This window comes from Halarchaeum sp. P4, from assembly GCF_051195175.1.
In the GTDB taxonomy this organism is placed as follows: domain Archaea; phylum Halobacteriota; class Halobacteria; order Halobacteriales; family Halobacteriaceae; genus Halarchaeum.
In genome coordinates, this window is the sequence record NZ_JBNTKC010000004.1 from 1 (window position 1) to 57671 (window position 57671).

General features: G+C 68.3%; 44 protein-coding genes (1 of these 44 running past the window's edge). 22 read left to right on the forward strand and 22 right to left on the reverse strand.

The annotated features are described in order from the left end of the window. Window positions 1–290 precede the first annotated feature (290 nt). The 3 genes from ACQUS8_RS13150 to ACQUS8_RS13160 form a co-directional block, all read right to left on the reverse strand. Window positions 291–1562 (reverse strand): MFS transporter, encoded by a 1272-nt coding sequence (locus ACQUS8_RS13150; protein ID WP_435101821.1) that lies wholly within the window; start codon window positions 1560–1562, stop codon window positions 291–293. A 134-nt stretch (window positions 1563–1696) separates the two neighbouring features. Continuing rightward, window positions 1697–2734 carry an NAD(P)-dependent alcohol dehydrogenase gene (locus ACQUS8_RS13155; RefSeq protein ID WP_435101823.1) on the reverse strand — a complete coding sequence of 346 codons (1038 nt, stop codon included), beginning with the start codon at window positions 2732–2734 and terminating at the stop codon, window positions 1697–1699. Window positions 2735–2804: 70 nt separating this feature from the next. Further along, a complete protein-coding gene (locus ACQUS8_RS13160; RefSeq protein ID WP_435101825.1) occupies window positions 2805–3227 on the reverse strand; it encodes a hypothetical protein in 423 nt (140 codons plus the stop codon). Window positions 3228–3494: 267 nt separating this feature from the next. On the opposite strand from ACQUS8_RS13160, the gene ACQUS8_RS13165 reads away from it, so the two are divergent. Continuing rightward, window positions 3495–6056 (forward strand): PAS domain S-box protein, encoded by a 2562-nt coding sequence (locus ACQUS8_RS13165; RefSeq protein ID WP_435101827.1) that lies wholly within the window; start codon window positions 3495–3497, stop codon window positions 6054–6056. Window positions 6057–6138: 82 nt separating this feature from the next. Here ACQUS8_RS13165 and ACQUS8_RS13170 read toward each other — a convergent pair whose 3' ends face one another. Next, window positions 6139–6279 carry a hypothetical protein gene (locus ACQUS8_RS13170; RefSeq protein ID WP_435101829.1) on the reverse strand — a complete coding sequence of 47 codons (141 nt, stop codon included), beginning with the start codon at window positions 6277–6279 and terminating at the stop codon, window positions 6139–6141. A gap of 575 nt (window positions 6280–6854) precedes the next feature. On the opposite strand from ACQUS8_RS13170, the gene ACQUS8_RS13175 reads away from it, so the two are divergent. Then, on the forward strand, window positions 6855–15587 hold the full coding sequence (locus ACQUS8_RS13175; RefSeq protein ID WP_435101831.1) for a PGF-CTERM sorting domain-containing protein: 8733 nt from the start codon (window positions 6855–6857) through the stop codon (window positions 15585–15587). Window positions 15588–15761: 174 nt separating this feature from the next. On the opposite strand, the gene ACQUS8_RS13180 is transcribed toward ACQUS8_RS13175, so the two are convergent. Further along, window positions 15762–15920, reverse strand: a complete 159-nt coding sequence (locus tag ACQUS8_RS13180; RefSeq protein WP_435101833.1) for a hypothetical protein — start codon at window positions 15918–15920, stop codon at window positions 15762–15764. Between the two features lie 151 nt (window positions 15921–16071). Here ACQUS8_RS13180 and ACQUS8_RS13185 point away from each other — a divergent pair, with 151 nt between their 5' ends. The 3 genes from ACQUS8_RS13185 to ACQUS8_RS13195 all read left to right on the forward strand — a co-directional run bounded on the left by ACQUS8_RS13185 (window position 16072) and on the right by ACQUS8_RS13195 (window position 19285). Continuing rightward, window positions 16072–16914, forward strand: a complete 843-nt coding sequence (locus ACQUS8_RS13185) for a hypothetical protein (protein WP_435101835.1) — start codon at window positions 16072–16074, stop codon at window positions 16912–16914. A gap of 63 nt (window positions 16915–16977) precedes the next feature. Next, window positions 16978–17790 carry a CBS domain-containing protein gene (locus ACQUS8_RS13190; protein ID WP_435101837.1) on the forward strand — a complete coding sequence of 271 codons (813 nt, stop codon included), beginning with the start codon at window positions 16978–16980 and terminating at the stop codon, window positions 17788–17790. Window positions 17791–17893: 103 nt separating this feature from the next. After that, on the forward strand, window positions 17894–19285 hold the full coding sequence (locus ACQUS8_RS13195) for a PAS domain-containing sensor histidine kinase (protein WP_435101839.1): 1392 nt from the start codon (window positions 17894–17896) through the stop codon (window positions 19283–19285). Window positions 19286–19648: 363 nt separating this feature from the next. Here ACQUS8_RS13195 and glpR read toward each other — a convergent pair whose 3' ends face one another. After that, entirely contained in the window at window positions 19649–20407 is a 759-nt protein-coding gene (gene glpR, locus ACQUS8_RS13200) for an HTH-type transcriptional regulator GlpR (RefSeq protein WP_435101841.1), read from the reverse strand. A 401-nt stretch (window positions 20408–20808) separates the two neighbouring features. On the opposite strand from glpR, the gene fba (ACQUS8_RS13205) reads away from it, so the two are divergent. The 4 genes from fba (ACQUS8_RS13205) (at window position 20809) to ACQUS8_RS13220 (ending at window position 24754) form a co-directional block, all read left to right on the forward strand. After that, complete coding sequence (fba, locus tag ACQUS8_RS13205; protein WP_435101843.1) at window positions 20809–21822, forward strand: class II fructose-bisphosphate aldolase; 1014 nt, start codon at window positions 20809–20811, stop codon at window positions 21820–21822. Further along, the gene (locus ACQUS8_RS13210) at window positions 21819–23327 is read left to right on the forward strand and encodes an FGGY-family carbohydrate kinase (protein WP_435101845.1); all 1509 of its coding nucleotides are present in this window, start codon (window positions 21819–21821) and stop codon (window positions 23325–23327) included. Before fba (ACQUS8_RS13205) ends, ACQUS8_RS13210 begins: the two co-directional genes overlap by 4 nt. 4 nt (window positions 23328–23331) lie before the next feature. Then, window positions 23332–24360, forward strand: coding sequence for a 2-hydroxyacid dehydrogenase (locus tag ACQUS8_RS13215; protein WP_435101847.1), 1029 nt, complete (start codon window positions 23332–23334; stop codon window positions 24358–24360). Between the two features lie 193 nt (window positions 24361–24553). Next, window positions 24554–24754, forward strand: a complete 201-nt coding sequence (locus ACQUS8_RS13220) for a hypothetical protein (RefSeq protein WP_435101849.1) — start codon at window positions 24554–24556, stop codon at window positions 24752–24754. A 281-nt stretch (window positions 24755–25035) separates the two neighbouring features. On the opposite strand, the gene ACQUS8_RS13225 is transcribed toward ACQUS8_RS13220, so the two are convergent. Together ACQUS8_RS13225 and ACQUS8_RS13230 are read right to left on the reverse strand one after the other, a co-directional pair. Beyond that, window positions 25036–25257, reverse strand: coding sequence for a hypothetical protein (locus tag ACQUS8_RS13225; protein ID WP_435101851.1), 222 nt, complete (start codon window positions 25255–25257; stop codon window positions 25036–25038). Window positions 25258–26097: 840 nt separating this feature from the next. After that, window positions 26098–26481 carry a DoxX family protein gene (locus ACQUS8_RS13230; protein WP_435101853.1) on the reverse strand — a complete coding sequence of 128 codons (384 nt, stop codon included), beginning with the start codon at window positions 26479–26481 and terminating at the stop codon, window positions 26098–26100. A gap of 255 nt (window positions 26482–26736) precedes the next feature. On the opposite strand from ACQUS8_RS13230, the gene ACQUS8_RS13235 reads away from it, so the two are divergent. Beyond that, a complete protein-coding gene (locus ACQUS8_RS13235) occupies window positions 26737–31695 on the forward strand; it encodes a S8 family serine peptidase (RefSeq protein ID WP_435101855.1) in 4959 nt (1652 codons plus the stop codon). 96 nt (window positions 31696–31791) lie between these two features. Then, the gene (locus ACQUS8_RS13240; protein ID WP_435101857.1) at window positions 31792–32979 is read left to right on the forward strand and encodes an endonuclease/exonuclease/phosphatase family protein; all 1188 of its coding nucleotides are present in this window, start codon (window positions 31792–31794) and stop codon (window positions 32977–32979) included. Between the two features lie 54 nt (window positions 32980–33033). On the opposite strand, the gene ACQUS8_RS13245 is transcribed toward ACQUS8_RS13240, so the two are convergent. Beyond that, a complete protein-coding gene (locus tag ACQUS8_RS13245) occupies window positions 33034–33945 on the reverse strand; it encodes a hypothetical protein (protein WP_435101860.1) in 912 nt (303 codons plus the stop codon). A 422-nt stretch (window positions 33946–34367) separates the two neighbouring features. Between ACQUS8_RS13245 and ACQUS8_RS13250 the strand changes: the two genes are divergently transcribed. Further along, window positions 34368–35522, forward strand: a complete 1155-nt coding sequence (locus ACQUS8_RS13250) for a tubulin/FtsZ family protein (protein WP_435101863.1) — start codon at window positions 34368–34370, stop codon at window positions 35520–35522. 216 nt (window positions 35523–35738) lie between these two features. Here ACQUS8_RS13250 and ACQUS8_RS13255 read toward each other — a convergent pair whose 3' ends face one another. Together ACQUS8_RS13255 and ACQUS8_RS13260 are read right to left on the reverse strand one after the other, a co-directional pair. Beyond that, window positions 35739–36734: a DUF1616 domain-containing protein gene (locus ACQUS8_RS13255; protein ID WP_435101865.1), complete on the reverse strand. Its 996-nt coding sequence runs from the start codon at window positions 36732–36734 to the stop codon at window positions 35739–35741. Between the two features lie 52 nt (window positions 36735–36786). Beyond that, complete coding sequence (locus ACQUS8_RS13260) at window positions 36787–38835, reverse strand: hypothetical protein (protein ID WP_435101867.1); 2049 nt, start codon at window positions 38833–38835, stop codon at window positions 36787–36789. A gap of 101 nt (window positions 38836–38936) precedes the next feature. On the opposite strand from ACQUS8_RS13260, the gene ACQUS8_RS13265 reads away from it, so the two are divergent. The 5 genes from ACQUS8_RS13265 (at window position 38937) to ACQUS8_RS13285 (ending at window position 44182) form a co-directional block, all read left to right on the forward strand. Further along, window positions 38937–40352: a DUF58 domain-containing protein gene (locus tag ACQUS8_RS13265; protein ID WP_435101869.1), complete on the forward strand. Its 1416-nt coding sequence runs from the start codon at window positions 38937–38939 to the stop codon at window positions 40350–40352. After that, window positions 40349–40831 (forward strand): hypothetical protein, encoded by a 483-nt coding sequence (locus ACQUS8_RS13270; protein WP_435101871.1) that lies wholly within the window; start codon window positions 40349–40351, stop codon window positions 40829–40831. The genes ACQUS8_RS13265 and ACQUS8_RS13270 overlap by 4 nt, the downstream gene beginning before the upstream one ends. Then, window positions 40824–41702 carry a hypothetical protein gene (locus ACQUS8_RS13275; protein WP_435101873.1) on the forward strand — a complete coding sequence of 293 codons (879 nt, stop codon included), beginning with the start codon at window positions 40824–40826 and terminating at the stop codon, window positions 41700–41702. Before ACQUS8_RS13270 ends, ACQUS8_RS13275 begins: the two co-directional genes overlap by 8 nt. A 64-nt stretch (window positions 41703–41766) precedes the next feature. Next, complete coding sequence (locus tag ACQUS8_RS13280) at window positions 41767–42438, forward strand: AIM24 family protein (RefSeq protein ID WP_435101875.1); 672 nt, start codon at window positions 41767–41769, stop codon at window positions 42436–42438. 352 nt (window positions 42439–42790) lie between these two features. Beyond that, window positions 42791–44182 carry a TrkH family potassium uptake protein gene (locus ACQUS8_RS13285; protein ID WP_435101877.1) on the forward strand — a complete coding sequence of 464 codons (1392 nt, stop codon included), beginning with the start codon at window positions 42791–42793 and terminating at the stop codon, window positions 44180–44182. Window positions 44183–44222: 40 nt separating this feature from the next. On the opposite strand, the gene ACQUS8_RS13290 is transcribed toward ACQUS8_RS13285, so the two are convergent. The 7 genes from ACQUS8_RS13290 to ACQUS8_RS13320 all read right to left on the reverse strand — a co-directional run bounded on the left by ACQUS8_RS13290 (window position 44223) and on the right by ACQUS8_RS13320 (window position 50625). Continuing rightward, window positions 44223–45203 (reverse strand): AAA family ATPase, encoded by a 981-nt coding sequence (locus ACQUS8_RS13290; protein ID WP_435101879.1) that lies wholly within the window; start codon window positions 45201–45203, stop codon window positions 44223–44225. Then, a complete protein-coding gene (locus ACQUS8_RS13295; protein WP_435101881.1) occupies window positions 45196–46260 on the reverse strand; it encodes a DUF4350 domain-containing protein in 1065 nt (354 codons plus the stop codon). The genes ACQUS8_RS13290 and ACQUS8_RS13295 overlap by 8 nt, the downstream gene beginning before the upstream one ends. Then, on the reverse strand, window positions 46261–46536 hold the full coding sequence (locus tag ACQUS8_RS13300; protein WP_435101883.1) for a hypothetical protein: 276 nt from the start codon (window positions 46534–46536) through the stop codon (window positions 46261–46263). 59 nt (window positions 46537–46595) lie between these two features. Continuing rightward, window positions 46596–47672, reverse strand: a complete 1077-nt coding sequence (locus ACQUS8_RS13305) for a sensor histidine kinase (RefSeq protein WP_435101885.1) — start codon at window positions 47670–47672, stop codon at window positions 46596–46598. Beyond that, the gene (locus ACQUS8_RS13310) at window positions 47662–49140 is read right to left on the reverse strand and encodes an ATPase domain-containing protein (RefSeq protein WP_435101887.1); all 1479 of its coding nucleotides are present in this window, start codon (window positions 49138–49140) and stop codon (window positions 47662–47664) included. Before ACQUS8_RS13310 ends, ACQUS8_RS13305 begins: the two co-directional genes overlap by 11 nt. Before the next feature lie 52 nt (window positions 49141–49192). Beyond that, a complete protein-coding gene (lrp, locus tag ACQUS8_RS13315) occupies window positions 49193–49651 on the reverse strand; it encodes an HTH-type transcriptional regulator Lrp (RefSeq protein WP_435101889.1) in 459 nt (152 codons plus the stop codon). 182 nt (window positions 49652–49833) lie between these two features. After that, window positions 49834–50625, reverse strand: coding sequence for a class I fructose-bisphosphate aldolase (locus tag ACQUS8_RS13320; protein WP_435101891.1), 792 nt, complete (start codon window positions 50623–50625; stop codon window positions 49834–49836). A gap of 94 nt (window positions 50626–50719) precedes the next feature. On the opposite strand from ACQUS8_RS13320, the gene ACQUS8_RS13325 reads away from it, so the two are divergent. The 5 genes from ACQUS8_RS13325 to ACQUS8_RS13345 all read left to right on the forward strand — a co-directional run bounded on the left by ACQUS8_RS13325 (window position 50720) and on the right by ACQUS8_RS13345 (window position 54421). Further along, a complete protein-coding gene (locus ACQUS8_RS13325; protein ID WP_435101893.1) occupies window positions 50720–51460 on the forward strand; it encodes a sporulation protein in 741 nt (246 codons plus the stop codon). A 32-nt stretch (window positions 51461–51492) separates the two neighbouring features. Further along, window positions 51493–52428: an alpha/beta fold hydrolase gene (locus ACQUS8_RS13330; protein WP_435101896.1), complete on the forward strand. Its 936-nt coding sequence runs from the start codon at window positions 51493–51495 to the stop codon at window positions 52426–52428. A 326-nt stretch (window positions 52429–52754) separates the two neighbouring features. After that, window positions 52755–53303, forward strand: coding sequence for a hypothetical protein (locus ACQUS8_RS13335; RefSeq protein ID WP_435101899.1), 549 nt, complete (start codon window positions 52755–52757; stop codon window positions 53301–53303). Between the two features lie 40 nt (window positions 53304–53343). Continuing rightward, complete coding sequence (locus ACQUS8_RS13340) at window positions 53344–53946, forward strand: TetR/AcrR family transcriptional regulator (protein ID WP_435101901.1); 603 nt, start codon at window positions 53344–53346, stop codon at window positions 53944–53946. A 43-nt stretch (window positions 53947–53989) separates the two neighbouring features. Further along, window positions 53990–54421: a hypothetical protein gene (locus tag ACQUS8_RS13345; protein WP_435101903.1), complete on the forward strand. Its 432-nt coding sequence runs from the start codon at window positions 53990–53992 to the stop codon at window positions 54419–54421. Window positions 54422–54475: 54 nt separating this feature from the next. Here ACQUS8_RS13345 and ACQUS8_RS13350 read toward each other — a convergent pair whose 3' ends face one another. From ACQUS8_RS13350 to ptsP, 4 genes are all read right to left on the reverse strand, one after another. Next, window positions 54476–55405 carry a sulfide-dependent adenosine diphosphate thiazole synthase gene (locus ACQUS8_RS13350; RefSeq protein WP_435101905.1) on the reverse strand — a complete coding sequence of 310 codons (930 nt, stop codon included), beginning with the start codon at window positions 55403–55405 and terminating at the stop codon, window positions 54476–54478. Window positions 55406–55593: 188 nt separating this feature from the next. Next, on the reverse strand, window positions 55594–56586 hold the full coding sequence (fba, locus tag ACQUS8_RS13355; protein ID WP_435101907.1) for a class II fructose-bisphosphate aldolase: 993 nt from the start codon (window positions 56584–56586) through the stop codon (window positions 55594–55596). A 94-nt stretch (window positions 56587–56680) separates the two neighbouring features. Continuing rightward, complete coding sequence (locus ACQUS8_RS13360) at window positions 56681–57154, reverse strand: PTS fructose transporter subunit IIB (RefSeq protein WP_435101909.1); 474 nt, start codon at window positions 57152–57154, stop codon at window positions 56681–56683. A gap of 3 nt (window positions 57155–57157) precedes the next feature. Continuing rightward, window positions 57158–57671 carry the 3' end of a phosphoenolpyruvate--protein phosphotransferase gene (gene ptsP, locus ACQUS8_RS13365; RefSeq protein WP_435101911.1) on the reverse strand. The gene runs 1175 nt beyond the window's last position, so the window shows 514 of its 1689 coding nt (coding positions 1176–1689); the start codon falls outside the window, past its right edge; the stop codon is at window positions 57158–57160.

Here is a 57671-nt window from a genome sequence, read left to right on the forward strand (position 1 = left end):
ATCTCGAAATCAAGAACTCAAGTCCATTGCAGAACGTCAAACGGTGTAACCGCTTGCTTCATCCGATGATTAAGCAGACCTATCTAACAACTGCTTCAGACTCCGTTCTGAAGAAACCGTACTACAAACGACTCGTAACACTCGATATCTATAGATGAGCTCGGCGAGTGTCGCGGGGCTTGACCTGAGGTGGGTCACTGTCTGCCACTTGGCCCGAACACTCGACACGTACTGTGTCGGCGTGCCTCTGCTGTCCGTACCGCCAGAACCCCGAAGCGGCCGCGAATCGCTCACGCCGTCCCGACGTCTGCGTGTCCGTCGACGAATCGGGTCAGGACGAGCAGCGCGAGCGCCGTCGTCGCCAGTCCCACCGCCGCGACGGCGAAGAACGTGACCTGCACGCCCACGCGCTGGATGAGGTAGCCGAAGACCGGCGGCGCGACTGTGCTCCCGAGCATGATGCCGACGGTGACGATGGCGAAGCTCTTTGCGACCGTGCCGTGTGTGGCCAGGCGTTCGGTGAGTTGGTCGCGGGCAGGGCCGGCCATGCTTCTGACCGCGCCGAGGAGCAGGAACAACCCGACCGCGAGCACCGCCGGAACGACGTTCGCGGCGACGATTGCGACGAGGAGCGTGAAGCCACCGAAACTGGCGACGAGGATGTAGCCGCCGCTGAACTGGTCGGTCAGGTAGCCCCCGAGCAGGATTGCGCCCGCGCCGACGACGAAAATGCCCGTGAGCGTGAGGTTCGCGAGCCCCAGCGAGACGCCGTAGACGTCCGTTAGGAAGACGACGGCGTACGTCGTCACTCCCCAGTTCGCCGTCGAGGAGAAGAGCGTGAGCAGGGCGACCGCAAGGATGCCGGGGGCGGCGACGAGCGTCCGGAGTTCCGCGGCGACGCGTTCGCGAAGCGGTGTTTCGCTCGCGGTCGCCTCGACGTTCGGCGCCGTGATCGCGTCGTCGACGCGCCAGCCGACCAGTGCGGTGACGATGACGGCATACAGGAGGCCGACGGCCCCGATGAGGCCGACGCCATGTCGCCAGTTGAATCCGGGTATTGCGAGGATGGCCGTGATGACGACGGGCGGTGTCGCGAAGCCGAGACTGCCACCGAAGTTGTACACGCCGAATGCACGCCCGCGGGTGTCGTCGCTCGTCGCGTCAGTGAGGAGTGGATAGTGGGCGGGGTGGTGGCCGGCGACGCCGAGGCCGAGGATGACCTGCCCGAGCACGAGTTCGGGGAAGGAGGTCGCGAGCGCCGTGACGAGCGCGCCGACCGCCCCCAGGACCGAGGAGAGGCCGAGCGCGATCGTTCGGTCGTAGTGGTCGGCGAGATAGCCGAAGGGCAGCTGGAACGCGGTGTTGACCAGCGCCTGCGCGCCGAGCGCGAGCCCCAGCATCCCGATCGAGACCTGCAGGTCTCGCGAGAGAATCGGGAGGATGGGCGGGAGGAGGACGAGGAAGGCATGGTTGAAGAACTGCGAGCCGCTGATGAGGCCGACGACGAGTGCCGTCTGTTCCTCGACGGCGCCAGCCATCTCGCGTATTCGGGAGACCGGCATACGGAGAAGCCCACGAGGCTTCCGCTAAACGCTAACTGTTCCGGAAAAGCGCTCGTCGCGACGCTCAGTTCACTCCATCAACGACAGGACCGATGCCCGGACTCCTGGTCTCGGTCACCGTCGTCGGCCCCGAGTCACGGCCGGATGACGGCGCGCCCCTCGATTTCGTTGTGTTCGAGTTTCTCGGCGACGTCGTTGATCTCCTCGAGGTCGTATTCGGTGGTCGTGAGGTGGATTTCGCCCTGCTCGACGAGCGCGACGAGTTCTTGGAGTTCGGTGTAGGTGCCGACGAGGTTCCCTCGGTAGGCGAACTCGCCGTTGACGAGGTCCTGGGCGGGCCGATGGACGTGGCCGCCGTAGCCGATGATGTGGTGGTCGCCGCCGGGCGTGACGATTTCCGGGGCGAGGTCGGTGGTGGCGTCGGCGCCGACGAAGTCGAGGACTTGGGTGGCGCCCGCGCCGTCCGTGATGCCGTCGATGGCGTCGGCGACGTCCTCCTCGCTGGAGTCGACGGTGTAGTCCGCGCCGAGTCGGTCGGCGAGGCTGAGCGCCTCGTCCTTGACGTCGACGGCGATGGTCTGGGCGGCGCTCATCGCCTCGATGGCCTGCAGGCCGATGTGGCCGAGGCCGCCGATACCGATGAGGACGCAGTAGTTCCCGGGGACGAGTTCGCGCGTCGCCTTCTTCGCGGCGTGATAGGCGGTGATGCCGGCGTCGGCGTGCGGCGCGATGTCGACGGGGTCGACGTCCTCGAGCGTGATTGCGGCGCGCTCGGACGTGAGGAGGTATTCGGCGAACCCGCCGTCCGTGTCGAGGCCGGAGAACGCCGAGTTCTCGCAGTACATGTCTTCGCCGAGCCGACAGGCGCGACACGTGCCACAGGTCCGAACGGGGTGACAGATGACGGCGTCGCCCTCCTCGACGGCCGTGACTTCGTCGCCGACTTCGACGACGGTGCCGGCGTTCTCGTGGCCGAGCGTCATCGGGAGGTCCTGCTCGACGTAGTCGGTCCACATGCCCTCGATGATGTGGTTGTCCGTCTGGCACCAGCCGGCGCCCTCGACGGCGACGATGATCTGGTCGGACGCCGTAATCTCGGGGCGCTCGACGTCCTCGATGGTGAGGGCGTCGCTCATGTCGTCGGTGTAGTCGTGGAGTCGTGCAGCGCGCATGTGCGACGGGTAGGCGGAGTATCGACTTAATTCGTGTGTCCGGCTACCACACGTATGGGGGTGGCGCTCGCTACAGCGAGCGGTCGAGCGAGTCGGTGAGTTGCTGCTGGGTGTCGAGGCCGTTCTGGAACTGGGTGACGAGTTCGGCCTGATGTGTCGGACACAGGAGGGACGCGACGGCGCCGCCCCGGACGGGGATGACGAGCTGCGTGGGGTTGTGCGGGGCGAGTCGACAGCTCGGACAGGAGATACCGCCGGCCGGGCGATGCTCAAGAAGGTCGGGCGTCGTGGCCGTCGCGTACCCACAGATCGTGGCGAACTCCTCGAGGTGCTCGGGGCAGCCGATGAGCGGGGCGGTGAAGGTTTCGAGCAGAAGGAAGGAGGGGGAGTGGGCGCGACGGGCGGTCAGGGCCTCCTCGCAGGCGTCACACTGGACCGACGGATGGTCGTCGCCGTCCTCGGGTCGTCGCGGGGGACTATCTGCCGGAGACATACCGCCCGTAGGTCGGCTACACGGGTAAAGGATGGGTGCGAATGTCGCGAGACGTCCTGCCGAAGGACTTGCCGGCAAAGTACTACGGAGGAGATAAGTATATATAACAGAACCTGTTTCGTACGGAGTAGACCAGTCAGCGCCGGTCGATAGCGCGAGCGGACTGACTGACCCTCCCCCCATGCTTGACAGCCAGACGCAGTCCACCAGCAGGAGTCCCGACTGTCCTGCTGTTCCCCCCAGGCGAATCAACCGAGGTGGTGTGACGTGACCGCGCCCGTCGCCAGCCAGCAGGCCGGCATACAGGTGCTCTACGTAGACGACGACGGCGAGCGCGCCGACCGCCTCGCGGCCACGCTCACGCAGGCCAACGGCCGATTCGACGTGACGACGGCGGCGAGCGCCGAAACCGGCCTCGACCGACTGGCCGCGGAGGCAGTCGACTGCGTCGTCGCCGACTACGACCTCCCGGAGTCCGACGGCCTCGAGTTCCTGCGGGCGGTGCGTGCCACGCATCCGGACCTCCCGTTCGTCCTCTACACCGCCGACGGCTCGGAGGACGTCGCGAGCGCCGCGATTACCGCCGGCGTCGACGAATACCTGCAGCGCGACGCCGACGAGACGGACGTCCTCGCGGAGCGGCTCGTCTCGCTCGTCGAGACGGAGCGCGCCGAGTCAACGCGCAGCGACATCCAGCGGCTCTTCTCGGAGGTCGCCGACCGCACGAACGACGTCCTCTGGTTGTTCACCGAGGGCTGGGAGGACGTCGTGTTCATCAACGACGCCTACGAGGACGTCTTCGGCCAGTCACGCGACGCACTCGACGAGGACCCCGTCGCGTTCCTCGACGTGATTCCCGAGCCCGACCGCGAGCGCCTCGCGGAGACGATGAGCGACCTCACGGCGGGCGAGTCGATGGACATCGAGGTGCGCGTCGAGGACGGCTCGACCACCCGCGAGGTCTGGATCAAGGGCGAACCAATCACCGACCACACGGGGACGGTGACACACGTCGGCGGCTTCACCCGCGACGTGACGGAGCGGAAGCGACGCGAGCGCGAACTCGCGAGCGCCGAACGCCAATATCGGGCGATGTTCGAGGACCCGAACATCCTCGTGGGCGTGCTCGCGCCCGACGGAACGGTTCGTGACATCAACCCGACCGCGATGGAGTACATCGAGGGCGACGTCACGGACGTCGTCGGCGAGCCGTTCCCGGAGACGCCATGGTGGGGTGACGACGACGCCCTCCAGACGGACGTCGAGGAGTGGGTGTCGCGCGCCGCGGACGGCGAGTACGTCGAGTTCGAGGCGGACATCGAGGGCGCGGACGGCACCCGCACGGTCAGCGGCGTCTTCCGCCCCGTCCGTGACGACGACGGCGACGTCGTCTCCATCATCGTCTCCGACCGCGACATCACCGAGCGCAAGGAGCGCGAGCAGGAACTCGAGCGCTACGAGGCGTACCTCGAACGCTCCACGGACGTCATCACCGTCATCGACGTCGACGGGACGATGCAGTATCAGAGCCCGTCAGTCGCGCGGACGCTCGGCTACGAACGCGGCGCACTCCTCGGACAGAACACCCTCGACCTCGTCCACCCCGACGACGTCGACGACGTTCGTGACACCCTCCAGACACTCGTGGAGAACCCCGAGGCCGCCGTGACGGTCGAAGCGCGCTTCGAGACGGCGGACGGCGAGTGGCGCTGGCTCGAAGTCCGCGGTCGAAACTACCTCGACCACCCGGACATCGAGGGCATCGTCACGAACAGCCGCGACATCACCGAGCGCAAGCGCAACGAAGCCGAACTCGTCCGAATGCGCGACCTCCTCGAGCGGACCGAGCGCATCGCGGACGTCGGCGGCTGGGAGGTCGACGCCGAGACGCTGGACATCTTCTGGTCGGAGCACCTCTTCGACCTCCTCGGCGTCGACTACGAGGAGGAACCACCGTTGGACGAAGCGCTCGACGCCTATCACGAGGCGGACCGGCCGGTCGTCGAGGACGCCATCAACACCGCGCTCACGGACGGCGAGCCGTTCGACATCGAGGTGCGCTTCCATCGATCGGACCACGAAACCGGGTGGCTGCGCGTCCAGGGCGTTCCCGTCCACGAGGACGGCGAGGTCACCGTGCTCCGTGGCGCCGCCCAAGACATCACCGAGCGCAAGCGCGACGAGCGCGAACTCGCACGGCAGAACGAGCGCCTCGAGGAGTTCGCGAGCGTCGTCTCCCACGACCTCAAGAACCCGCTCAGCGTCGCCTCTGGCTACCTCGACCTCGCGCGCGAGAACCACGACAGCGACGCGCTCGCGGAGGTCGCCTGCGCGCACGACCGGATGCGCGATCTCATCGAGGACCTCCTGACGCTCGCACGAACCGGCGAGCGTGTCCAGAGCACCGACGCGCTCAACCTCGCGCGGGTCGCCCAGGACGCGTGGCGACACGTCCCCACCGCGTCCGCAGAACTGGTGGTCGTGAGTAACGCGACGGTGCGCGCCGACGAGAACGTCCTCCAGCAGCTCTTCGAGAACCTCTTCCGGAACGCCGTCGAGCACGGCGGCGAGGACGTGACCATAACCGTCGCCGCCCGCGAGTGCGGGTTCATCGTCGCCGACGACGGCGCGGGCTTCCCGGACGACCACCACGACCAACTCTTCGAGGCGGGCTACACGACCGAAGCATCGGGGACCGGTTTCGGCCTCGCCATCGTCGAGCAGTGCGCGGACGCGCACGGCTGGACGATTGATACGGCCGATAGCGTCGACGGCGGCGCTCAGTTCGAACTCTCCGGCGTCACCGTCGAGGACGTCCTCGACGGGTAGGCGGCCGGCGCGCGCGACGTCTCGCGTCCGCCGCGACCGTTGTCGAGTCGGTACGTGGATGGAGAGAACGAAGGAGAGAAATCTACGACGAGTCCTCGACGGCGTTGTTACAGACGGTACAGATGTCTGACTGCCACGGAACGGTCATCCGGATCGCCTGCGTCTGCTCACAGTAGTCACAGTACGCCTCCCGCGTTGCCCCCTCGGTTGAACTCATTGACATTACGGGAAACAGTCGGCGTAATGGCCAAAAGGGTTTTGGGTGTGGAAGGACGCGCCGGTTAATCGACACAGCGGTGAGACAGCGCCCAGACACCGCCTTGTCCGGAGTTCTGGATACGCCCACGAAGCGCGAGCCCCACGGACGGCGCTCGCAGCATCGGCCGACCCGACCACGGCAAGCGACCAGTGCTCGGTTGACGCGACGCCAGCGAGCGAACGGGAGCGACGGCACCGAGACGTACTGCATCCGCGACGGAGCGGAACGGCGCTCGTGTCACTGTCGCCGTGTATCGCCCGACTACCGACCGTGACTCCGGCTTCCTGATACGTCCAGTCACCCCGCACACCGGAGTTCAGCGAGTGCGACGAGGCCGTAGAAGGCGATCGCAGCATGACGTTCGGGCGGAGTCGACACCGTCGGCTAGCGTTGTTGGGTTACCTAACTAAAATGCGTAAGCGTCAGAGATTGTGAAATACGGTATCACTAACTGGATGGGATAGAGACAACCACTCACTTATGCATACCGGCCGACACGAGCAGCGACAAGAGACAGAGTGTTATATATGGGGTGTGCGATGAAGCGCGCTCGCGCCCTCGCACTCGCCACCATCGTGTTCGTCAGTGCCATCGCCGGCCCGATCTCGTTCGCCGGCGCCGCGGCGACAGCCACCTCGAGTGGCCCCGTCGTCGAGAGCGGCACAGTATCGACGAACACGACGACGGCAGGAACGACGTACAGTGCCACAATCAGGACGTACATCGAGGACACGAACACCTCGACCGGCGTCTCGGACGCACGCGCGAACGTGACGCTCCGAGGGTTCAACCTGACCGGCGCGTCGACGGCGAACGCCGTCGTCACCTCGACCGGGAGCGAGAAGAACACGACGAACGTCACCACGACCGTCGTCCCATCACGTGACACCGTCACGCTCACGTGGGACGGCAGCGGCGGGAGCGCGAACGACACGCTCCGCGCCGAGTTCTACCTCTCGAGTGCGACGGCGCCCACGACCACCGGAACGTACAACGTGAGCGTCGCCGTCGACGAAACGCCGGGCGTCTCCGGTGGCTCGGACACGGCCACTATCGCCACAGTGGACGTCACCCCCGAGCCGATCGAGGGGGTCGTCTTCGGGCCGAGCGGGACGAACGTGACCGGTGATACGGTCTTCGCGCTCACGTCGAGCGGCGTCGCGGCGTCGACGCAGGTCACCGCGAACGGCAGCTACGCGCTCGACGTTCCGGGCGGGACGGCGTACCAGCTCGCCTACTACGAGAACGGCCCGGACGTCCCATCATACCCCGCGGACTCGATCGCGGACGTCTACGCCCCGAACACCACCGCGACGGCCGGTGACTTCGTTAGCATGCAGGTCGGCGCGAGTCGCCACCACGTCCGCGTCCTCGACGACACGCAGACGCCGGTCGCGAACGCCTCCGTCGACGTCGTGCTCAACGGCACGAGCGTGGGTATCGGCGGCTGGACGAACGAGAGCGGCTACCTCGTGCTCGAGGGCGCTGCGAGCGCGGGTATCGACCTCGCGAACGCGAATGCGACCGTCGGCGTCTCGACGCCGAACCGGAGCGCGCTCGGGGACGCAAGGGTCGGCCTCAGCGCGTCGTCGCCGACGACCACCGTCGTGCTCCCGACACAGGAGACGACGACGTCCGAGACGGTGCGGCTGAACGGCACCGTGCTGCGGCCGGACAACTCGACATCGCCACGCGACTGGATCGTCGTCGCGTCATCGACGGCCGGAGTCGCGACGAACCTCAGCGCGAGCGGGACGTACAACGTCTCCGTCGAACGCAACACGACGTACGAACTCTCCTACTACGAGAACACACCGCCGGGCGACCCCACGACCGCGGTCCGTGACGGCGTTCCGGACACGGCCGTCCTCGGGACGGTGAACGCCTCGGCGAACGTCACTCGCGGACCGACCACGCTCCCCACGGCGAGCGTCGTGAACGTCACCGTCCGCGACGAGTCCGGCGACCCCGTACCGAACGCCACGGTCACCGTGGAGAGCGAGAATCAGGCCGGCTTCGCGTCGCTCCCGGTGAACGCTGAGGGCGAACTGCAGGTGAACGGCACGACGCACACCGGCGTCGAACTCGCCGACGGGAACGCGAGCGTGGCGGCCCGCCTCACGCAGAACGGCACGGTCGTCGCGTCGAACCACACCACCGTCACGGTGACCGGACCGACGAGCGTCACGCTCACCCTCGACGTGACGAAGAACTCCGAGGGCGCGTCCGGCGGCGGGTCGGACGGCGGGTCGAGCACGCCGTCGACGGTCACGGTGAACGGCACGGTGACGTACGCGAACAATACCGCCGCGTCCGGGCACCGCGTCTTCGCCGTCACGAACGAGAGCGTGCAGTACACGGACACGGACCCGAACGGGTGGTACGAATTCGACGTCCCAAGTGAGACGCCAGTCAACGTCGCGTTCTTCGAGAACTCGAGTGCGCCCGGCGTCCCGACGCAGGTCCGGGACGGCGTGCCGGACTTCTACGGCATCGCGACGGTGAACCTCACGGCGAACACCTCGCTCGGCCACACGGTCCTCCCCGAGGGCCACGTGCTCGACGTCACCGTCGTGAACGAGACGGGCGCGCCCGTGGAGAACGCGAGCGTGCTGGTGCGAAACGAGACGAACATCGGCTACGGCGGCCTCCCGGTCGACGCGCAGGGGCGCCTCCACGTCCCGAACGCCACGGGAACCGGGCTCGAACTCGCGAACGACACCTACGTGGTGAACGCCACGCTCCCCAGCGGGGACGGCGCCACCGCGTCCAACCGGACGACCGTCACCGTCGCGGGTGAGACGAGCGTCACGCTCACCCTCGACGTGAACACCACGAGCGGGGACTCGGACGGCGACGCCGCACAGACGCGCCGATCGCCCGTCAACGTCACGCTCAGTGCCCTCGCCGGGAACGGCACGCCGAGCGACCCCTACCGTCTCACGAACGGGAGCGAGTTGAACGCGGTCCGCCAGAACCTCTCGGCGCACTACGTCCTCGCGACCGACATCGACGCGTCGAACACCCAGTACTGGCACGACGGCCAGGGCTTCGCGCCCATCGGTGACAGCTGGCCGCGCTTCACCGGGACGTTCGACGGGAACGGCCACACGATTTCCGGCCTGACCATCGACCGCCCGGGAACCTACGAAGTCGGCCTCTTCGCCTCCTCAGCGGGGCGAATCACGAACCTCACGCTCGCCGACGTCGCAGTCCGTGGCGGCGACACCACCGCGGCGCTCGTCGCCGAGAACGACGGCGTCGTCGCGAACGTCACCGTCACCGGGACGGTCACCGGCGAGACGGCAGGCGCGCTCGTCGGGCGACACGGCGGCGGCGCAATCCTGCATTCGACGGCGAACGCCACCGTCCGGGGCGAGTACGGCGTCGGCGGCCTCGTCGGCGAGAGCCGCTCGCTCGTCTTCGCGTCATCCGCGACCGGCCACGTCGTCGGCCAGTCCTCGGTCGGCGGCCTCGTCGGCACCAACGACGGCGTCATCTCCACCTCGTGGGCGAACGCGAGCGTCAACGGCGACTACGGCGCCGCCGGCCTCGCCGGACGGAACTACGAGGGCATCGTCACCGACTCCTACGCCGTCGGCCCCGTCTCCGCGAGCGACGCGGACGAAGCCGGCGGCCTCGTCCCGCCCGACTCCGACGGCACGGTCCGGGACTCCTACTGGGACGTCGCCGCGACCGGGCAGTCCACGTCCGGCGGCGGCGTCGGCCTCGCCACCGCGGAGCTGACCGGGCAGGCCGCGCCGTCGAACATGACCGGACTCGACTTCGAGACCGACTGGACGACGACGGACGGCTATCCGGCCGTCATCGAGTCGGCGACCCCCGCGAACACCACCGTCACCGGGACGCTCGTCGACGCGAACGGCGACCCCGTCCGGAACGCGACGGTGACGCTCGTCGGCCACGGCCAGTCCTCCTCCGTGCCGGTCAATGCCAACGGCACGTTCGCGTTCACGCAGTGGACGACCAACCCGTACGGCGTCCCCGACGGCACGTACACGCTCTCCATCGACCAGCAGCGCGCCGGCTACCCACTCGACGGCGTCCCCGACTTCGCGCCGCTCGGCACCGTCGCCGTTGATGGCACGACGACGCTCAGGAACGTCACCGTCCCGACGGCCCACCGCGTGAACGTCACCGTCCGCGACCAGAACGGGACGCCGGTCTCGAACCTCGCCCTCTCCGCGACCGTCCAGCAGCCGTTCATCGAGCGCTTCGCGCAGACGGACGCACAGGGCCGCCTCGTCTTCGGCGGCACGCCGGGCATCGAACTCGCGAGCGAGACGACGTTCACGGAGACGTCCGAGCGCGTCACCCAGCAGTCGACGGTGCGCGCGAACGGCACGCAGAACGCGTCGCTCACGATGCGCGTCCAGCGCCTCGCGCACGTCCGCATGCACGTCACGCAGAACGGCAGTGACGTCTCGGGCGCGCAACTGCAGACGTCGCTGAACGGCGACGTCGTCGACCAGCAGTCGCTCGACGACGGGAACGCGTCCGTCTACGTCCCGCCGAACGAGACGCGCGCGTTCGGCCTCGTCCAGTCGTGGCGCGGGCCGCGCGACGGCATCCCCGCCGTCTACGCGCTCGACACCGTCACGCCGTCACTCCCCGGCACGAACCAGACCGTGTCCGTGCCGCGCGCGCACGTCCTCAACCTCACCGTGACGAGCGCGGACGGCGTGCCCGTGCAGTCGCACGACATCACCATCTACTCGACGCAGAACAACACGACCACCGCGCTCGACGCGCGGACGAACGCGAACGGCAGCCTCGTCGTCGCGGGCACGCCCGGCGTCGAACTCGCCGGGAACGTCACCGTCGTCCTCGGCGACCGCTACGCGGAGTACACGCCGCGCGTCTGGTCGTTCAACGTGACGTCGAACACCACGCGGACGGTGTCCACCGGCTACGGCTCGGTCACCGGCCGCCTCGTCACCGCTGACGGCACGCCGGTCACGAACACGACGGTGACGCTCGAAGGCCCCGACTACCACGAGCAGTCCGTCGCGGTGAACGCGACCGGCTGGTTCAGCGTCACCGACTGGGAGGGCGGCCTCGGCGGCGTCCCGAACGGTACCTACACGCTCAGCCTCAGTCAGGCCGCCGCGAACTACCCACTCGACGGCGTCGCCGACGTCGGCAACGTCACGAGCATCTCTGTCGCGGCCGGCGCGGACCTCGGGAACGTCACCGTCCCGACAGCCCACCGCGTGAACGTCACCGTCCTCAACCAGGACGACCAGCGTGTCCCGAACGTCCCGCTCCGCGTCTCCCCGGAGAACGTCGACGCGTGGCCGGACGCGCGGACGAACGCGAACGGCAGCCTCGTCATCGGGAACACCACCGGCATCGAACTCTCCGGGCCAGCGGAGGTCTGGGTCGGGACGGAGCGCTACACAATCACGAGCGACAACTCGCTCGCGGGCACGCAGAACGAATCGCTCACGCTCCGCGTCGAGCAGCAGGCGCTCGTGAACGTGAGCTTCGTCGGCCCGGACGGCATGCGAGTCGAGACCCTCGACAGCATGCAGGCGCGACCGGACGGCGGCTGGTCGCGCACGGGCACCACGACGGACGTGACGTTCAGCGCCGAGCCGAACCAGCCGCGGAGCTACGGGACGGTGCAGGCCTACGAGGACTTCCCGCGCGACGACATCCCGGACGTCTACGCGGTGGCGAACGTCTCCGCGCCGCTCCCCGGCGTCGACCTCGGCACGCGGACGATTCCGGCCGCACACCGCCTGAACGCCACCATCACCGACGGGAACGGCACGCCGATCGCGAACCAGCCGCTCACCCTGACGGCGCACAACGGCAGCGCGCGCCTCAGCATCGACGCGCGCACGGACAGCCAGGGTCGCCTCGTCGTCGGTGACACCGTCGGCACCGACGTCGTCGGCACCGTGACGATCGCGGCCGGCGAATACTACGAGGAACCGCAGGCGACGTGGACGCTCAACGTCACGAGCGACACCACGACGACGCTCGCGGTGAACGCCTCGTCGCTCGACGGGAACGTCACCGGCCGCATCGTCGGCCCGAACGGCCATCCCGTCGGTGAGGTCTTCCTCGACGCCGATTCGGAGACCCACTCGGTCGACGTGGACGCACAGACACTCGCGAGCGGCCACTTCGGCTTCGACGCGCCGAACGGCACGTGGCGCATCCACGTGTCCGACCAGCAGCCCGGCGACGGCATCGTCGACACCGGCACGTGGACGCGGACGTGGAACGACTCCGCGTCCCGCTCGCTCGGGACCCTGACGCTCCCCGCCGGCTACGAGTTCGCGCCGCGGCTTCAGGACACGGACGGCACGGCCGTCTCCGCGATCTTCTCGCCGCACGACGGCGGGCAGACGCTCGCGACCGGCGAGAACCACGACACGCGACAGGGGTGGCCGTCGCAGTCGCGTGCGGACCTCCCCGCAGGCACGACGAACTACACCGTCTACGACGAGTGGACGGGTGACGAACTCGGCACCGTCTCCGTGACGATGCCCGAGGAGAACGGCACGCAGACCTACACCGTCGACCACTACGCGGCGGCCGGCATGCCGTCCGCGGACGGCTTCACCGTCGCGCGCAGCGTCCAGGAGAACACCTGGGTGATGCCGACGTGGAGTCTCGAGGAGAACGGCGTGAACGTCGCGCTGTTCGTCCGGAACGCGACCAGTTCGACGAACGCCACCATCACGGAGACGCTCCCGGCGAACTTCACGCTCGACCGGACCGTCGGCCTGCAGAGCGAGGGCACCGGCTCGGTGTCGCTCGTCGAGGCCGACGGGCGGACCGTCACCATCCACGTCTCCGGGAACGTCTCGACCATCCGCTACCGCGCCGCGACGGACGGCACGGACGCGGCCACGCTCAACTGGAGCGGCACCTACGAGCGCGCCGGGACGACGACCACCGCGAGCATCGTCGGCGAAACGACCTACGCAGTGTCGAACACCGACGACGATAGCGGCGGTGACAGCGGCGGCACGGACGACTCGACCGTCCACGTCAACGGCACCGTCACGCGGCCCGACGGCACCAGTGCGGTCGGCGACCAAGTCGTCGTCCTCGACGCCACCGGCGCCTACGAGACGGCGACCGACGTCATCGAGAACGGCGCCTTCAGCGTCGACGTGACGCGCGGCGAGACGCACCACGTGTTCTACTACGAGAACACGAGCGAGCCCGGTCTCCCGACGCAGGTCCGCGACGAGGTGCCCGACTTCGCGCTGCTCGGGACCGTGAACGGCACCACGGACGTCACGCTCGGCCACACGACGCTCGCCGAGGGACACACCCTCAACGTCACCGTCGTGAACGAGACGGGCGCACGCGTGCCGAACGCGAGTGTCGGCGTCGGCCTCGCCGCCGGTGCCGGCGGCGGCTACCACGGCCTCCCGGTCGACGCGCAGGGGCGCCTCCACGTCCCGAACGCCACCGGGACCGGCCTCGAAGTCGCGAACGGCACGTACACCGTCACCGCGCGCTACCACGAGAGCGGCGCCGTCGTCGCCGGCAACCGGACGAACGTCACCGTCGCCGGCGACACACACCTCCGAATCGTCGTGAACACGACCAGCACGCTCCCGCGCACCATCGCGGCCGACGGCTTCGAGACCGACAGCGTCGGCTCGCTCCCCGCGGACTGGTCACGCATGGGCAACGCGAACAGCGCCGTCGTCGACACGGTCGCCTCCGAAGGCGAGCGCGCCCTCCGGCTGACCGGGAGCGCCGGCGGCTGCTGGGAGGCGCTCGCCGGCACGAGCGCGCCCATGCCGGACACGACGCCGCAGAGCAGCGTCGCCATCTCCTTCGACGTCTACCCGACGACGAACGGCACCGAGGGCTGTCACAGCCACCGCGCAGGCGCCGGTCTCAAGACCGGCACCGCGAGCTGGGACACCGACGGTGTCACCCTCATCAACTTCGAGACCGACGGCCACGTCTACGGCTCCGGCGTCGACCTCGGCACCTACGACACGGGCACGTGGACGGACGTCACCATCACCTACCAGCGCACCGACGGCCAGGTGACGCTCGGCTACTACATCAACGGCGACTACCGCGGTCAGGCGACGCGCGAACCGCGCGCCTACGAGGACGCCCTCGACCAGTTCGTCCTCAAGAGCGGCGAGTTCACGAGCTACTACGACGACGTCAGCATCCGGCAGGTGTCCGGGCCCGCAGTCCCCGCCGTCCACGTCAACGGCTCGGTCCTGCGGCCGAACGGCACCGCAGCCACCGACGGCGGCGTCGTCGCGTTCGACCTGCAGGGACCGGACTACGCGAGCGCGGCCCTCAGTGCGAACGGCACGTACGCCCTCAACGTGACCGCGGGCGTCCCGCACAGCCTCCTCTACCTCGCGAACGTGAGCGAGACCGACGACGTCCGGGACGGCGTGCCGGACCTCCACCAACTCGGCGTGGTGAACGCCACGAGCGACGTCGCTCGCGGCCCGACCACGCTCCCGCCCGGCCACGTCCTGAACGTCACCGTGCGGAACACGAGCGGCGCCGTCGTCCCGAACGTCACCGTCGGCGTCGGGAACGCCAGCACGCACAGCGGCGTGACCGGCCTCGCCACGAACGCGAACGGCAGCCTCGTGCTCGACAACGTCTCCGCGACCGGCATCGAAGTCGCGAACGGCACGTACGTCGTGCAGGCACGCCACTGGAACACCACCAACGGCACCGAGACGGTGCGCGCACAGGTGAACGAGACGGTCACCGTCGCCGGGCCGACCGACGTCACGCTCACGCTGAACACCAGCGCGGGCGGGTCGTCCGGCTCGGACGGCTCGACCGGCGGTGGCAGCGACGGCGGCACGGGTGACGACGGCTCCGGCGACTCCGACGACGGCGGGTCCGACGAGACGTCGAGCGCGAACGTCTCGGTCGTGAACGCCTCGCTCTCCACGACCGAGGCCACCGTCGGGGACGACGTCACGGTCACGGCCGTCCTCGAGAACACCGGTGACGCGAACGGCACGAAGACCGTCGTTCTGACGCGCGACGGCGAACCCATCGCGCAGCAGACCGTCACCGTGAACGCCAGCGAGACGAAGACAGTCACGTTCACGCGGACGCTCATGCACGACGGAACGCATACGTTCGCCGTGAACAACGAGACGGCTGGAACCGTCGAAGTCTCCCTCAAGGGCCGCACCAGCGGATCCACGCCCGGCATGGGTGTCGGGACCGCACTCGTCGGCCTCCTCGTCGCGGCAGTCCTCGCACTGCGCCGCGACTAACGGCGCCGCCTTCGTTCGCCGTTTCTTTTCCTAACCCGGTACGGAGCTCCGCCGCGACGAAACAGCGACGCACGAGTCACTGACCGGCGACTGCCTCACGCGCGTTCGCTCAGCAACGAGGACGTCGGTCTAACCGAGCGTGACGAGCGAAACCGACCGCGAGAACGGAGGCCGTTAGTCGAGCGACGCCGCGTTCGAGGAGGGCGAGCGGGGGATACGCGTCTCCCCGCAGGAGACACACACGTAGTCCCCCTCGACCGTCTGCGTCGTCGGCGCGTTACAGCCGATGCACTTGACGGACGCACTGCGGGCGGCGCGGGGAGAGCGGGACATACCCGAGTGCTATCAGGTCACGTATGTAGGTTTTCTGCCGCTTACGGCCCGAGACACCAAAGCGACCGGACCCGACATTGATACCGCTCGACGCCCTCGATAGAGACATCGACTCGTTCGACCACCACTCCGGACCGCACTCCATCTCCCGATGAAGACGAAGCCCGACCTCCCGCGTGTCGCGAACCCGCCGGACGGACTCCTCGACTCGGGCCACCTCTGGCTCGTCGAGTACGTCGACGGCGCGCCCCTCCGCTTCCAACTGCAGAACTCCGGCCTCCTCCGATTCGGGGACGACCGGCGCGTCTACGACGACCCGGACGCGATGCCGGACGAGTACGCACACGCCGTTCGGCACGTCCGCGAGCACCTCGACCGGGACGCGCTCCGTCGCGCCGTCCCGGACGTCGAGGACGTCGTCTTCTTCGGCGTCGCGACCCACTACCACGGCATCACCTACGACTGGGCGAACACGCCGTCCGTCCTCGGCGTCGACGTCTGGTCCGAGCGAGAGGGGACGTTCCGCCCGCCGGACGCGGTCGAACAGATCTACGAGGCGCTCGGCCTCCACCCGATAAACGCCGTCGAGCGCGAGGTCAACACGCGGGATTTCGACCCCGAGGAGTACACGATTCCCGAGTCCGCGTGGTACGATGGGCCCGCCGCGGGCGTCGTCGTCCGAGACAAACAGGGACGGCGCGCGCTCCTCCCCAATCCGGACGTCGACAGCGGCGGCGACGAGCGCTCCCTCGACGTGTCCGCCGACGAACTCGCCGCGAGACTCGCGACACGCCGCCGCTTCGAGCGCGTCGAGACACGCCTCGCCGACGCCGGGCATCCGGTCACGGTGGACGCCCTCTACGAGCGCGTCCGCGAGGACGTCCTGCGCGCGGAACACGCGCGCCTGACCGACGCACGCGTCGACATGCAGGCGTTCCACGGCGAACTCGCCGCCCGCACGCGCGCCTACCTCGACGACGAGACGACGCTCTGAGCGCGACGCGCCCTCGAATCGGACTTCCCCAGTTTCACTACCCCAGCCGTCGAACCAATCGGTATGCCGCGCGATCTCTACGACTGTACGGCGAGCGACCTCGCCACGCACTCTATCGAGCATCTACAGCGCGAGACGTCCCCGAGCGACGCCGCCGCGTGGCTCGCCGACCGGGGCTACGACGCCGCACCGGTCTACGACGGCGGCGACCCGCTCGGCTTCGTCCACAAAGACGACGTCTCGACGGACGACGCCGGTGACACCCTCGATAACCATCTCACGCCACTCACAATCGACTATATGATCAGCGGCGACGCCGACTTCACGGCCGTTCTCGCCGCACTCATCGAGAACCCCGTCTACTTCATCGGCGGCCACAACCACGTCAGCGGCGTGCTCACGCGTGCCGACCTCAACACTGCACCTGCGCGCATCTACCTCTTCGACCGCATCACCTACCTCGAGGAGCATCTGCGCGCGCTCATCCTCGACCGGGCGCCGAACTGGACGGCAAATCACGTCAGCGCGAGCGTCCTCGACGACATCGAGAACCGGCACGCCGAAGCCGAGGCCGCGAACGTCGCCCTCGACAAGGTCCACTACGCGCAGTTCTCGACGCTCGAGAGCGTCGTCGCGAGCGACGAGGCGTGCTGGCGGGCGTGCGGGTTCGACACGAAGGGCGCGGCGAGCGCGGAGCTCGACGCCGTCACCGACCTCCGGAACGACGTCGCACACGCCAACCTGCTCGTCGAGAACACGGGCGGCGACGGCGTCCTCAACACCGGCCGGACGACGGAGAACCTCCACGACACGCTCGAAACCATCGACAACGTCCTCGCGAACCTCCAAGACGCCGGCTACGACCCCGAAGACTGACGGTGTGGCGGCCACCGGGTTCGTCACGCCGCCAAGCCGCTGTCCAGACCGCGTTCCGACACAGGGAGGAGGCTTTTGGCAGTAGTTACCAATAGGGTATAGCATGGACCAGTCTGGGGCACTCGGCGTTCTTCTCGATTACTCCCAGGACAAGATTTCACTCTTGGATGCGGACGGGGTCTTCCAGTACGTGAGCGGTGCCGTCGATCACATGCTTGGCTACGACCCGGACGAGTTGTGTGGCGAGAACGCCTTCGATTACATCCATCCGGACGACGTCACGGAAGTCCGCGACGCGTTCATGGAGACCATCGAGAACGAGTCGTTCGCCGAAGCTACCGTGACGTATCGCCACCGCACCAAGGACGGGGAGTGGGTCTGGTTGGAGAGTCGGCTGTCGAACGTCACGGACGCCGAGCTAGACGGCTACGTCGTGAGTTCGCGCGACATCACCGACCGCGTCGAGGCGGAGGCGGCCTCGAAGGAGAGCGAGCTCCGCCTCGAACAACTCGCCGCCGGGTCCGCGGACGTCCTCTGGATGTTCTCGGCGGACTGGCGCGAACTGCTCTTCATCAACCCCTCTTACGAGGACATCTACGGCGGGTCGGTCGACGCCCTCCGCGAGGATCCGTCGCGGTTCCTCGACATGATTCACCCCGACGACGTCCCGGTGGTCAAAGAGGGGATGACCGACCTCTCACAGGGAATCGCGGTCGACATGGAGTATCGCGTCAACCCCGAACTGGACTACGGCCGCTGGGTGTGGGTGAAGGGCCACCCCATCATGGAGGACGGCGATGTCGTCCGCATCACGGGGTTCACGCGCGACGTAACCGATCGGCAGCGCCGCGAGCGGCAACTCGTCGTCATCGACAACCTCCTGCGGCACAACCTCCGCAACGACCTGAACCTCATTCTGGGTACGGCGGACCTCATCGAAGGCGACGTCCCCTCGACGACCGACCGTGTCACGGTGATTCGCCAGACCGGCGAGCACCTCCTCAAGAGCGCGGAGAAGGGCCGTGACCTCATCGACCTCATCACCGACCAGGCCGGCCTCCACCGCCTCGACCTCCGGACGCTCGTCGAGCAGAGCGTGACGCGCGTCCGCGAGCGTTATCCGGACGCCACGATCGAGGTCTCGGGCGACGACTCGGCGCTCGTCGAGGGGCGTCTCGAACTCCGCGTGGCGATCTGCGAACTCCTCGAGAACCCGATTCAGCACGCGGACGCCGACGCGACGCACATCGACCTCTCGCTCCACTGCTCGGCGTCGCGCGTCGAACTCGTCGTCGAGGACGACGCCCCACCGATTCCCGCCGTCGAAGCGGACGTCCTCCACGGCGTCCACGAGATGTCATCGGTCTATCACAGCAGCGGCCTCGGGTTCTGGCTCGTCTACTGGAGCGTCGAACTCTCGAACGGCACCATCAGCATCGAGTCCGACGACGACGGCAACCGCATCACGCTCTCGTTCCCGCGAGTCGAACTGTAGCCGAATCTTGCACCGAGCGTACCATCACCTGACCGACGCCGTTAATTCATTCTGGGGATCATATCAACTCGAAGACCATCTGTCTTGTAGACATAAATTGGGGTGTCGAACCACGTAGCTAGACCGGGAGGCCAGTATATCGACTCGATAAAATATGGGTATTCCTACAGTTTGTCCGCTTGGAACGGCCCGACGATACTCCCGGAAAAACCGTCAGGTCGCCAGTATGGCCATTTCTGGACGCTACACTCGCTCCGACGTGCCGACTCGTCTCTCCGCTCACCGACCGATGACTGCCCATATGGTGTTGCACTAACGATACACGGCCGTCGACGACCAGCGTCGGAACGAACCCGGACTGCGCTACGCAAAGGTGTTCGCGACGACGTCGACGTCCGCGGCGTCGAGGGCGTCACGAATCGGCGGCGGGACGTCGTCGTCGGTGACGAGGAGGTCGAGCGCGGCGTGCGAGGCGACTTCGAAGGCGTGCGTGTCCCCGAACTTCGAGTGGTCAGCGACGAGGACGACACGTTTCGCGTTGTCGATGAGCGCGCGCTTGCTCTGCGCTTGCTGGATGTCCTGTGCGGTGAGGCCGTCCTCGTCGATGCCGTCCGTGCCCAGGAAGAGGAGGTCGGCGTTCATCTGCTGGATGCGTTCGTCCGCCCACGGGCCGACACAGGAGTGGCCGTCCTTCTGGTACGTCCCGCCGGTGAGGTAGGCCTCGTGTCCGCGCTCCGCGAGTTCGTACGCGATGGAGGGCATCCGCGTAATCGACGTCATCGAGAGGTCGGTCGGGACGCGCTTCGCGAGTTCGATGAGCGTCGAGCCGCTGTCGAAGGCGACGACCTGCTTCTCGTGGAGTTCCTCGACCGCGCGGTCGGCGATGGCGCGCTTCTCCTCGATGTGGTAGACCTTCCGTTTCTCGTAGGGGCGGCCGTGGCTGACGACGGGCGTCGCGCCGCCGTGCGTCCGCTCGATGAGGTTCTGCTCGTCGAGGTCACGGAGGTCACGCCGAATCGTCGCCTCGGAGACGCCGATCTCGTCGGCGAGCTCGTCGACCGAACAGCCGTTCCGGTCGTTGACCAGGTCGACGATTTCCTGTTTCCGTTGTTTCGGGAGCATACGTCCGCAATCGTCTCCCCCGGGAATATACCTTCGCTCCGGACGACCCACACGGACACAGCTCCGATTATTCTGCATAGAAGGACGTTGAATTAACGTATCGGGCACAGAGACGTGCCGACGCCGTTCTTTACATCGCTACCCGTGTAAGACCCCGGCAGGACCGAGGCGTCCTCGGGTCGGTCTGCGGACGGACCACCGCGCCTCGCCCCCGCTGGCACGCTGTTCCAGCCACTCGACGGCGCGCGTTTCTTCCGACTATCTCCTCATTTCCCACAAGATAGTCAAAAATAAACAGCCAGTAGACGGCGGGTGTCGCGCCGTCGCTCGCCCGGCACGCGTCGAGACGGCGGATTCCAGCGAGCAATAACGCTAAGGGACCCCGCGGTCATGCATCGGGTATGTCGAACGAGTCCGCACCCACCCTTCGGGAGTGCTACGCACGCGCCGAAGACGAGGGCTACGGCTTCTTCGCGAGCAACGTCACCCACTTCGAAATCCTCGTCGGCCTCCTCCGCGGGAGCGCCGCCGTCGATTCGGACCTCGTCGTCCAACTCGGCGAGGAGGAAGCCGCCTTCTTCGGCGACGGCGACCCCGCGCTCGGCGTCCGCGTCTTCGGCGCGTGCCTCGACACCCTCCGCGAGCGCCACGACATCGAGGTGTTCTGCAACATCGACCACATCCACCTCCCCGAGAGCGAGGAGTTCCTCGAGGCCGCCGTCGCGTCTGGCGTGCCGGACTCCGTGATGGTCGACGCCTCCGACCAGCCCTTCGAGCGGAACGTCGAACTCACCGCCGACGCCGTCGACCGCGTCGAACGCATCGACGACGACGTCCTCGTCGAAGCCGAACTCGGCCGCATCGCCGGCGTCGAGGGCAGCACCGAAACCGCCGAAGACGAGGCGTTCTACACCGACCCCGAGGACGCCGTCGAGTTCGTCGAACGGACGGGCTGTGACCTGCTTGCGGTGTCCATCGGCACCCAGCACGGTGTCGCCTCCGGGCGCGACCTCGACGTCCGGCCGGATCTCGCCGCCGACATCAACGACGCACTCGCCGACGCCGGCCACGACACCACGCTCGTCGTCCACGGCGCGTCCGGCCTCGCCGACGATCGCATCGAGGACCTGCTCGACGCCGGCGTCTGCAAGTTCAACAAGAACACGCGCTACCAGTACGAGTTCGCGCGCACGCAGGCCGACTTCTACCACGAGCACGAGGACGCCGTCCGCCCACCCGAGGGCGTCCCGGACGACCGTGAGGACTTCTTCGCGGCGAGCGACTGGGCGCCCGAGAAGGAGCACTTCCACCCGCACGTCGTCTCCGAGGACGTCCGCGAGCGCATCGCGACGGTGATGAGCGACCTCTGCGAGTTGACCCGGAGCGCCGGCGAAACCCTCCACACGGACGCATGAGCGGGGCGGACACGGTGCTCGTCGGCGTCGACGCCGGCCTCACCAACATCACGGTGACGGCGTTCGACGAGCAGGGCGACGAACTCGCGAGCGCGTCACGCTCGACGCCCGAGGCCGACGCGCCGCGTGGCCGCGACGAACAGGACCACGACGCCTTCTGGGCCGCCGTCTGCGATGCCATCCACGCTATCGTCACGGACGACGCCGTCCCGACGGACGCCATTGCGGGCGTCGGCGTCGCCGGCCACGGCCACGGCCTCTACGGCCTCGACGCCGACGGTGACCCGGTCTGTGGCATCAAGTCCACCGACAACCGCGCGCTCGACACCTTCAACGAACAGGACGCCGACGTTCGTGAGGCCGTCGTCGAGCGCCTCGGGTGGACGCCGTTCGGCGCCGACCCGCTGAGCCTCCTCGTCTGGCTGAAGGAGCACGACCCCGAGACCTACGAGCGACTGGAGACAGTCCTGTTCTCGAAGGACGTCCTCACCCATCGGCTGACCGGCGAGCGCCACACCGACACCTCCGAGGGGAGCGTCTTCTACGGGCCGGACGCCGAGTACGACGAGCGGGTGTTCGACGCGCTCGGCATCGAGGATGCCTTCGACGCGCTCCCGAACGTCGTCCCGAGCACGGACGTCTGTGGGACCGTCACCGCGTCGGCCGCCGAGCAAACCGGTCTCCCCGAAGGGACGCCGGTCGCCACGGGCCTCCACGACGTCGCCGCCTGCACGCTCGGCGCGGGCGTCGTCGACCCCGGCGACGGCCTGCTCATCCTCGGGACGTGGGGGCAGAGCGTCGCCGTCGTGGACTCCCCGGCGGACGGCGAAGGCGGCCTCCCGCGGCGCTACCTCGACACGTGGCTCCGCTACAAGGGCATTCGCTCCGGGGCGGCGTGCGTCGAGTGGTTCGTCGAGAACTGTGGAGGCGACTGGCGGCGCGAGGCCGAGGAGCGCGGCGTCTCGCCCTACGTCGTCTACGAGGAGGCCGTGACGGACGTCCCACCCGGCTCGGACGGCCTGCTCTTCCATCCCTACCTCAAGGGCTCGACCGACGACCCGAACAGCACGGGCGGATTCTACGGTCTCCGCCTCGAACACACGAGCGCGCACATGCTTCGAGCCGTCTACGAGGGTGTCGCCCTCACGCAGACGCGCGCCCTCGAATCCATCGCGTCCGACCTCGAGGATGTGCGCCTCACCGGCGGCGGCGCGCAGAGCGAGGCGTGGGCGCAGATGTTCGCCGACATCTCGACGCGGCCCGTGACGGTGCCGACCGAACGCGAGACCGGCGCGCTCGGCGCGGCGCTCTGCGGCGGCGTCGCCGCGGACGTCTATCCGGACGCGGAGACGGCCGTCGGGCGGACCATCGGCACGGCCGCCCGATACGACCCGGACGCCGCGAACGAGGACCGCTACGCGGCGCTCGGCGAGGCCTTCGAGGAGGTGTCGGCGGCGATGGCGGAGCCATGGGAAACACTGAAGGAACTGGATGGGAGACGATAGATCGATGGAGATACTACTCTGTGGAGATCCCCAGCAGCCGAGCGACTACATGTACGAGGCCCTCGGCCGCCTCGAAGACGAGGGCGTGACGTTCGAGCGGATGGACTGGATGGGTGACGCCTCACCCACCGAGTTCCGCAACGTCACGATGGACATGGAGTCGCTCGGCCCCGGCCACTACGACACCGACGACATCGCCGCGAACCTTGAGGGCGTCGACGCGCTCGTCGTCCACAAAGCGCCCGTCTCCCGCGAACTCATCGAGAGCGCGGACCTCGACCTCGTCGCCGCCGCCCGCGGCGGCACCGAGAACATCGACCTCGAGGCGGCCGCCGACAACGACGTCACCGTGCTGCACGCGCCCGGCCGGAACCGCGACGCCGTCGCGGACTACGCCGTCTCGATGCTGCTCGCACGCCTCCGCGAAATCCCGTTCAACCACGCCGACCTCTCGAGCGGCGAGTGGAACCAGGTCTTCGACCCCGACCAGCTCCCGCCGGACGTCCGCACGACCACGGTCGGCATCGTCGGGTTCGGCCACATCGGCCGCGGCGTCGCGCGCCGCCTCGCCGGCTTCAACCCCGACCTGCTCGTCCACGACCCCTACGTCGACGACGAGGAGATCCGCGACGCCGGCGCACAACCGGCGTCCCTCGAGACGCTCCTCGCCGACTCGGACGCAGTCACGCTCCACGTCCGCCTCTCGGAGGAGACGGAGGGCATGCTCAGCGACGCGGAGTTCGACCAGATGAACGACGAGGCCTACCTCGTCAACACCGCCCGTGGCGGCCTCGTCGACACGGACGCCCTCGTTACGGCCGTCCAGAACGACGACATTGCGGGTGCCGCGCTCGACGTCTTCGAGGAGGAGCCGATTCCCGAGGGCCACCCGCTCTTCGACCTCGACGGCGTCATCCTCACCCCGCACGTCGCCGGCTCGACTCGCGACGCCGTCCTCGGCGGCCCCCGCATCATCGCCGCCCAACTCGAGGACTACCTCGCCGGCGAGACGCCCGAACACGTCGTTGCCTAACGCTGTCCGTCCAACCCGGGTCGTCCCGTGATACCCATTCGTTGCCGGCGGTGAGCACGACAGTGCCGCCACTCGGGGAGTGGAGTGTCGCCGGTGTCCGATATCGGACACCCCGCTCGTCCCGCCGACCCTACATAGATAGGGCGGTATTGGAAGGGGGAGGAGTACATTCACTCACGCGAGGTTAGTTCCGATGGCGAGCAAGCATTCCCCCCCAGACGGCATCGTCGAACAGTGTTCGAACTGCGAGCGCGAGCAACCCCACGAAGTGTCCATCGACCTCCTCACGGAGAGCGACCAGGAGGAGAACGCGGAGTTCTCGCGGGAACCGTACCGCGTCGCAACGTGTCGGGTCTGCGGCGACACCACGAAAACCCGGATGAACAACGCGTAACCGACGTCGCCACTTCCCCCACAGTCTCCGTCCCGACGCAACTGCTGACGAGCCGTCCGCCCCCCACACCTCCCCCCGCGGTCCCGAACAACACAGAGGGGTCGACGGCCGACGCCGTTCTCAATTACTCCCGGTAGACGATTACTTCGACGTCGCCAGCGTGCGCCCGCACCGTCGCTCCGGCGAACGCCTCGTTCACCGTGACTCGTTGTGAGTCGGAGCCGTAGGACGACGCGGCACTGACGTGGCACGACTGACTGTCGGGGTCCGAGGGAATCGCGCTAGTCAGATGCACCGTCGTCTCGGACACGGACGTCGAACGCGAGCGTCTCGCTCGTCCAGTTGGCGACACCGAGGTCAGACGGGGACGTCCGTTCGCTCGCGACGGTCACGGTCGACGGAGTCTCGTGCGCGTCGTCGCCACCGTCCCGGAAGACGGCACAGCCGGCGAGCGCCGCAATCGCACCCGCCCCGAGTGCTCTGGTCGCGTCCCGACGGTCCATACTACGAGGGAACTCCGTGGGGGTTCGGTATGGGTTTTCGGGGCGACCGAAGCCACGATTCACACGTAATACCGTTCCTACATACTGTGTACTCCATAGATAGATATTGGCAGCCACGTTCGAGTGGCGAGCGCTCGAGATCACGCCGGTATCTCGGCATTCCTCGGCGAGAATGGTGCTCACACGCTTTCGAGAGGTACCCGTCCGACGCAGGAACAGAGTCGTGTCGATCGCCAGGAAAAGGGACGGCGCGGAGACGACGACGTCGAAAATCAAGCGGAAAGCGCCACTACACCCGCATGAACCGTGTCCGTATTCGAGGAAGCAGATGCGGCGACACCGACCACCCGAACGACTAGCTGTCCAGAGAGGTCGTCAGAACAATCAGTAGCACAATATGGCTCCGGGAGCACATGCCCTGCGTTCAGCACGGATAGCGACGGCGAGAACACGACTCTGGTGGGCGGGGCTGCACCTCGCTTGTGGTGGGGAGACCGTGCTCCGTCGGTCAGCCACAACCTCATTAAGTCCGAGTTCCCAAAGGCCAATGCCCTCGGCTGGAGGCAGGGGCCACTGGCGCTCCCCCACTATGGGGAGGAGGGGAGCGCCAGTGGGCTGAAATCTGGCCAAACCCGACGCGGCATCGGAACCACACGCGTCGACTGGCAGCTGCCAGGAACCGGAGCGCTATCTCCGGTTCGGTCGAATTACAGAGGTGGATTGATATAACTTATTCGCCGCAGTTCTGGTCTCGGTCCGGTAGCTCCAGCGCCGCGTGGGTGTCTGAAGACGTGCGCGTCGGCGAGAAGGGTCGTCGTGCCGGTGCACCTCTCGCGCTGGTTAGCGCCAGGCTTCGCGGAGCGCGATGAGGACGCCCCCGAGCATCGCGAGGTTCCCGAAGAACGCGAGGCGGTCGCCGCTCCGGTCCTCGGGGTCGTCGTTCCAGAAGTCGTGCATCGTGACCGTCACGACGGTGAGGAACGTCGCGGCGGCGCCCGTCGCGAGGCGTGGGAGGCGCCAGAGTGCGATGCCGAGGCCGGCGAGCACCATTGTGCCGGAGCCGAGCGGCGCCAGCACCGAGGGCATGGGGACGCCCTCGGACTCGGCGTACTCGATGGCGTCCTCGATGTCGCGGAAGTCCTCCGATGCTTGTAGGGCGAGTCCGAGGCCGAGCGCGACGCGGCCGAGTCGCGAGAGCGCGCCGCCGTCTCCTGTGTCCGTCATATGTCGTCCTTTCGGCGTCGCGGCCAAAAACTTACCTGCGGGGGCACGGGGCGCGTATCCTACTAATTCCCTATAGTTTGCTGATTCGAACTAATCGTACTAACCGGCATAATTTACCGCTGTCCGTGTGACTGCTTGCCATGGGTACATATGACCCACGGAACAGGAAAACTCGGAGCCGCCGCCTTCTGTTGGCTCCTCGTACTGTCGCTCGTCGCTCCGTCCGTCGGAGCGGCCGGCATAGACACGGCCGACGTGGGCGCCGACGACAGCGTCACACTCGAGGACGGCCGAACCGGAGACGTTGTACAACCACCCGACGACGTCCCGCCACCGAGCGACGGCGGGGTCGCGAAACCCGGCCAGCCACCCGCACACTCGAACGGCACCGGCCCGCCGAACGCGACGGTCCCGGCGTCGCTCGCCCGCGCGAACGGCACCGTGACCGTCGTCGTCAGACTCGACGACCCCAGCCTCCCGCCCGGCCTCCAGGGCAAGCAGGCGAAGGGGCGACTGAAGAACGCCGCGGAGAAGAAACAGCAACCGCTCGTCCGCTTCTCGAACGGACGCTCCGGCGTCACAGTCGTGAACCGCTTCTGGATCGCGAACATGGTGTTGCTCCGCGTGGACACCGAGCGCGTCGACGTCTCGGAGATCGCGCGCGTCGAACACGTCGAGCGCCTCCACCGGAACTTCGAGGTGTCCATCCCCAACCCCTCGGCGAACACCACGAACAGCACGGGCGCGACGAGCGCCGCGTCCACCGCTGACGCGGACGCCGGGTACAACGTCACCTACGGACTCGAGCAGGTGAACGCCACCGGCGTCTGGAAACGCTACGACACCAAGGGCGGCGGCGTGAAGGTCGCCGTCCTCGACACCGGCGTCGACGTCAGCCACCCCGACATCGAACTCTACACGCGCGACCCCTCCGACCCCACCTATCCGGGTGGCTGGGCCGAGTTCGGTCCGAAGGGCCAGCGCGTCGCCGACTCCCGCCCACACGACACTGACTATCACGGAACCCACGTCAGCGGGACGGTCACCGGTGGGAACGCGAGCGGCCAGTACATCGGCGTCGCGCCGAACGCCTCGCTGATGCACGGCCTCGTCCTCCCCGAGGGGAGCGGGAGCTTCACCCAGATTATCGCCGGAATGCAGTGGGCGGTCGAAAACGACGCTGACGTCGTCAGCATGAGCCTCGGCTCCGAGGGCGCCTATCCCTCGTTCATCGAGCCCGTGCGGAACGCCCGCGCTGCCGGCACCCTCGTCGTCACCGCCGCCGGGAACGAAGGGGCGAACACGAGCGGGTCGCCCGCCAACGTCTACGAGTCGCTCGCCGTCGGCGCGACCGACGAGCAACGCGACGTCACGTGGTTCTCCTCGGGCGACGCCGTCGACACGCGTCAGACGTGGTACCCGTTCGCGCCCGAGTCGTGGCCGAGCGAATACGTCGTCCCCGACGTAGCCGCGCCCGGCGACGACGTGCGGAGCGCCGTCCCCCAGGACCACTACAGCGCGCCCTACGCGGAAGCAGACGGCACCTCGATGGCCGCGCCGCACGTCGCGGGCACCGCCGCGCTCGCACTCGCAGCGGCCAACGGCACCACCGTCTCACAGGTGACAGACGCAGTCACGTCCGCGGCACGCAAGCCCGCCGACTGCTCGCCCTCGTGTGCCCCGCGTGACGGCAACGACACCCGGTACGGCGCCGGCATCGTCGACGCGGTGAACGCCACCGACCGCCTCGCCGCGACCAGCGGCATTGAGGGCGTCGTCACGGACGCCTCCGGCGACCCCGTCGTGAACGCGACGGTCGCCCTTGACGACTTCACCGTCAGGACCGACCGGAATGGCCACTACGTCCTCCGGGAGTCCGCCGACACCTACCGGGTTCGCGCGAACGCCTTCGGCTACGCGCCCGAGACTCGAACCGCCACCGTGAACGACAGCACGTTCACCACGCTCGACGTCAGCCTCACCCCGGAGCTCGCGCTCGCCGTCACCTCGAACCAGAGTGACGCCGTCCGAGTGGGGAACGCCACGTCAGTCACGTTCCGCGCCGCGAACGTCGACACGTGGACGGTCGAACGAACCGGCGACTTCACCGGGAACGCGACGCTCCGCGTGAACGGCGCGCCCGCGTCCTTCGGCGAGTCAGTCGCCATCACGAACGATTCCGAGACGGTGACCGTCACCGTCCACGTCACCGACGGGAGCGGCAACCTCTCGCTCGCGCACACCGTCACCGGCATGGGTGAGACGACGACGGTCACGACGGGGCCGACGCGCGTCGTCGAGGAGCTGCCGCGCGTCGCCGTCGTCGGCGCGTACAAGTACGGCTACGCGCCCACCGTCATGCGCGTCCTCGACAACCAGCTGCCCGCGAACTACCGGCTCGACTTCGTCGCCGCGACCGACGTCCACAACGTCACCGAGCAGTACGACGTCTTCGTCGTCCAGAACTTCGGCCACCAGCCCTCGGCGGAGCGCGTCCAGCAGTTCGCGGCGGCGACCGACGACCCGGCCACCGGCGTCGTCTACCTCGACCAGTACAAACAGCCCTACCCGTTCTTCGCACGCGAGGACACGGGGAACGCCGTCTCGCAGCTCACGGCGGCGACGAACGACCCGAAGCGGACCGAACAGGACCAGACATTCGGCACCAACCACATCAACTACACCGCCAGTGAACGCCACCCGGTCCTCGAGGGCGTCGCCGCGCCCGGCGAGAGCGTCGCCCTCCTCTCCACCGACTCCGGCGTGTCCTACACGTGGTTCGAGGAGTACAGCGGCCAGACGCTCGCGAACACGACCGTCCCCCCGGGCGACTACTTCAGCACGCAACCGGGCCAGAAGGGGCCGGGCATCGCGGTGAACGAGCAGACCCGGACCGTGCTCGCCGCCGGCCTCGGTCTCTCGCGGGAAATGCAGAGCGACGCACTGACGCCCGCCGCGAAACGCCTCCTCACGAACTCGGTCACCTACCTGAGCACTGAGCCGTCGGCCACCGTCGCCGCCGACCAACCCGCGCACGCCACGCCCGGCGACCGCATCAGCGCGACGTTCAACGCCTCCGGCCTCGACGCCGCGACCGTCCGGCTCGCCGAGCGCTCCACGCTCTCGGCGTCGAACCTCACGCTCTCCGTCGAGGGCGAGCGCGCTGCCTTCGGCGAGCGACTCGACGTCGGGGACGCACACGACGGCACGCTCACCGTCACCGTCACGTCCGACGCGGACGCCGCGGGGACGGTGGCGCTCGAAACAACTCTCGAAACCGAGGGTGCCGACCGCCCGGTCAGCATCGTGACCGGCCCGACCGCCGTCTACACGCCGCCGCTGACCGTCGGCGAAGACGTCGGGCGCGTCGGCGAAGCGATGGAGATGGCGCGCCCCGGAACGACGGTCTACGTCCAGAACGGCACCTACGTCGGGCAGGTGACCGCGGACGTCCCCAACGTCACCATCACGGCCGCGCCCGGCGCGTCGCCGACGCTGCGCGCGCCCGCCAGCCTCGCCGACTTCGAGTCCGTGCTCCGCGTCGAGGAGGAGCACGTGACCGTCGAGGGCCTGCGCGTCGTCGGGAAGGCCGGCGACGACGACTACTACGGCATCCACGTCCTCGACCACCACACGACGGTCCAGGACGTCACGGTCACGCACTCCGGGACCGGCATCCACCTCGCCGACATCGCGTCGAACGTCACCGACTCGACGGTCCGGAACGTCACCCTCACGAACGTCTCGGACGGCCTCGTCGTCGGCGTCGGCTCCGGCTACGAACAGACCAATGGCCTCCACGTCACGGACGTGACGGTGCAGAACGCCACCACGGCGTTCTTCATGGAGTCCGGGAGCGGCGTGACGTTCGAGCGCGTCCACGTCCGGAACGCCACCGAGGGCTTCGCGACGTGGGCGCCCACCGACACGGTCCTGCGCAACAGCACGTTCCGCGACACCGACACGGCCGTCGTCTTCGGTGACGCCGCCCAGAACCTCACGGTCACCGGGAACGTCATCACTGACAGCGACGTCGGCGTCACGGTTCGCGGGAGCGACCGGCAGACCGGCCGTATCACGTCGAACGTCATCGCCGCGGACACCGGCGTTTCGTTCGAGAACAAGCAGACGCCGACCGTCGCCGTCCACTACAACAACCTCTCCGGGAGCACGGTCGCCGCACAGAACACGGCACCGTGGTGGAGTGACGACCCGCCCGCGTATGAGCCCGACCTCCGGCTGAACTACTTCGGGCCGCGCGGGCCGAACGCGAGCGCCGTCTCGAACGTCCGCTACGACCCCTTCCTCACGGCGCCGCCCACGCAGGTCGACCGGGAGCACACTGTCGCCATCGGCACCGACCTGCACCTCCCCGCGAACGGCACCTACTCGGTCGGCATCCCCGGCCCGACGACCCAGTCCGTCCGGGATGTACTCGGCCCGTCGTTCAACGGCACGGTCGAACGCTACGTCCCGGCGAACGACTCGTGGCAGCCGGTGGGCAATCATAGTCGTGCCGACCTCGACGCGCTGGGCGCCGTCCGCGTCACGCCGTCGAGCGACGCGCGCGCCGTCCTCACGTTCGCCGGCGAGCACCCGCCCGGTCCGCCGTCCGAGCGCCCGCCCGAGGCGACGCCCGGCAACGGCCAGACGAAGCGGACGCTCGATGCCGGCTGGAACTACGTCTCCGCACGGGCCTACGGTCCCGTCGGTGACGTGCTAGCGACACAGAAGGGCGTCAGCGCCGTCGAACCCGTCGCCACGGGGCCCGCGAGCCAGCTCGGCCCGAACGGCACGCTCGACAGCCGCTACGCCGTGAACGACACGGCGGCCGGCCCGAACGTCAGCGCGTTCACCGGCTACCGCGTCCGCGCGACCCACACCACCACGTACCGGAGCGCGCTCCGAGCGAACCCCACCGTCTACGAGCTCTACACCGACCTCGGGCTCGAGCAACCGTCGCTGACCGGCCTCGACACGAACCTCACGGCCGCGTCCGAACTCGGTGCGAGCGACCAGGCGGCGACCCGCCAGCTCTTCGCGGCCGCGAGCGAGCGCGCCGACCGCGTGGCCGCGACGACGGACAACCGGACGGCCGTCACTGAGGCCGCCCGGCAGGCCATCCGCGAGGAAGCGAAGCGACTCGGCCTCCGCCTGCCCGAGCACGTCGTCGACCGCCTCGCCGACGCCGCCGTCGCCGAGCGCGCGAGCTAACCTACCACACTCGCCGTCTTTTTTCTGCGGCGCTCGTCGGTCGCAAGTACGTCCGCGACCACCAGCACTATGCTCGCCATCGGTCGTTAGCCAGCCATGACACGACGCACGACGCGACGCGGGTTCCTGAAACTCACCGGCGCGGCGGCCGTTGGGGCGACTGTCTCGACGAGCGCCGCGAGCGCCACCAAGGGCAAACACGCGGTCCGGTACGCGAGCTACAACGTCACCGACCTCTCCACCGACCAAGTGCAGACGCCGGGCGACGAGCAGGCGGCGGCCGCCGCGCGCGTCATCCAGGAGGCGAACCCGGACGTCCTCCTCCTCAACGAACTCACGAACAACGTCCAGCAGGGCGAACACACCGAGCGCACGAACATCGAGGCGTTCGTCGAGAACTACCTCAGCGTCCCGCAGGCCGACCACCTCGAGGGCATCGACTACCCGCACACGCTCCAGCCGGCGAGCAACACGGGCGTCCTCCCCGAGACGGCCTACGACTTCAACAAGAACGGCGACGCCGGCGACCGCCCCGGTGACGCCTACGGCTTCGGGCTCTACCCCGGCCACTACGCGTTCGCCGTCGCGAGCAAACACCCCATCGACGAAGACGCCATCCGGTCCTTCCAGACGTTCGAGTGGGCGGACATGCCGAACAACCTGATTCCGTTCAAGGGCGAGGACGGCGTCGACACGGACGGCCTCTACCTCACCGAGGCGGAAGCCGAGGTGTATCGTCTCTCCTCGAAGACGCACATCGACGTCCCCTTGGAGGTGCCGGGCGGCACCGTCCACGGTCTCTTCGCGCACCCGACGCCGCCCGTCTTCGACGGCCCGAACAACTTCAACGGCCGGTGGAACCACGACGAAGTGCGCTTCTTCGCAGACTACGTCGCGGGCGCCGACTACATCTACGACGACAGCGGCCGAACGGGCGGCCTCGATACGGACGCCTCCTACGTCCTGATGGGCGACATGAACGCCGGACCGGGCGACGAACCGCTCGACCCCGCGACGAAATACTTCATCGAGAACGACGCCTTCGAGACGCGACGGCTCCCCACGAGTCCGAGTGGCGCGCGGAACGGCACGCCGCACGCGACCGCGAACTTCGGCGACGGCGGCTCGCACGTCGACTGGGTGCTCCCCTCGCCGGACCTCTCGCTGCGCGGGTCGTCGGTCGTCTGGCCGAACGCCGGGAAGCGCGGGCTCGGTGACGCCGTCCGGACCGCGTCCGACCACCGCCTCGTCTGGGCGGACGTCGCCGTCAAGCCGGGCAGATAGCGCGCCGAAAGGAAGAATCGAGTGTGGGGGAACGGGAGAGGTCGGTAGTCCGCGTTACGCCTCCTGCTTCTCGAAGTCCGCCACGACGACGGCCCACCCGTCGTCGCCGAGGTTGCGAGTGACGTAGCTCGTCGGGTAGTAGCCGTCCTGCGGGTACGCGTCAGGCTGGGCGATAGACTGACGCTGGACGCCCTCAAGGTGGTTCTGCAGGTAGTCGACGGTAATCATCGGTTCGACGTAGTTGAGTTCGTAGGCGTCGTCGTCGTCGACGTCGGCGGCCCCCCAGATGAGGGTGTGGAGCCAGTCGCTCGCGCCGTCCGGGTTCTTCCCGGAGTCGAGTTCAGGGGCGTCTGCCGGTGCGAGGTGTGCGCCCATGTTAGGGACGACCGCCCCGCCTTCGAGGAGGACGTAGCCCTCGGGAACCTGGCCCTTCTCGATGTCGTCCGTACTGATGACGTAGGGTTTCCCGGTGTCGGGGTTGATACCGATGTCACCGATGGTCTCCCGGTCGTTGAAGTAGAAGTGGATGTCGAAGTGGGGTTTCGTGTAGACCCCCTTCGGCGTGTGCCCCTGCGGGTTCCAGCCCGCACCGACGTACTCGAAGGGTTCCGGGACGACGTCCGGGAGGTCGAGGGTGAACGGCTTCATCCAGACGCCGTGAGATTTCATGGCGTTGTCGACGTTCCCGTTCTCGAAGTCCTCGGCGTACGGCAGGGCGTCGAGCGCGCCCTCGCTGAAGTGGACGCCGACCTGTTTCGGGTTCCCGGACGGCGTCACCGTCGCGAACGTGCTGACCTCGCCGTTACCGATTTTCTGAGAGCCACCCCACTCGGTTATCCCCGACGGGGGGAAGCCACGTTTCTTCGGGCCGTTCTTCCCCTTCGCCGATACCGTCGAGGTGAGTGCGAGACTGCTAGCAGTCGCTGCGCCGAGTCCACGGAGGAACGTGCGTCGGTCGAAAGTCATGGGACAGACACCAACTGGCAAATGAAAATCAGTTAACTAGAATCTTGTCAATCATTTCGAATTGGAACACTAGTATATTTTCCGGACACGTCAGTTGAAATGCCATCCAGTTCTCTCCGAACATAGAGACGGAACAGGCCACTCCAACAAGTGGAGAACGAGATTCGGAACTGTTAGCGACAGAAACTGTCTACTCCGTACACTCTCCGGTCGAGTACGTACAACACTGCGGAGTGAGTGGGTGCTCGACGGGGACAGACGGGCGTGAGAAACGACCGTGCAGAACGGTATGTCGACCGACACGTTACTGGCGCGCGACGACAAGCCCGATTGCGATCCGCCGCCGTCGGGCGTCGCGGCCCCGGCTGGTTACGTTTCCCAACCAACACTTATGCGGTCACACTGCGACGGCTAACCTGCCCATGCAGTTGGTCCTCATCGGTGTCGGCCAAGCGGGCGGGAAACTCACCGACGCGCTCCTCCAGCGTGACGCGGCAGGTGAATCCTCGTTCGTCCGCGACGCCGTCGCCATCAACACCGCCCGAGACGACCTCCGCGGCCTCGAACGCGTCCCGGAGGACAACCGCTACCTCGTCGGCCAGAGTCGCGTCAGCGGCCATGGCGTCGGCGGCGACAACGAACTCGCGGCCGACATCGCCCGCGAGGAGCGCGCCGAACTCGTCAACGCCGTTGACGTCGCCACCTCGGAGGTCGACGCCGTCCTCGTCGTCGCCGGCCTCGGCGGCGGCACCGGGAGCGGCATCGCGCCCGTACTCCTCGAGGAACTCCAGCAACTCTACACCGAACCCGTCTACGCGCTCGGCATCCTCCCGAGCGACGGCGAAGGCGGCCTCTACGAGTTGAACGCCGCGCGCTCGCTGCGGACGGTTCGGCGCGAAGCGGACAACACGCTCCTCGTCGACAACGGCGTCTGGCGCGCGAGCGCGGACTCGCTCGACGACGCCTACGCCACCATCAACGAGGAGGTGGCGACACGCCTCGGCGTGCTGTTCGGCGCGGGCGAGCACGACGCGGACGCGCAGGTCGCGGAGAGCGTCCTCGACGCCAGCGAAATCATCAACACGCTCGACGGCGGCGGCGTGAGCGCCATCGGCCACACCGCGAGCCCCATCGAGCGGGACGACGATGTGGGCGGCCGCCTCGGCGGCCTGCTCGGGTCACAGTCGTCCGTCGACGACACGACGGCGGTGAACCAGATTACGAGCGCGATTCGGAGCGCGACGTACAGCCAGCTCTCGCTGCCGTGTGACCTCACGACTGTCGGGCGTGCGCTCGTCCTCGTGAGCGGCCCGCCCGAGTGGCTGAGTCGGAAGGGCATCGAGCGCGGCCGCCAGTGGGTCGAGGAGACGACGCAGTGTCGGGAAGTCCGCGGCGGCGACAACCCCGTGCCCGGGGCGGACCACGTCGCGGCCACCGTCCTCTTCGCGAACGTGCGGGAGAGCGAGCGTCTCGACGCCCTGACGGAGACGGCGACGGAAGCCCAGCGCCGCCAGCAGGACGAGCGCACCGACGACCCCGACCTGATGGACGACGACCGACTCGACTCCCTCTTCTGAGGGAATATCGGGTCGTCACCGCCCACTATTGAGGTGTCAATATCGGACTGTGGCTCACCGGACACGTCATATAAACACACTTTAGAGTGGGCGCGAGAGCCACTCCTGAGAGATGGTAACACAGACAGCCTTCTGTTCACGGTGCGAACACGAACGCCGCGTCATCGCCGACAAGCCGTGGCTCCCGTCCGTCTGCCGGGAGTGTGGCGCGAACGTCTAGGCTGAGGCGTTCCGCGGCGCCGAGACGTTCACCCAGAGGTGGACTTCGCGATACGCGCTCTCCACGCTCGGATAGCGCGGCGCGTCACCCTTGTAGAGGACGAACGCGAGACGCTGGCGCTCACCCGCGAACTGCGGCGTAATCGTCGTGTTCACGTGTCGCGTCTCGTTCGCCCCGAGCCTGAGCTGGTGTGTCGACAGCCGCGTCTCCCTGTCGACCACCGTCGAGTTGTTCACGACGTGCACCTGCTGTTCGAGGACGACCCACGTGTAGTTCTGCGCACGGTGCTCGTGGTTGCCGACGCCGACGACGAGCGGCGCGGACTCGTTCACCACCATCTCGGAGGGATAGCCCGATGCGACGAGGTCGCCGTCCTCGCCGTGCGTGAGGAGGTAGAACTCGGTGAACGCCTCGCCCTGTTGTGGGACGGCGACGGCGTAGCCGACGCTCGCGACCGCGACGACGATGCTCACCGCGAGCAGGACGTTCAGCGCGGCGTCCGTCCGCGTGTCCGGTTCGAGGAGTTCGACGCGCGCCGCCCGCAGCCACGACCGGTACGGCACGACGAAGCGCTCCTCGGCCGGGAGGTCCCAGCGCCGGACGGCCGCGACGGCGCTCGCCGCGAGCGTAAACCCGCCGACGGCGACCAGAATCGGGACGAGGCGAATCCCCCACGGCGTGAAGTTGAGAACGAGCCCCAGTAGGGGCGTGACGGCGATGCTGAGGCCGAAGGAGAGCGCGACACGCTCGATGCCGTCGATACCCGCGTCCTCGCCGCCCTGCTCGGGGAAGAGCGCGGCGACGAGCGCGTAGCCCGGCAGGAAGAGCACGAGCGGGAGGCCGAAGACGACGCGAAGCGGCGTCTCCCGGAGCACCGGGAGGACGGGGAGAAGGACGCCGACGAGCGTGAGACAGACGACGGCGGCGACGTCCGCGGGCAGTCGCCGTAGCGGCCGCGGCAGCAGTCGCGACCAGTCCGGGGCGTCACTCATTCAGCAACCCGTTAGCGACCACGGGTGAAAAGACAGTCGGAACACTCGAAGGCTACTCCTCGACGAGCTCGGTGGCGGCGGCGAGCACCGTCTCGGCGTCCGCGCGCGTCGCCCCCTGACCGGCGAACGTCGCGCGCTCGTAGGTCCTGGTGAGCGTCTCCAACGCACTGCGCTCGTCGGCCGCGAGACCGTCCGCGAGCGCCGCGTAGAACTCCCAGTGTGTCCGATGGCGCAGGTCGGCGTCCTCGGCGTCGAATGTGCGACGGACCGCCGAATACGCCGTCCGGACGGCTTCGTCCGGGTCGTCGGCCTCGAGATGGTTGCGAGCCTGCGCGAGGAGGCGCGCGGCCAGCGGTTCGTCGGGCGTCGCCGGCGTCGGGTCGGCCGGCGTCTCGGCTTCATCGGATTCCGCCTCGGCAACGTCACGCCGCCAGAGGGCGTACGCGAGCGCGAAGAGGAGCGCGGCGACGAGGAACGCCCCGAGCAGTATCCACGCCTGCGTGAGCGTGAGCCGGGACGTACTCGGCGCGGGGAGCGAAACCGTCGTCGTCGCCTCGGCGGCCGCGAGGTTCGTCCCCGTCCCCGCGTAGCGGACGCGGACCGCGAGCGCGTCCGCGTTCTGCCGGACGCTCACGGGAAGCGTGACGGAGGCGTTCGCCCACCCCCGCTGGTTCGTCGTGAGCGTGGTGAGGCGCGTGCCGTTCGCGGAGACGACGAGTCGCTGGCCGGCGACCCCGCTCTCGCTCGCCTCCAACTGCGACGCGACGGCGAGCGTCTCGCCGGTCACCGTCGCCTCCACGGAGAGGTCGGTGGCGCTCTCCGAAACGGTCGCGTTCGCCGACGCAGCGGCCGGTATGACGGCCGCACCCGACCGGCCCGCCGTGGCCGTGATCGTCGTCGTGCCGGTCACGGGGCGCGCGCCAAGTCGCGGCGTCACCGCGAACTCGCCGTTCGCGTCCGTCCGCGCGGTCGCGACGACGCCGTCACCGATGGCGACGCGCACCGGAACACCGGCGAGCGGCGTCCCGTCAATCGTGACGGTTCCCGAGACCCGTGCTGTCGCGCCAAACCGGAGTGTCGTGGGCGTCTCGTCGAGCGACACCGTCGGCTGACGCGTCGTGACGGTCACGCTCGTCGTCGCGTTCGACCCGAGGTACGGCGAGGCTGACGTCGGCTGATACTGTGCGGTGAGCGTCTCCGCCGTCGCCGCGAGCGTCACCGGCCGGTACGCGAGCGTGTACGTCCCGTCCGCGGCCGTGGTCGCCGTCGCGAGCGTCCGGTTTGCCGCGGCGAGGACGACCGTCCCGTTCGCGATTGGCTCACCCGACCGGGTTTCGAGCGTGCCCGAGAACGTCGTCGTCGCCGCGGGCGACAGCGTGGCGTTCGACGGCGCGAGCGTGAGTCGCGTCCGCGTGAACGTCTCCTGTTGCACCTGCGACTGTGTCCGCTCGACGTTCGTCGCGACGGCGCTGGTCCGGTTAATCGCCGCCGTGACGTCCACGTCCGTCCCGTTCGCGACGGCCGTGTAGGAGTCCGTGACGTTCGCCTGCTGGCGGTCGATGCGCGTCGCGAGCTGCTGGAGGCGGCGGGCGAGCCGCCGGGCGGCCGTCTCGTTGCCCGCCGCGCGCGCCGCCTCGTAGCGCTCGTAGACCTGCCGATAGCGCTGAGTGAGCGAGACGTACTGTTGTTGCTCCTCGCGCGCCTGCCGGAAGTCGCGGGCGGTGCGGTCGTCCTGCGTCGTCTCCGTCTCGCCCGCGACGTCGACGTACTCCGCGAGGCGCTGGTCGTAGGTGTCGCCGAGGAGCGAGCGGGCGGTGTCGTACTGGCTCTGACTCAACTCGAGCGAGCTCTCCGAGAGTCGCGAGCCGAGCTGGCCGCCGAGCCAGCGCTTCAGCGACTCGATGTCGCCCGACTCCTCGTACTGGCTGGGGTCGCGGTGGTGGACGACCGTCGTTGTCGTCGTGTTGTTCGCCGCCTGCGCGACGACCGGCCCGCCGGCATCCGCTGGGGCGGCGGCGACCAGCGAGACCGGCATCTGCAGGACTGCAACGACGAGGAGGGCGGCGAGGAGCCAGCGGCGGCGACGGGCGACCCGTGTCACGCCCGGACGTATCCGACCGACGTACAAACCGCTTTCTACAGCGACGCGCGAAGAACGCGTACCAGTAGCTTCAATTGTACCGCGGGGCCTCCGTTACGGTGATGCGGGTGACCAGAACCGGCCGCGGAGCCCTCGCGGTGCTCGGCCTCCTCGCGGTCTGCACGGTCCTGTTCGCCCAGCCACTCGTCCTGCTCGGCGTCGTCCTCGTCGGTGGCTGGGTCGTCGCCGTCCAGGTCGCGTTCACACGAACGCTCCGGACGCTACGCGACGACCTCAGCGTCTCGCTCGAACCGGCGCGCGAAGGCGCGCTCACCGACGAACCCGTGCCCGTCGTCTTCACCGCCGAGCGCACCGAGACGGAGACGGACCTGACGATTTCCGTGGCGCCGCCGGCGTCGGCCGACGAACCGACCGACGCGCCGACGCTCACCCTCTCGTCGGGCGAGGAGCGCGTCGACGCCAGTTTCTCGCTCGTCCTCCCCGTCGCCGGCCGCCACACCACGGGCCGGCCGACGGCCACGGTGACGAGCGCCTTCGGCGTCTTCGAGGAGACGCTCCCCGTCGGCGACGCCTGCACACTGACGGTGCGCTCGCGCCTCCCGCGCGACGTCCACGTCGGTCAGGGTGGCGTGCGCGCGACGACACCCTACGGTGGGCACGCCGCCGAACGCTGGGGGGCCGGCGTCGACCCCGCGGACGTCCGCGAGTACAACCCGGGCGACCCGGCGAGCCGAATCGACTGGCGGACGACCGCCCGCCTCGACACCCCCTACATCCGCGAGGCCGAGTCGACGACCGAACGCCAGACGACGCTCTTCATCGACCACCGCGCGACCACGGGCGTCGGCCGGCAGGGCGAGACCGCACTCGACTACCTCCGCGAGTCCGCGCTCGCCGTCCTCGAGACCGTCGAGACCGCGGAGGATCCCCTCAGCTACTACGCGGTCGGCGACGACGGCGTGACTGACCGCGAGACCGGCGTCACCACGCACGTCCAGTATCCGGCGGTCGAGCGGAAACTGCAGGGACTCACGCCGACCGCGGGCGACACCGCGACACGAGAGGTGCGGCGTCGCACCCCGCTCGCGCGCTCGCTCCGCGGCGACGACAGCGCCTTCGAGCGCACGCTCCACCCCTACGTCGCCTCGGGCGCACGCCCGCAGAACGTCGTCGCGGACGACCCGCTCTACCGGGCGGCGAAGACGTTCGCGACGCGCTACGGCGGCCAGCACTGGCACCTCCTCTTCACGGACGACGCCCACCGCGAGGAACTGCGTCGCACCGTCAACCTCCTGCGCCACGGCGACGACCACGTCATCGTCTTCCTCGCGCCGCGCGCGCTCTACGAACCCGACGCGCTCGTCGACATCGACGACGCCTACGCCGCCTACAGCGAGTTCAACGAGTTCCGCAAGCGTCTCGGGGACGCGCCGCGCGTCGAAACCTACGAGGTCGCGCCCGGCAGTCGCCTCGAAACCGTCCTCGCGTCGCGCCGCGGCCGGAGGGTCCGCGTATGAGCGGCGACCGCGTCGAGCGCACCCACCTCCTCACGTTCGCGGAGTACGCGACGCTCGACCTCGTCGGGTTCGCCGTCCTCGCCATCGGCTTCGTCGCCGAGAGCGGCGGGCCGGGCGGCGTCGTCGCGCTCGCCGTCGGTGTCTGCTGGCTCCTCGCGGACGTCCGCGTCGCCACCGTTCCGGCGGTCGTCGGACTCGGCGTCCTCGACCTCCCGGGGCTCGCCGGCCCCATCCTCGTCGTCGGCGGCCTCGTCATCAGCATCGGCGGCACGCTCGCGCTCACCACGCGGTCGTGGCGCGCACTCGGCGTGTTCGCCGTCGCGACTAGCGTCCTCGCCATCGCCGCCTACGCGGGCACGCTCGCCGCATTACCGCTCTGGGTGCTCACCGGCCTCGTCCTCGCCCTCTTCGGCGTTCTCACCTACGGCCTGCACCGCTACGAACTAGTCGTCCTCGACCTCCTGCCTACCGATGAGTAACAGCGACACCACGACCGACGCGACTGCGGCGAGCGACGAAGCCGACGACGTCGAGCGCTCGGTCCTCGAAACCCGTATCGAACTCCTCGAAGAGGAGAACCGCCGCCTCCGCGAGGAGTACGCCCGCGCGAAGCGCGTCGAGTACCGCCGGAGCGCCGTCGCCTTCCTCGGCGTCGGCGTCGTCGCGTTCGCGCTCGGCCTCGTCTTCAGTGACGCGCGCACCGTCCTCTTCGCGCTCGGCGGCACCGGCGTCTTCGCCGGCGTCCTCACCTACTACCTCACGCCCGAGCACGTCATCCCGGCGAGCGTCGGCCAGCAGACGTTCGACGCGCTCGCCGCGAACGAGGCGGACGTCGTCGCGGAACTCGGCCTCACCGACCGGCGCTACTACATGCCCGTCGCGGACGCCGAGTCCCGGACGCGACTGTTCGTCCCGGAGCACGAGGACGCGGCGCGCCCGGACGGCGACGCGCTCCGCGACGTCTTCGTCACGCCCGAGGACGACCGGGGTCGGGGCGTCTCGCTGCGCGCGAGCGGCGACGCGCTCTTCGACGCCTACGAGCGCGAACTCGCGACGGCGCTCGCGGACGACCCGGAGACGCTCGCCACCCAGCTCGTCGACGGCCTCGCCAACCAGTTCGAACTCCTCACGGGCGGCGACGCCGACCACGTCGGGGACGGCCGCCTCGTCGTCGCCGTCGACGGCGTCGAGTTCGGCGGTGTCGACACCTTCGACCATCCCGTCGTGAGTTTCCTCGGCGTCGGCGTCGCCACGCAGTTCGACGCGCCCGTCGAAGCCCGCGTCGAGCGGGGCGAGCGCGCCGACGGCCGCGTGATTCTGGAGTGGCCGGCGTTCGGCGACGAGGCCTAAGGAGGCGACTGCGGGGTGTAGCTATTTCACCCTTCGCGGCGTTCGTCCGCGTGAGGTCCCACCAATGGAGTTAGAGGAATTCGTCGAAGCGAACGAGCCCGGAGAGAGCGGCGAGCGATTCGAACTGGAGAACGACAAACTCCTCGACGTCGACGTCGATGGCACCGTCATCGCGAAGGCCGGATCGATGGTCGCCTTCGACGGCGACCTCTCCTTCACGGGCAAGTCCTCCGCGGAAGGCGGCGTGATGGGGTTCATCAAGGAGAAGGCCTCCAGCGAGGGGACGCCCGTGATGGAGGTGTCGGGCGACGGCCATCTCTACCTCGCCGACCAGGGCAAGGAAGTTCAGTTGCTCTCGCTCGACGAGGACGAGGCCATCTCGGTGAACGGCCCGGACGTCCTCGCGTTCGAGGCGTCCGTCTCCTACGAGATCTCGGTCGTCGGGAGCCTCGGCGGTGCGTCCGCCGCCGGGTTGACGAACGTCTTCCTCACCGGCCCCGGCATGGTCGCGATTACGACGCACGGCGACCCGCTCGTCCTCACGCCGCCCGTCCGCACCGACCCCGAGGCGACGGTGGCGTGGAGTCGGAACCTCTCGCCGAGCGTCGAGACGAACCGGAGTCTCAGCGACCTCGTCGGCTCCTCCTCGGACGAACGCTACCAGCTCGTCTTCGAGGGCGATGAGGGCTTCGTCGTCGTCCAGCCCTACGAGGAAGGCCCGACGAACCCAGCCTGACCGACCAGACTCGGCCCATCCGCCGTCTTCGACGTGACGGCGAGACGGACGAAACCGTATGCTTCGGCGGCCCAGCGACGGACGCGTCACGAAGTGTCGCGCGACTCCGATGAGCGAGTGTCGACACCGGACGTTCGAACGGAGCGGAGTATGCCGAAACGCCCATTTCCCCGGGTAACGACGGCACGAGTAATCAATGGGTCGCACGCGGAGCACTCACGTCAGTTATCGAGTGAGCGTCGCCCACGCCGGAACCGTCCTCAAATATATCGGCGTCGCGCCGCTGTTCCCGCTCCTCCTCTCGCTGTACTACGGCGAAGACCCGCTCCCCTTCGTCGCGGCCAGCGTCGTCATGGTCGGAAGTGGACTCCTCCTCGAGCAGATCAGTCACGACGGGGACTTCGGCAACCGGGAGGCGTTCCTGTTGGTGAGTCTCGCGTGGCTCCTCGTCCCTCTCGCAGGGACGATTCCGTACCTCGTCGCCGGGGTCGGAACTATCGCGGACCCGGTGAACGCGCTCTTCGAGAGCATGAGCGGGTTCACGACGACGGGGGCGACGGTACTCGGCGAAATCTCCGTCGAGAAACATGGCTACGCGATGATGATGTGGCGACAGCTCACCCAGTGGCTCGGCGGCATGGGGATTCTCGTGTTGATGGTCGCCATTCTCCCGAAGCTGTCCGTCGGGGGCGCACAGGTCATCAATCAGGAGGCCCCCGGGCTCGCGTTGGAGAAACTCACGCCGCGCATCCAGCAGACCGCGAGAGCACTCTGGGGTATCTACGTGGGGTTCACCGTCCTCGCCGTCGCCGTCTATTACGGCCTCCATCTGGTCGGTGTCGCACCGAATATGGACTTCTACAACGCGGTCGCACACGCGCTGACGACGATGCCGACCGGGGGGTTCTCACCGGAAGCACGCAGTATGGAGGCGTTCGCGCCCGCGGTTCAGTGGGCGGTGATGCCGTTCATGCTCGTCGCGGGGACGAACTTCGCGCTGTTCTGGTACGTCCTGCAGAACGAACCGCGGCGACTCACCGACAACACCGAGTTCCGGTCGTACCTGCTCGCGATCGCGGGCTTCAGTGCGGTCATCACCGCACTCCTCTTCGGGGGCGTCGGACTCGCCACCACCCCGGCGAACATCGGGGTCATCCCGGGGAACTTCGAGAACTCGCTTCGCCAAGGGTTGTTCCAGGTGCTCGCCATCGTGACGACCACGGGATACGCGAGTATGGACTTCAACACGTGGGACGCCTCCGCACAGACGATCCTGTTCTTCGCATACTTCCTAGGTGGGTCAGCGGGTTCCGCGGCCGGTTCCATCAAGATCGTTCGATGGGTGCTCGTGAAGAAGTCGATCAGCCGGACCCTCTTCACGTCGGTCCATCCCGACGCCGTCAGACCGATCCGCTTCCAGCAGGAGGTCATCGACGAGGAGACGCTCCGGGACGTCTTCGTGTTCGTGCTGCTCTTCGTCGGGCTGTTCGTGCTGTCAACGATCCTCCTGTATCTCGATAGCTTCAGAACGCCGGACGTGACGATGAGCGGGCTGGAGGCGATGAGCGTCGCCATCGCGACGCTAGGGAACGTCGGGCCGGGATTCGGCGTCGTCGGCCCGATGAACAGCTTCCTGCCGTTCAGCGACGCCGCGAAGCTGTACATGGTGTTCCTGATGTGGATCGGGCGTCTGGAAGTGCTGTCCGTGCTCGTCATCCTCACGCCGACGTTCTGGACCCGATAGCGAACACCGCGAGTGCGTCGCTGGCGTCGCGTCCCGCCGCTCAGGCCTCGCTCCCCGCCTCGACGTCGAGGTCCTCCGCGCTCGGCGGCGTGACGGAGTCGAGGACGCCCTCGACGACGGCGCGGGGCGTGATGTCGCTGAGTTCGGCGTCCGTGCTCAGGACGAGGCGGTGGCTGAGCGCGGCGACGGCGAGCGACTTCACGTCGTCCGGGATGACGTACTCGCGGTCCGCGATGGCGGCGCGTGCCTTGCTGGTGCGCTGGAGCGCGAGCGCGCCGCGCGGCGAGACGCCGTGGTCGACGTCCGGGGAGTCGCGCGTCGCCTCGACGATGTCGAGGATGTAGTCGACGACGCGCTCGTCGACGAAGACGTCGCTCGCGACGGCCTGCGCGTCGGCCACGTCCTCGGGCGTGACGACCTGTTCGACGGCGTCCGGCCCGAGTTCGGGGTCGGCGTCGAAGCGCTCGAGCAACTGGCGTTCCTCCTCGCGCGAGGGCAGGCTGACGTCGAGTTTGAACTGGAAGCGGTCGCGCTGTGCGACGGGCAACTCGAAGGTTCCCTCCATCTCGATGGGGTTCTGCGTCGCGACGACGAAGAACGGCTCGGGGAGGTCGAGCGTCTCGCCCTGAATCGTGACAGTGCGCTCCTGCATCGCCTCGAGGAGCGCGCTCTGCGTCTTCGGCGTCGTCCGGTTGATTTCGTCGGCGACGACGACGTTCGCGAACACCGGCCCCTTCTGCAGGCGGAACTCGCCCGTGTTCTGGTTGTAGACGTGCGTCCCGGTGACGTCCGCGGGCATGAGGTCGGGCGTCATCTGCACGCGGTTCACGTCGAGGCCGGTCGCGCGCGCGAACAGCGAGGCGACGGTGGTCTTCGCAACGCCGGGGACGCCCTCCATGAGGACGTGGCCGTCGCTGAGGAGCGCGACCGTCAGATGCTCGACGACGTCGCTCTTCCCGATGAGGACCGTCTCGATTTCGCTCTGAAGCGACTCGTAGAACTCGGCCGCCGCGTTAGTCATTACGCGAGGATTCACGACGCCGCGTAATAACCCCTTTCACGACGCGCTCGCGCCGGTCGGCATCCCACTCCGGATGCTCCCGGGCGAGGTAGTCGTCGATGGCGTCGGCGTCCGGGCGCGGAATCGTCGCGCCTTCCGCTTCGCCGCCGACCCAGTCGCGGAGGCGGTCACGTCGCGTCCACGCGGCGATGCAGAGGAGGGCGGCGAGCGTGACGACGAGCTGGAGGACGGCCTGCTCGCGGAGCGTGAACAGCAGGCCGACGAGCGGCGGCACGGAGGCGGTGTGCGAGTAGTCGAGGAGGACGCGTTCGTGGCCGGCGAGGACGCGCGCGGCGAAGCGCCGGTTGTCGCCGCGCTCGAGCATCGCGTTCACGAACAGACTCGAGTCCGCGACGACGACGACGCGGCCCGAGTCGAGGCGCTCGCTCGCGGCGACCGGGTAGCGGCCGACCGACTCGCTCGCGTCCAGCGTGCCGTTCGCGTTCGTGTCGAGGTAGGCGCTGCGCGCGGACGTCGCGAGCACCGTGCCGTTCGCGGGCCGCGACGCGAGCGCGGTGCCGTAGTTGAAGACGAGCGTGTCGACGCCGCGCGTCAGCGGCGACCGCGTGACGTTCGTAATGCGCGGCATCGCGGGGCCACGGTCGTAGCGCCGTGGGTCGCGGAGGACGCGGCCGTCGAGACGCGTCGTCGCGCCGACACCGGCGAGGAGGTCGTTCGTGTGGTCACCGAAGTCGCCCGCGACGACGAGCGTCCCCCCGGAGGCGACGAACCCCCGAATCTGGCGGAGTTGCGCCTCCGTGTAGGGTTTGTCGGGCGAGAGGACGACGGCGACCGTGGCGTTCGCGGGCACATTCCCGTAGGCCGACGTGTTCCGGGCGACGGTGGCGCTGCGCGCGGCGTCGTCCTCCGCGAGGCCGCGCAGTTCCGCGGTGCCGTCCCAGCCGTGGTTGTACGCGCCGAAGTTGTCGCTCGAACGGACGGCGCCGAGGCCCGCGGTCGCGACGACGGCGACGACGAGCAGGGCGAGCGCGACGGTATGCCAGGGGATATCGCGCACTCAGAACACCCCCGGCGGCAGGATGGTGAGCACGCGTTTCACGACGACGTAGCCGAAGACGAGCAGGCCGAGGAGGACGATCCAGCGGAGGCGGCGGCGCCACGCTGGCGTCACCGAGAGCGGCGCGGTGAGTTCGACCACGACGAGGAAGCCGATGAGACCGACGACGAAGTAGAGCTCGTAGGTGAGCGCGCCGAGCGCGCTGAGCGCGACGAGGGAGACGAGGAGCCACGCGAGGTGGCCGACGATGAAGCGCTCTCGACGCCGCGTGGTCATTGGCTGTGGATTCGACAGCGCGGGTTTTGTAGGTGTCGTCTCCGCGAGCACGCCACGACTCAGGCGTCGGCGTCGCGCTCGGCGAGCGGGAGTTCGACGACGAACGTCGCACCCCGCGTCTCGTCGTCCTCGACCCAGACGTCGCCGCCATAGGTCGTCGTGAGCGCGCCGACGAGGTAGAGTCCCATCCCGGCACCCGAACTCTCCAAGCCCTTCACTTCGGTGACGAAGAGGCGGTCGCGAATCGCGTCGGGGATGCCGGGGCCGTTGTCCGAGACGATGACGCAGACGGTGTCCTCGCGCTCCTCGACGCGCACCGTCACCTCGGGTCGGTCCGCGGTGTTGTGCTGGACGGCGTTGTTGAGGAGATTGCGGAAGACGGAGCCGAGCAGGTCGTTCGCGACGACGGTCACCTCCGGTGGGTCCGCGACGAACTCGATGTGCGCCGCGGAGAACGCCACCTGGCACTTCTCGACTTCCTCGCGGAGCACCGTCGTGAGCGACATCGGGCGTAGCGGCACCGCCTCGTCGCCCGTCATCGTCCGCGCGATGTCGGCGGCGATGAGCGTGAGTTCGACGACGTGGTCAGCCGCGGCTTCGATACGGTCGAGCGTGGGGAGTTGCTCGTCGCTCGCGTCGTCCCGGAGCATCCCCAGCCACCCGAGGACGACCATCATGTCGTTCCGGATGTCGTGACGGAGGACGCGGTTCAATATCTCGAGTTCGCGCTCGCGGGCGGCGATCGTCTGGGACTGCGCGCGCAACCGGAGGAGCGACTCGACGCGGCCGCCGAACTCGTACTGGCGGATCGGGACGCTGACGACCCCGTCGACGAGTCGCCACAGGTCGGGGTGGTCGCGGCGAAGCGCCTCAGTGGCCTCGCGCTGGGCGTCCGGAACGAGGAGCACATACGGGAGGACGGCGCGCGCCGCCGCCTTGCGCTCGGCGAGGACGGCGCGGTGGTCGAAGAGTGCGTCCGGGTCGAGGACGCAGAGGTCGAAGTCGACGTCGCCCGGGTCACCGGTCGTGACTCCGTACCCTTCCGCCTCGAGCCACTCGCTGAGGACGCGTCTGTTCGCCGCGTCCGCGACGAGCGGGAGGACCGTCCCGTCCGCCGGGAGGGCGTCAGCGCTCACCGTCCGTCTCCGAGCGTGAGCTGCCCTCGAAGCGCGGCGTTCCGGTGAGAATGCCGGTGAGGCCTTCGAGGGGGTCGCCGACAGTGACGCCGTATTCGGTGAAGTCGATGCGGCGAATCGAGTCCTCGAAGTCGCTCGTCCGCATCTTCAGCACGCCGACGACCTTCTCCATCGACCCGTTGTACTCGAGGTAGCGCAGGAAGACGATGTTGTCCGCGAGGTTGCTCGTCGCCTCCTCGGTGACGCGGAACTGTCCGGTGATGTCGTGGACTTCGTTGGTGACGAGCGTCGTAACGCCCTGCTCGCGGAGGTAGCGGCCGATGGAGACGAGGTAGTCGACCGGCCCGCGGTCGTCGTCGAACCCGCGGAGGTTCTGCTTGAAGCCCTGGAAGCCGTCGAGGAGGACGATTTCGGCGTCGTCCTCGGTGACGGCGTCCCGAATCATCGACGTGAGTTGGTCGGCGGTGTATTCGCCGGGGCGGACTTCGACGATGTCGAGTCGGTCGCGCTCAAGCATCTCCTCGAGGCCGATGTTCAGCGCCTTCGAGCGGCGCACCATCGTCCGCTTTGACTCCTCGAAGGAGAAGATGACCGAGTAGTTCCCCCGGCCCGCCGCCTCCTTCACGAACTGCATACTCGTCGTCGTCTTCCCGGCGCCGGTCGGCCCGCTGAAGAACGTCACCGTGCCACGCTGGAGACCGCCGTGGAGGAGTTTGTCGAGTTCCGGGACGCCCGAGGAGACGCGCTCGTCGGGGAATTCGACGGCGGGCACATCGGGATGGAGGCGCGGCCACACCTCGACGCCGTCGGTCGTTACCTCGTAGGTGTGCGGGCCGCGTTTCGGCGAGGGGCCGCGGAACTTCGGGACGTCGATGGTGAGGGTGTCGCGACGCCGCTCGAGGTTGATGATGGCGTCGGTCATGAACTGGAGGTCGGTGTCAGGGGAGTCGGGCGCGGACTGGGAGGCCATCATCACGGTGGCGCCGGCGTCCCGGAGGAAGTCGAGGAGGCCGAGAATCTGTGAGCGGAACTGGTGGTCGTCCGTCGTCAGGTAGCGGAGTTCGGTGATGGGGTCGACGAAGACGCGGTCCGGGGCGCGCTCCTCGACGGTGTCGATGATTTCGGAGACGAGCGGCGGCCCCTCGACCTCGGCCGCGGAGAACAGCGAGTACGTGCCGCCTTCGGCGAACTCCTCGGCGGTTGGCGCGAGCTCGAGGATTTGGAGGGACGGCGAGTCGAGGCCGAAGTGCGCGGCGGTGCGCTCGACGTACGCGGTCGGTTCGCCGAGGTTGATGTAGAGCGCCGTCTCGTCGGCGTCGCATGCGGAGAGGAAGTGGAGGCCGAACACCGTCTTCCCGACGCCGGGCGGGCCGCGCAACAGCGCGTTCTGTTCCGTGATTAGCCCGCCACCCAGTATCGTGTCCAGTCCCGCTACCCCCGTCGATTCGCGCGCTGACGCCTCCGACATACCCCGGTGTTGTCGTGGAACTGGCAAAATGGTGGCGGGCGGAGCGACGCGGTTACTCCTCGACGTCGAGTTCGAACTGCCTGTTCTCGACTGCGGCGTTCAACACGACGCTCGTCGAGGACTCCTTGATGTCGACGTCCTTGAGCAGTTCCTTGATGAGGGCGTTCATGTCGTCGGTGTCGCGGAACTTCCCGATGGCGATGACGTCGTAGTCGCCCGTTACCTCGTAGACTGACGTCATCTGTTCGTGCTCGCGTAGCCGGTCGGTGAACTCGGGGAGCGCGCCGCCCTCGACCTTGAGCTGGAGAACGGCCGTCACGTCGTAGCCGAGTTTGTCGTAGTCGACGATGGGTGCGTAGCCCTGAATGACCCCCTCGTCTTCGAGGTCCTTCAGGTGGTTCGAGACGGTCGTGACGGAGACGTCGAGTTCTTCGGCGAGGCTGCGCAGGCTCGCGCGGCCGTCGCCGAGCAGTGCGTTGACGAGCCGAACGTCGAGATGCTCGTAGGTCATACCGGCATTCAGGCAAGATGCCATTAGAACGTGCCGACTCTGGCCGATATTTGCCGCTGCATCCAAACTATCGTCCACATTTTTCACTCGGAATAGAGTGCGTGTCCGTCCAGAACACTCCTCTCGGCGCCGACACGACGGCGCTGACGGCCCCGCCGCGACGCGTACCTCACGCGTCTCGGTCAGTCCCAGACCGCCGCGACGTCCGCGCCGTCGTGGACGATGCGGTTCAGCGCCTCGATAGTGCGTGTGACGTCGTCGGACTGCCAGACGGAGCGCCCCATCATGAGGCCGCGCGCGCCGGCGTCCATCGCCTCGGAGACCGACTCGAGCGTCCCGCGGGTGCTCCCGGTCTTCGGGCCGCCGAGCATCATCGTCGGCACGGGCGCGTTCGAGACGAGGTCGCGGAACTGGTCGGGGTCGCCCGTGTAGGGCGCTTTCAGGACGTCCGCGCCGTACTCCCAGCCCATCCGGAGCGCGTTCGCGACGAGGTCCGGGTCCGTCTCGGCCGCCGACGGCACGCGCGACCCCCACATCACGGGTTCGACGACGAGCGGCACGCCCGTCCCGCGGAGCGCCTCCGCGAGGTCGGCGACCGCCTCGATGTTCCGGCGGAAGACCTCGCGGTCCTCACGGCCGAAGACGAGGACGGTCTTCACGCCCACCGGGTCAAGCTCGAGGAGGAGGTCGGTGTCGAAGGCCTGCGTCCAGACGTCCGCGGCCTCGTCCTCGCCGGGGCGCGTCGAGAACGTCACGACGTCCGCGGTGACGACGAGGTCCGTCTCCGCGAGGCGCTCGGAATACCGGCGTGCGAAGTGCGGGCCGACGAGCAGCCCGTCCGGGTCCGCGGCGAGCACGTCGTCGAGGACGGCCGTCGGGTCCTCGAAGCCCTCGATGGCGCCGCTCGCGAGGCCGTGATCGAGCGCGACGTACACCGCGTTTCCGGAGTCCGTATCGAGCAGGTCGTAGGTCACGAGTATGGCGTCGCGGACGACCACCAAGAACGTTACCCGTGCGGCGACGACACGGCGAGTGTTTTTACGGATGGGGCGCACCATCGAGGGACACATGTCCGAATTACTCTCCCGTATCGGCATCGGCGCGGCGACCGTCGACACCCGACTGCCCTCCACGGTCACCGCCGGCGAGACTGTCACCGCGACCGTCGACGTCGCGGGCGGCGACGCCGAGCAGACCGTCGAACGCATCTATTTCGCCATCCGCACGCGCTACGAGTCGGAGGACACCTCCGGCGTCGCGACCGTCGCACGCGAGACGCTCGCGGAGAACTTCACCATCGACCCCGGCGAGGAACGCAGTTTCGAGGTGGACCTCGACGTCCCCCGCGAGACACCCGTGACGGTAGGCCACACCGAAGTCTGGGTCGACACCGGCCTCGACGTCGAGTGGGCCATCGACCCCGAGGACCGCGACCACCTCGACGTCCAGCCGAGCGAGCGCCAGCGCACCGTCCTCGACGCCATCGAGGACCTCGGGTTCTCCCTGAAGACCGCGTATCCGGAGTCCGCGCCCGGCGGCCTCTTCGACAGCGCGCGCTTCATGCAGGAGTTCGAGTACCTCCCGCGCTCCGGACCGTATCGGGGTGACCTCGACGAACTCGAAGTCGTCTTCCACCCGACCGCGGACGCCCTTGACGTCCGCCTGCAGGTCGACACGCGCGGCGGCGTCCTCACCGAACTCGCGGACACCGACCTCGACGAGCGCCTCGAACAGGTGCGCGTCACCGAGGACGACGACGTCGACAGCGTGCGCGCCGACATCGAGGACGCCATCGAGCGCAACCTCTAGGCTATTTGTCGCCCCCGGGCCAACAGTCGAGTATGCGACTTCTCAAGACGGTGGGCGCGGCCGCCGGCGCCGTGGGCCTCGCCGCCATCGCTGACCGCGCGCTCGAATCATACGCGGGCGACCTCGAACCACCATTGTCGGGCCGTCGCGGGACGTTCCGCTGGCGCGGCCTCGACGTTACGTACACCGAGGCGGGCGACTCCTCCGACCCGACCGTCGTCCTCTTCCACGGCGTGAACGCCGCCGGCTCCAGCGGCGAATACCGGAACGTCTGGGACGACCTCGCCGAGGAATACCACGTCGTCGCCCCCGACTTCCCCGGCTTCGGGACGTCCGACCGGCCGGCGCTCGACTACGACGGCGCGTTCTACACCGACTTCGTTGCCGCGTTCCTCGCACGCTACGAGAACCCCGCCGTCGTCGCGGCGTCGCTCGCCGGCGCGTACGTCGCGGGCGCGCTCGACGACGATGACGTCAACCCGCGTGCGCTCGTGCTCGTCTGTCCGTCCACGGGCGCGATGCCCGGCCCGAACCCGTGGGCGCGCGGCGTCGTCCGCGCACCACTCCTCGGCGACCTCATCGTCGACCTCGCCACCTCCCGCTACTCCATTCGTCGCTCGAACGCCGACCACGGCTACTACGACGTCGAGAACGCCGCGGACGACTGGCTCGACTACCAGTGGCGCAGCGCCCACCAGCCCGGCGCGAAGCACGCCGTCGCCGCGTTCGTCGGTGGCTACCTGAACGTCGACCTCGACCTGCGCGAGGCGCTCTCGGACTTCGACGGCCCCATCACCGTCGTCTGGGGCGCCGCCGCCGAGACGACCACGCCCGAGGAGGGCCGCCAGCTCGCCGAGGACGTCGAGGCCGACTTCGTCGAAATCGCCCGGACGGCGCTCGTCCCGCACGCCGAGCGGCCGACGGCATTCACGAACGCCATTCACGGCCGTCTCGACGCCGACGAGTAGGCGTCGCGCTCACCGGCTGAACTCTGGCAGGCGTACTCGCCACCAGGGAGACAGTACGTTTCGTGTGCTTTCGCGTCGTCGCGGACGCCACCTCAGTAGAACGCAGAGAGGATACTTCGTATGCTACCGACGATGGAGTGAACGCATACGAAATCTACTCTCACTCCCGAGGCGCCCCGGGTAAAAGCAGACGAAACGTACTCCCTCCTCCCCCTGCTTGTTAAGCAACTGGTCAGCTATCGATTCGCGACGGGCGGTCGAAGGACGCACCGCCGGGGTCGAAACCGACTTGTGGGGGCCGAGTGAACTAATCAGTCAGTTACGCGATGGGCCGAGCACGCGATACAGCGACGGACGGGGAGCGCGCCACAGACGAGGCGGTCACGCTGGCGGCTGTCGACGCTCACCTCGCGTCGCGGCGTCGCGCGGAGACGCCGCTCTCGTGCGTCGTCGACGCCGTACTGGCTGCGCGACCCGAGCGGCGCCCGACGCGGGTCGTCCTCGAGTGCGCGTCAGCGCGCTCGAACGCGCGAGACGTCGTCGCGGCGGCGAGCGCCGTCGACCTCCTGGACGCCCGGACGTTCGTCCGCTGGGTCGGCCTTCCGGAGCGCGCTCCGGCGAGCACGGACGCCGTGCTCGTCGGCGACTACCTCCACTCGCTGGCGTTCGAGTCGCTCGTCGAGACGAGCGACGGCGTCTCCGAATCCCTGCTTGGTGCCGTGACGGCGGGCGTGAGCGACCTCTACGGGGCGGAGTCGGACGCCGCCTCGGACGGACGGGACGTGCCGGCGGCGGCGCGCCGTGGCGTGTTCGCCATCGCGGACGCCGTCGTCGACGCGCTCGACGGCGGCACGCGTGGGGAGGCGTCGCGATGAACCGACGTAGCCAAAGGCCCGAGCGGCTGATGCACACGTAATGGCGGACACGTCGCGCGACGGGGAGCGGAGCGAAGCCGAGGAGGCCATCATGCGGGCGACCTATCGGGCGCTCTGCGAGCACGGCTACGCCGACCTGACGATGCGCGCCATCGCCGAGGAGTACGGCAAGACGACGGCCGCCATCCACTATCACTACGAGACGAAGGATGACCTGCTCGTGGCGCTCCTCGAATACCTGCTCGACCGGTTCGTCGCGCACGTCCACGACGTCGAGACGACCGGTCCGGAGGCGCGTCTCGAGGCCCTCCTCGATACGCTCATCAGCGAGCGTACGGACGACCACGACCTGTTGGTCGCCATCCTCGAGATGCGCGCACAGGCACCCTACGACGAGGCGATGCGCGACCAACTCGTGCACAACGACGAATACCTCCGCTACCTCCTGCGGACCGTCGTCGCGGACGGCGTCGAGCAGGGGGTCTTCGCCGCGGACGTCGACCCGTCACGGGCCGCCGAGACGCTGATGACGTTCGTGGACGGCGCGCGCACGCGCTTCGTCGTCTCGGGCGACCCCGACGTGCTCCGGCACGCCCGCGAGGCCGCCGACCGATACGTCGCGGACGCGCTGGACGCCGAGTGAGTCGTCCCCAACACCGAATACCTTGGAGTCCCGTCACGTCCGTATGGCCGACGCGCGACATCACGCTCTCCACGAGTACGTCGCCGAGAAGGCCGGTGACGCGTACCGAGTGTCGTTCTGCTACGACGCGGACGGCATGGAGATTCTCCACATTCGCGACGACCTCGCGTCGCGCGATTTGGACGAGGAACTCCCGCACGTCTACGAGCGCGTCTGCGAGTCAGGGTCGCTCGTGAGCGGGGACGACTACGCGCCGCTGGGCGAGACGCGGGCGACGACGGAAATCCACGAGCACGGCGTCGTCCTCCACTTCCCGGAGGACGGGGAGCGTGGGATGGTCGTCTCGCTCGACGTCGACGTCGCGCGCCAACTCAGCACGTTCGTCGTGGAGTGCACGTCGTTCTTGCGCCCGGCAGAAGGCGACGAATCGATAGAGGGTCGGACGAGCGCCGACGCCGACTACTGCACGGACTGACGCACACCGCAAGAAGGGAGGGCGGCGCCGTCCGTCACGTCGCTCTGAGGGGCGTCAGTCGTCGGCGGGCGTCGGGGTCGCGCCGGGGAGGTCGACGCCGGGCGCGTCGACGCCGAGTTCGTCGATGGCGACCTGCGCGGCGCGCTTCCCGGAGAGGAGCATCGCGCCGAACGTCGGGCCCATGCGGGTGAGGCCGTGCGTCGTCGCCGTGGAGAGCCCACACGTCAGGAGGCCGTCGTGGATTTTGCCCGTGTACTCGACGACTTTGTCCTCGGAGTCGGCGACCCACATCGAGTCGTGGCCGGGGGAGTCATGGCCGGGCGCGCCGTACTCGCCGTCCTCGGTCGAGTCCATGCCGGCTTCGTGCTCGTCGACGTGCTCGATGCCGGGCGCGTCGACGACGCCGCGCTCCTGGAGTTTGGAGACGACGACGGCGTCGTGACCGGTGGCGTCGATGACGAGGTCGGACTCGACCGCGATGGGGTCGACGCACGTCAGTTCGCGCGGGAGGGCGTGGACGGGCGACCAGTTCATGACGATGCCGGAGACCTCGTGGTCCTCGCGGACGACGATGTCGGTGAACTCGGTCATGTTCTGAATCTTCGCGCCGGCGTCGCAGGCGGCGTGGATGAGCGCGGAGCAGGCGTGCGGGCCGTCGGCGAGCTGGAGGCCGTCGGCCTCGTCGGCTTCCTCGTAGGGGACGCCGAGTTCGTCGAGGACGCGCTCGGCGGGCTCGCGGACGGTGAGCTTGTTCATGAGGAAGCCACCGAGCCAGAACCCACCACCCAGATAGTTGTTCTTCTCGACGACCATGACGTCGACGTCGCGCTCGGCGAGTTCCTTCGCGGCGACGAGCCCCGAGGGACCGCCGCCGACGATGATGACGTCGGTGTCGGTGTAGTCGAGGAACTCGTCGCCCCACGAGCGGGCGATGGCGTTCGTGACCTGTGCTTCCGAGGCGTCGCTGAATCCACTGAACGACATACCACCTAGTGTTACAACCGAGTATTTAGAGGTGGCGATGAGGAGCTGTCACGACTTACACGGACAGAAACCGACAAAATCGAGCATTTAGGGAGAAATCAGTTCGGCCTCGACGGCACTCGCACTGGCGCCACCGCACAGCCACGGCTGGTCGTCGCGGCTGGCGAAGACGAAAATCGCGGGTAGCTCTACGTGTAGCGGCTCTTGCCGGCGCTGCCGGAGAGTTCCGCGAGGTCAGCGTGGACCTCCGCGATGCGCTCGCGGATGTCGCGGCCGACGACGCGCGGGTCGAAGTAGTCCTTGTTCGGCGACCAGTCCGTGTCCTCGAAGAAGGTGTCGCGGCTGTCCGGGACGCCCTCCGGGGGCACAATCTCGTCCTCGTGCTCGCTGTAGAGGTCGAAGGCCGTCCGCGTGTACTCGTACTGGTAGCGGGTGTCCTTGTTCATCTTGCAGATGCCGTACTGCATCATCTCCTCGACCTGCTCGGGCCGGAGTCCCGAGGAGCCGTGGAGGACGAGCGGCGTGTCGAGGCCGTGCTCGTCGAGCGCGTCGCGGATGTCCCGCGCGAGGTCCGGGCGCAGTTCGAGGTCCCGGCCCTTCGCGACGCCGTGCTGGGTGCCCACGGAGATGGCGAGCAGGTCACAGCCCGTCTTCTCGACGAACTCGACGGCCTGCTCGGGGTCCGTGTAGTAGGCTTCCTCCGCCTCGATCTCGTCCTCGACGCCCTTGATCTGGCCGAGCTCGGCCTCGATGAGGACGTCCGAGCCCTTCTCCTCGGCCATCTCGACGACCTGCCGGGAGCGCGCGACGTTCTCCTCGAACGGCTCGTGGCTCGCGTCGATCATGATGGAGGAGGGGATGTCGAGGTCCATCTGCGCCTCGATGAACTCCATGTCCGTCTGGTGGTCCATGTTGAGGAAGACGCCGATGTCGTGCTGCTCAGCCATCACCTCGATGTAGTTCCCCATCGCCTTCAGGCCGGCAACCTCGTCGCCGTCGCCTGCGAACCGACAGGCGCCCGCGCTCATCTGCAACAGGAGGTCGGAGTCGACGCTCGCCGCGCCCTCCATCAGTCCCATCATCACGTTCGGCTCCGCGATGTTGCTCGCGACGAGGCCGAAACCGTCCTCGAGCGCGTCGTCGTACACCTTGTCGAGTTCGTCGCCTCCGTAGAACGTCATGTGTGTTCCTCGTGCGGGGAATCCGGGCCCACACTAATAACTGGTGTGGAAACGAGCAGACTCGGACAAAACTACTCAGAAACGAGTACGTGCTTCAGGAGAAGAGCCAGCGGCGCAGCCGGCGGAAGATCCCCTTCTCGGGGTCACCGCCGCGCTTCGTCGGCTCCTCACTAGACGCCGACTCCGCCTCGGCGTCCGCGTCCGCCTCTTCGTCGCCCTCCTCAGCGTCTTCACCGCCGGCACTGATGACGCCGGACTTCCCGGCCTCGGCTGCCTCGATGGCGCGCTCGATCATCTCGCCCGCGCGATTGACGCCCGCCTTCACCGGCGCCTGGACGATCGGCTTGCCCTCGAAGCGGTCGGTCTGAACGGCCGTGTCCGCCGTGATGATGACGGCGTCCGCCTCGGCGATGTCCTCAGCGCTGAGTTCGTTCTCCGCACCCATGGCGCCCTGGACCTCGACCTTGATGTCGTGGCCCATCTCCTCGCCCGTCGTCTCGAGGTTCTCGGCCGCCATCTGGCTGTGTGCGATACCCGTCGGACAGCTCGTGACTGCGACTAGTTTCATTGGTTACTGTAGGAGTTCGATTACGTCGTCTTTACTGGCCGCCGCGAGCGCGCGCTCCGCGAGCGCCTCGGCGTCCTCGAGGTCCGTCTCGCTGACGCGCGCCTTCACTTCCGGCACCGTCAGCGCGCTCATCGAGAGTTCGCGCAGCCCCAACCCGACCAGCAGCTCGGTCAGCTCGGGGTCGCCCGCCATCTCGCCGCACATCCCGACCCAGACGTCGGTTCCCTCGGCGGCGCTCGTCGTCGCGTCGATGGCGCGCAGCACCGCGGGCTGACGGAAGTCGCCGAGGTCGGCGACCGCGTCGTTCCCGCGCTCGGCCGCCATCACGTACTGCGCGAGGTCGTTCGTCCCGATACTGAAGAAGTCGACGTGCTCGACGAGGACGTCCGCCATGAACGCCGCGGCGGGCGTCTCCACCATCACGCCGAACTCCGGCATCGTCGCCTCGACGCCCTCGGACTCGAGGTCAGCGACGACGTCTTCGACGACGTCGCGGGCCTCAGCAACCTCCTCGACG

Bases quoted from the DNA above. Each gene is read 5' to 3' on its own strand.
- ACQUS8_RS13150 (WP_435101821.1), bottom strand. From the start codon at position 1,562: ATGCCGGTCTCCCGAATACGCGAGATGGCTGGCGCCGTCGAGGAACAG.
- ACQUS8_RS13155 (WP_435101823.1), bottom strand. From the start codon at position 2,734: ATGCGCGCTGCACGACTCCACGACTACACCGACGACATGAGCGACGCC.
- ACQUS8_RS13160 (WP_435101825.1), bottom strand. From the start codon at position 3,227: ATGTCTCCGGCAGATAGTCCCCCGCGACGACCCGAGGACGGCGACGAC.
- ACQUS8_RS13170 (WP_435101829.1), bottom strand. From the start codon at position 6,279: ATGTCAATGAGTTCAACCGAGGGGGCAACGCGGGAGGCGTACTGTGAC.
- ACQUS8_RS13175 (WP_435101831.1), top strand. From the start codon at position 6,855: ATGAAGCGCGCTCGCGCCCTCGCACTCGCCACCATCGTGTTCGTCAGT.
- ACQUS8_RS13180 (WP_435101833.1), bottom strand. From the start codon at position 15,920: ATGTCCCGCTCTCCCCGCGCCGCCCGCAGTGCGTCCGTCAAGTGCATC.
- ACQUS8_RS13185 (WP_435101835.1), top strand. From the start codon at position 16,072: ATGAAGACGAAGCCCGACCTCCCGCGTGTCGCGAACCCGCCGGACGGA.
- ACQUS8_RS13190 (WP_435101837.1), top strand. From the start codon at position 16,978: ATGCCGCGCGATCTCTACGACTGTACGGCGAGCGACCTCGCCACGCAC.
- ACQUS8_RS13195 (WP_435101839.1), top strand. From the start codon at position 17,894: ATGGACCAGTCTGGGGCACTCGGCGTTCTTCTCGATTACTCCCAGGAC.
- glpR (WP_435101841.1), bottom strand. From the start codon at position 20,407: ATGCTCCCGAAACAACGGAAACAGGAAATCGTCGACCTGGTCAACGAC.
- fba (WP_435101843.1), top strand. From the start codon at position 20,809: ATGTCGAACGAGTCCGCACCCACCCTTCGGGAGTGCTACGCACGCGCC.
- ACQUS8_RS13210 (WP_435101845.1), top strand. From the start codon at position 21,819: ATGAGCGGGGCGGACACGGTGCTCGTCGGCGTCGACGCCGGCCTCACC.
- ACQUS8_RS13215 (WP_435101847.1), top strand. From the start codon at position 23,332: ATGGAGATACTACTCTGTGGAGATCCCCAGCAGCCGAGCGACTACATG.
- ACQUS8_RS13220 (WP_435101849.1), top strand. From the start codon at position 24,554: ATGGCGAGCAAGCATTCCCCCCCAGACGGCATCGTCGAACAGTGTTCG.
- ACQUS8_RS13225 (WP_435101851.1), bottom strand. From the start codon at position 25,257: ATGGACCGTCGGGACGCGACCAGAGCACTCGGGGCGGGTGCGATTGCG.
- ACQUS8_RS13230 (WP_435101853.1), bottom strand. From the start codon at position 26,481: ATGACGGACACAGGAGACGGCGGCGCGCTCTCGCGACTCGGCCGCGTC.
- ACQUS8_RS13240 (WP_435101857.1), top strand. From the start codon at position 31,792: ATGACACGACGCACGACGCGACGCGGGTTCCTGAAACTCACCGGCGCG.
- ACQUS8_RS13245 (WP_435101860.1), bottom strand. From the start codon at position 33,945: ATGACTTTCGACCGACGCACGTTCCTCCGTGGACTCGGCGCAGCGACT.
- ACQUS8_RS13250 (WP_435101863.1), top strand. From the start codon at position 34,368: ATGCAGTTGGTCCTCATCGGTGTCGGCCAAGCGGGCGGGAAACTCACC.
- ACQUS8_RS13255 (WP_435101865.1), bottom strand. From the start codon at position 36,734: ATGAGTGACGCCCCGGACTGGTCGCGACTGCTGCCGCGGCCGCTACGG.
- ACQUS8_RS13265 (WP_435101869.1), top strand. From the start codon at position 38,937: ATGCGGGTGACCAGAACCGGCCGCGGAGCCCTCGCGGTGCTCGGCCTC.
- ACQUS8_RS13270 (WP_435101871.1), top strand. From the start codon at position 40,349: ATGAGCGGCGACCGCGTCGAGCGCACCCACCTCCTCACGTTCGCGGAG.
- ACQUS8_RS13275 (WP_435101873.1), top strand. From the start codon at position 40,824: ATGAGTAACAGCGACACCACGACCGACGCGACTGCGGCGAGCGACGAA.
- ACQUS8_RS13280 (WP_435101875.1), top strand. From the start codon at position 41,767: ATGGAGTTAGAGGAATTCGTCGAAGCGAACGAGCCCGGAGAGAGCGGC.
- ACQUS8_RS13285 (WP_435101877.1), top strand. From the start codon at position 42,791: ATGGTCGGAAGTGGACTCCTCCTCGAGCAGATCAGTCACGACGGGGAC.
- ACQUS8_RS13290 (WP_435101879.1), bottom strand. From the start codon at position 45,203: ATGACTAACGCGGCGGCCGAGTTCTACGAGTCGCTTCAGAGCGAAATC.
- ACQUS8_RS13300 (WP_435101883.1), bottom strand. From the start codon at position 46,536: ATGACCACGCGGCGTCGAGAGCGCTTCATCGTCGGCCACCTCGCGTGG.
- ACQUS8_RS13310 (WP_435101887.1), bottom strand. From the start codon at position 49,140: ATGTCGGAGGCGTCAGCGCGCGAATCGACGGGGGTAGCGGGACTGGAC.
- lrp (WP_435101889.1), bottom strand. From the start codon at position 49,651: ATGACCTACGAGCATCTCGACGTTCGGCTCGTCAACGCACTGCTCGGC.
- ACQUS8_RS13325 (WP_435101893.1), top strand. From the start codon at position 50,720: ATGTCCGAATTACTCTCCCGTATCGGCATCGGCGCGGCGACCGTCGAC.
- ACQUS8_RS13330 (WP_435101896.1), top strand. From the start codon at position 51,493: ATGCGACTTCTCAAGACGGTGGGCGCGGCCGCCGGCGCCGTGGGCCTC.
- ACQUS8_RS13335 (WP_435101899.1), top strand. From the start codon at position 52,755: ATGGGCCGAGCACGCGATACAGCGACGGACGGGGAGCGCGCCACAGAC.
- ACQUS8_RS13340 (WP_435101901.1), top strand. From the start codon at position 53,344: ATGGCGGACACGTCGCGCGACGGGGAGCGGAGCGAAGCCGAGGAGGCC.
- ACQUS8_RS13345 (WP_435101903.1), top strand. From the start codon at position 53,990: ATGGCCGACGCGCGACATCACGCTCTCCACGAGTACGTCGCCGAGAAG.
- ACQUS8_RS13350 (WP_435101905.1), bottom strand. From the start codon at position 55,405: ATGTCGTTCAGTGGATTCAGCGACGCCTCGGAAGCACAGGTCACGAAC.
- fba (WP_435101907.1), bottom strand. From the start codon at position 56,586: ATGACGTTCTACGGAGGCGACGAACTCGACAAGGTGTACGACGACGCG.
- ACQUS8_RS13360 (WP_435101909.1), bottom strand. From the start codon at position 57,154: ATGAAACTAGTCGCAGTCACGAGCTGTCCGACGGGTATCGCACACAGC.